This is a genomic window from Methylomonas sp. MgM2 (assembly GCF_054172045.1).
In genome coordinates this window covers 57672-104977 of sequence record NZ_JBSYXO010000016.1, presented here as the reverse complement: position 1 = coordinate 104977, position 47306 = coordinate 57672, and the positions used below count along the sequence as shown (strand labels likewise).

The following is a 47306-nucleotide window of genomic DNA, read 5'->3' as shown; positions in this document are numbered from 1 at the left end:
AACCGCCCGGCGCTACGGCTTCCAGGGACTACTCAACCTTCACTCGCTGGCGCTTCGTTTCCAAGGTTTCGCAGCGTTTGAAATAACGGAACAAACCGGAGACTCGTTGGCCAATTGGATTAGTCAGGCTCAACTGAAATCCAGTACCTTTTCTCAAGTCGAATTCATGACTCGCCACATCTTTCTACGCAGCAATATGCTCGAATAGTCGAGCATTGCATATTCTGGCGCGATCTGATCACCTATTCTGAATCAAGGTGAACCTTGTAACGATTAATCGACAAGTCATTACCTTGAACAGCGGCGATGTCGGCCTTGGGTGCGCAACTGCGAATTTCGCCTGATCACATGCTTATCAATGTCCACAAGGGCTAAAGCTTAACTTGCTCGTTAAGTGTTGTGTCGCTGCACGGCGTTGAAACTTATACTAAGCTCTGAACCATATTTTCTAAAATCCGTGCGCCCAATCGAATGAATATAGCCGCCCTTGCCGTCATCCTGACCTTGCTATTGCTATTGACGTTTGTGTGGCGGCGTTGGCGGCGATCCGTCCGGGCCGACTATATTCGGACTTACAGCTTTCCGCCGTCACTCTACGACAAACTCCGGAAAAGGCGCCCGGAGTTATCGTTAAAGGAATGTCAGTTGGTCGGACGAGCATTGCGGCAGTTCTTTCTGGCTTATTTGCAAGGCCGTTGCCGCTATGTGTCTATGCCGTCGCAGGTGGTAGACGATTTATGGCACGAGCATATTCTCTATACCCGCCACTATGAGGCCTTCTGTAAAAAAGCCTTCGGCGGATTTTTACATCACACGCCGGCAGTCGTGCTGGGCCGGGACCGGCAGAACAATAGCGGTTTACGGCGCGTTTGGTGGCTGACTTGCCGAGAAGAAAACATCGATCCTCGCAAACCCAGCCGCCTACCGTTACTGTTTGCGATCGACAAAAAGCTCAATATCGCCGACGGCTTTGTTTACGCGCCCGATTGCCGAAACTTGCAGCGTGGCGAAACTTACAACGGCGGCACCCCGTACTGCGGCGGTGATTTTTCCAGCCCGGATTTCGACGGCTGTACCGATGGTTTCGGTGATTGGTCGGACGGCGGCGATGGGTCCGGAGATTCAGGCGATGGCGGCTGCGGCGGAGGCTGTGGCGGCGATTGATCTTGATGGTCGCGCTTAACTTGTTGATATTTCTGTGCTTAACCTTTGGAAAGCCATTCGGCCCGCATCGCATCCAGACGCCGCATCATTTCGTCGAATGCCTTGACGGCTTCATTGTGCAGCGGATGAGCGCGGTTGTGGACCGGGTGCCTGGTGTCGTTCATCAACTCTTCAATGAAACGTTCGGCGTCCCGGATTTCTGTTGGGAGTGGATCTGCTCTTTCGGCCATCTGAGTAACAAAAAAATTAACTATTCAGCTCGGTGTCAGATTATTCGAAACCAACGGATTCGCTGGTTGTGTGGAAACGGCTTTAGCCGCGATAAAATCCTTCGATCGCGGCTAAAGCCGCTCCCGCAACAAAATTTAAACCTATCGCTGAACAGTTACCGAAAAAATTGGTAAAAACGCATAAAAAAGCCCACGTTATGTGGGCTCCCGTCCGGTATTGTTTTTTTTATTAATTGGACGCCTACCGTCGACTCGGTAGCTTAATGCGCTGCGTTTATTGTTTTTATTCTACCTATACGGTCGCTTTCTTCTCTCCTCCTGGATACCAAACCTGTTGCCTGGTGTCGGCCTCGGTTAAGGTGGGCGAATTCTAGTGAACTTAAACCGTATTGTCCAGAAAAATTGCGACAGTTTGTCGCATATGAAAGTCAAACCGCCGATTTCAGTAGCTTATTCAAGGCGTCTTTAATGTTTTTGATCGCCACGCGGGCATTATTTAATGGCCGAAAAACAGTCGTTTTGGTAGCGGTGCTCATAAATGCCAATCCAATCTTCATCGGCGCGGACTGACTTTCTCACTTGGATTTAGGCCGGCAGTAATTTGCAAAAAATGGACTGAATGCATCATGAACCGATGCTGCTTCTAAAAGTTAGAACATTTGACACTATTACCTTGGCCGAACGACAATCGTAATCTATCGTTTATCGACTGCGCGTAAACGAAGCAGCAATGAGGAGAGGAAAGAGTGTTTCCAACATCTGTAGCTATTCTGACCGCTTTAGTGATGGGTATTGTAGGTTGTATCTTCGTCGCATGGGGATTTCGCCGTGTTCTAAGCTACGACCAGGGCAACGACGCCATGCAAAAAATCGCACAGGCGATTCAGGAAGGCGCAGCGGCTTTCCTGTCGCGCGAGTACCGTGTCATGGCGCTGTTCGTCGGCATCATCGCGACCGTGATTGCCGCCTTTATTCATTGGCAAACCGCCGTTTGTTTCGTGGTGGGCGCGATTGCTTCGGCAAGCGCCGGTTACGTCGGCATGTACATTTCGGTTCGCGCCAACGTTCGCACGGCAGCCGCCGCCGGTCGCAGTCTGCATGAAGGATTGCGCGTCGCTTTCGGCAGCGGCTCGATCATGGGCATGGCGGTAGTCAGTTTCGGCATTATCGGTATGACGGTTTTGTTTCTGATGTTCCGGGGCGATCCGAATCAACTGACTTACATAACCGGTTTCGGCTTCGGCGCCAGCAGTATCGCCTTGTTTGCAAGAGTGGGCGGGGGCATATACACCAAAGCGGCCGATGTCGGAGCCGACCTAGTCGGAAAAGTGGAACACGGCATTCCGGAAGACGATCCCAGAAACCCCGCGGTCATCGCCGATAACGTGGGCGACAATGTCGGCGACGTCGCGGGGATGGGAGCGGACTTATTCGAAAGCTACAGCGGTTCCATCATCGCGGCTGCCGCCCTCGGCGCCGCAATGGGCGCAAAATCCGCATCGTTCATCGGCCTGCCGTTCCTTGTCGCCGCGGGCGGGATTTTCGCCAGTTTGTTAGGCATTTATATGGTGAATGGCGAAAGGCCGGCAAGTTCCGATAAGGCCAGGCACCCCATTATTACTCGCTTGATTGATAGGTTCGTCGTTACGATAGACGAAACATCCAGCTTGGATGATTTGTTGGCGGTGCTGCGCCAATCCATTTTGACGACTTCGATCGTGATCTTGTTACTGTCCTTGGCGGTAGTTCAAATCGCGGGCGTCAGCATTAACTATTGGCTGGTCATACTGCTCGGTTTAATGGCGGGTAATGCGATTGCATTTGCAACCGAATATTACACGTCGTATACAGAAAAGCCCACGCAAACCATTGCGGAAGCTTGTCAGACAGGCGCCGCAACGACGATCATCCACGGTTTCGCCGTTGGCATGATGAGTACGGTTTTTCCGGTGTTGATCGTCGCGCTATCGATATTGTTGAGTATCTGGTTAGGCTATAAAGCCGACGGCAACATGACGGCCGGCCTTTACGCGGTCGCCCTGGCGGGAGTCGGTATGCTGAGTACGCTGGGAGCGACCTTGGCCACCGATGCTTATGGGCCGGTCGCCGATAATGCGGGCGGAATTGCCGAGATGAGCCGGCTGCCGGAGAAAGTGCGCCATCGCACCGATGCATTGGATAGCCTCGGCAATACCACGGCCGCCACCGGTAAAGGTTACGCCATCGGCTCGGCGGTATTAACCGCATTGGCATTACTCGGTGCTTACGTAACGGCGGCAAAAATCGATGATTTGAATATATTGGGTCCTACCATGTTGCCGGGCATATTGATAGGCGCGATGATGCCTTATCTATTCTCCGCACTGACCATGACCGCGGTGGGAAAAGCGGCGCACCAGATCGTCGTGGAAGTGCGGCGGCAGTTTCACGAAATACCGGGGATTATGGAAGGCGGCGGCAAGCCTGATTATGCGGCTTGCGTCGGCATCAGCACCGAAAGCGCCCTACGCGAAATGATATTGCCGGGCGCACTGGCGGTAGCGGTGCCGTTATCCGTCGGCTACCTGTTAGGTAAAGAAGCGCTCGCCGGCTTGTTGATCGGCACGATGTCTTCCGGTTTTCTGTTGGCGGTGATGATGGCGAATGCCGGCGGCGCCTGGGATAACGCGAAAAAATGGATAGAAAGCGGGCACTTTGGCGGTAAAGGCTCCGATGCCCACAAGGCCGCGGTGGTGGGCGATACCGTGGGCGACCCTTTCAAAGACACCAGCGGTCCGTCGCTGAATATTTTGATCAAACTGATGAGCATCGTTAGCCTGGTGTTCGCAACATCGTTCGGTTCATCGTGGATCGAATTTTAATTCTTCACGGATACGGTTTTTAAGCGAAGGCCAAGATGACCGGTTTAAACAAGTATCGGATGCAGGCGGACGCTAAGCGGCTAGCGTTTATGCAAACCACTGATTCCGGTAATCCGGGTATGCATCGGCTTTGCTGAGTTCGACATCGCCGTCTCGGTGCAAATACACGGCCGGCATCGGGTAACCGTTGAATCGGTTGGCTTTGATCATGGTATAGGCGCCGACATCGGCAAACAAGAGTTTATCGCCCACGCCGGGAATGCTTGCAAAGCGGTATTCGCCGAAGACGTCGCCGGCCAAACAGGTCGAACCTGCCAAAATCGCGCTATTGGCGCCCTGCACGTCTTCCTCCGCCAAAACGGACTTGATTTGATATTCGAACACCTTAGGCTGATGATTGACGGAAGTATCCAAAACCAAGACGGTTTTCCCGTCGCTTTCGAATCGATCGACGATGGTCGTCAGCAAATAGCCGGCATTGCCGACGATGGCCTTACCGGGCTCGAGATAAACTTCGTCCACCAATTCGCTTTTCAAACGACCGACTAATGCGATCAACGGAGCCAGATCGGCGATGCTGTGAAATAAATAACCACCGCCCAGATTGAGCCATTTTAATTTGCGGTGGCGACGCAGCAGCGCTTCTAATTTGTTAAAGGTCTTGAGCAATGGCTGCAAATCGGTCTGACTGAAGACGGTATGAAAATGCAAACCTTCGATGTCTGCCGGCAAGCCGTGCCGGAGTAATTCAACATCAACCCCAAGTTTCGAATGCGGCCGGCAGGGGTCGTAGCGCAAGTCGTCGGCAAACGACAGTTTCGGATTGACCCGCAGCCCTTTGGAATAATCTTCGGCCAGCGTATGCAAATGCCGATACTGGGACAAGGAATTAAAACTGATATGGCCGCACAGGGCCGCCAACTCGACGAATTCATCCTGCCGCAATCCCGGCGTGGTCAAATGCAAACCGGCGCAATGTCCGAATATTTCCTTGGCCAAGCGCGCTTCGTACAAAGAACTGACCGAAACGCCGTCGACGCGGTCTTTCAACTCGGATAACAATGAAGCCAGCGGCAATGCCTTCATCGAATACAACACCTTGCATCCGGTCGCTTGCCGAAGTTGTCGCAAAGATTGCAGATTACGATGAACCCGGTCCAAATCCAGTATAAATGCCGGGCTATGCGCAATTCGCCGTTTCAGCGACTCGGCCATCATGTTTTGCGCCTGCCCGGGTAAATCGCCTGCTCGGTGATGACGACGTCCATATGGACATCGTGGCTTTCCATCGGTACCAAAGGCAATATTTGCGATTGATAGCAGACACCGGCCAACACCGTATCGGGCCGAACACGCCGCAACAAACGATCGAAATAACCGGCGCCGTTACCAAGCCGGCCGCCCTTGCCATCGAAGGCGACGCCGGGCACCATCACGACATCCAATTGCTGCGGATTCACTTGTCTTTCGGGTTCCGGCCAGCGTTCGCGCGGCGGCTCCAAAATATTCCACATACCGGGCCTTAATTCGGCAATGTCTTGCAGATGCCATAACCCCAGGCAGCGTTCGCCATTATCGTCCACCGTGCAATAAGGTACGACGATGCGTTTATGGGTCGCCAATTGTTGAATCAGTGACGGCAAGGTACGCACTTCGGACCGGCAATGCACATACCACAGCACGGTTTGCGCCGATCGATACCATGGTTGACCGATGAAACGCTGACAGATCGAGGCGCTAACAGCGTTTTTATCGGGCTGCGCGTCGCGTGCGGCATAGGCCAATCGGCGCTGTTGTTGTTTATCCATACCGGCGGCAATAGCGCAAGGCCGTTTCCAGCAAATCGGGAGACTCGCTGGTTAAATGCAAGGCGTTTTGTTCCTTACGCAGCCAGGTGAACTGGCGCTTGGCCAATTGCCGGGTCGCGGCGATGCCTCGGTCGACCATAGTCTGGTAATCATACTCGCCGTTCAGATAGGCCCAAGCCTGGCGGTAGCCGACACAGCGAATAGCCGGCATGCTTTCGTTCAAATCCCCCCGCATACGCAGGGCCTTGACCTCATCCAGAAAACCTTGAGCCAACATCTGCTTGAAACGCAACGCGATTTTGTCATGCAGGGTCGACCGCTGTTCGGGAGCGACAATCAGTTTAACGACGTTAAAAGGCAATTCGCTTTGGCGGCCGGATTCGAAGAAACTGGACAAGGGCTTGCCGCTGACTTCGTAGACTTCCAACGCCCTTTGTATTCTTTGCGGGTCATTGACATGGATGCGGGCTGCCGCTTGCGGATCGACCTCTGCCAAACGCGCGTGCAGGGCTTCCTTACCCAGCTCGGCCAGCTCCCTATCCAATCTTTGCCTGACTTCCGGATCGGCTTCCGGCAAGACCGCAAGACCTTGCGTCAACGCACTGAAATACAGCATGGTGCCGCCGGCCAACAGCGGTAATTTGCCGCGCCGGCTAATGTCGCCGATCAGTTCCAACGCTTTGGCTCTAAATTGTCCGGTCGAAAACGACTCGCTAGGGTCAATTATGTCGATAAGATAATGCGGAATTCCGCCCCTTTCCGCCGGCGTTGGCTTGGCCGTGCCGATATCCATGCCCTTATACACCATGGCCGAATCGACACTGATGATTTCCGCGTTCAAGGCGTGAGCCATGGATACAGACAGCGCCGTTTTGCCGGAAGCCGTTGGTCCCATCAACAGAATGACGGGAAACTTGCTGCTGTCACTCATTTATTGGCCGCGCATGAAAAAACGGTCTAAATCCTGGTGCGTCAAGGTCACCCAGGTCGGACGGCCGTGGTTGCATTGGCCTATGCGCTCGGTTTGCTCCATGTCGCGCAACAAGGCGTTCATTTCCTCGATGCTAAGCTTGCGTTTCGCGCGTACCGAACTGTGGCAAGCCATCGTTGCCAAAATGGCATTCGTGGTTTCTTCGGCCTTTTTGCTGATGCCGTGTGTCGCCATGTCGGCCAGTATGTCCCGTATCAATTGATCGACATCGGTTTTCGTCAGCAAGGCCGGCGTGCTCCTCAACACAACCGTTTCCGGTCCCGAGCGGTTTAATTCAAAACCCAAATGATGGAAAAACGCGTGTTCCTGCTCGGCCAAATCGGCTTCGGCACTACTCACTTGAATCTTGATAGGCAGCAGTAGCGGCTGCGAAACAATCGACCGGCTGTGGTAATTTTGCTTCAAGCGTTCGTAGGTCACCCGTTCGTGCGCGGCATGCGCGTCGACCAGAATAATGCCGTTTGCGGTTTCGGCCAGGATATAAATATTATGAATATGCGCCAGTGCAAAACCGAGCGGAGGCATGGCTTGTTCGTCTGCAACGGAGTCCGATTGGGGAAACAATTTACCGTAAGCCTGTAGCTGATCGGCAACACTGGCAGGCTGCGTTTTATCGGCCGAATAATTGAAGCCGCGCGTAGCGGACATCGCGCCTGTACTTGTCGTTTTGGTCTGATGAAGGTCCGCCGCTTGCGCTTCCATCAACGGCAACGAAACCTGCCGGCTCGGCATCGGCTTGGGTTCAAGGCTCGGGGGCTCGGCGGGCATCGCCTGCACGTCGACAGCGTGGGCCGGCGCTTGTCCGGGTCTTTGTTCGGCCAGACTCCGATGCAGGGCTTGAAACAAGAAATCATGCACCATGCGGCCTTCCCGAAAGCGTACTTCCAGTTTGGTCGGGTGCGCATTGACGTCGACCAAGGCCGGATCCAGCACCAAATACAGCACGAATACCGGGTGACGTCCGTGGTAAAGCACATCCTGATAAGCCTGTTTAACCGCATGCGCCACCAGCCGGTCTTTGATCAAGCGGCCATTGACGTAAAAAAACTGCATATCTTGTTGGCTACGCGAAAACGTCGGCAAACCGACCCAACCAGATAGATGCAAACCCGACGCGGCGTAATCGATTTTGATGGCATGGTCGATGAACGCCGAGCCGCAAATAGCGGCAATTCTTTTTTCCTGTTGAGCCGGTGTGGTCGCAGGCCTGAGGTTTAACACTTCGCGCTGATTATGCTGCAGCACAAAGCCGACATCGAAGCGGCTCAGTGCCAATTTCTGAATCAGACTCTCGATATGGCCGAATTCGGTTTTTTCGGTCTTCAGGAATTTGCGCCGGGCGGGCGTGTTATAGAACAAATCGCGCACATCCACTGTCGTGCCCGGCGGATGCGGGTCCGGCCGAGGATCGAAATGTTGTTCGGTGCCGTCGGCGCTGACCTGCCAAGCACATTGGGCATCGGCCGTGCGGGAAATCAAAGTCAAGCGCGCGACCGAACTGATGCTGGGCAAAGCCTCGCCTCTAAAACCCATGCTGCTGACATGCTCCAAATCGTCTAATGAGGCGATCTTACTCGTCGCATGGCGGGACAAGGCTAGCGCCAAATCTTCTTTATGGATACCGCAACCATTGTCGCGAATCTTGATTTGCTTGATCCCGCCTTGCTCGATGTCAATCCCGATCAACGTAGCGCCCGAGTCGAAGCAATTTTCAACCAATTCTTTGACGACGGACGCCGGGCGCTCGACCACCTCGCCGGCCGCGATTTGATTGATCAGTTGAGTGGGTAAGGCATGGATCCGCATGAACAACGCTCGAAAAAGCTGCTTATTTTAGCGGATCGGACATGACTCGGGGCGAACAATTCGCCCCGAGCTGATTCAAGATTTAACTGCTGCGTGGAATCTGCAAAACTTGGCCGGCTTTAACGTTGACATCGACCATGCCATTGGCATTACGCAAATCGCGCATGGAAACGCCATACTGCTGCGCTATTCCGGATAAGGTTTCGCCCGGGCTAATGACGTGCTTGATTTTAGCAGAACCGGCACTAGCCACCTTCAAATCGTCGCGAGCGGATTTTGATTTTTGACGAGAAGCAACCCGCACGGCGGATTTACCCGATTTTTGCAATTGCGCGAACAAGGTATCGGCTGGCGCATAACGTTTAAAATGCGCCAATATGCCGTTATAGATCGCAGCGGCCATCTTTTCCTGATAGGCGCGGCTATTCAGGCGACTTTCTTCCTTCGGATTGGAAATAAAGGCCGTTTCAACCAATATCGAAGGAATGGGGGATTTCAACACCACAAAGCCGGCCTTTTGCACGTTATGTCTATGCAAATGACTAACGGAATTAACACTCTTCAATACTCTGTTACCCACATGCTGGCTCGCCTCTTTGGCCGCCTTGTTGCTTAAGTCCGTTAACACCGACGCTAAGGTATCATCGTGAATTTCACTGCCGTAACCGCCGGCGATATCCGATGAGTTTTCACTGTTGGCGAGATATTGCGCAATTTGGCTGGATGCGCCTTTGGTTGATAGCGTATAAACCGACGCGCCATGAGCGCTAGGATCTTCAAACGCATCGGCATGTATCGATACGAACAGATCGGCCTTGGCTTTCTGCGCGATGTCGACACGTTTGCGCAATTTAACGAAATAGTCGCCGTCGCGTATCATCAACGCTTTCATACCGGGCTGCCGATTGACTACATTTTCCAAACGCTTGGCAATGGCTAATACGACATCTTTTTCCTGAGTGCCGTGGCTGCCCTGCGCGCCGATATCCTTTCCGCCGTGGCCCGCGTCGATCGCGATTACGATATCGCGTCCGCTGGCTTTGACCGCTTGCGATCGCGATTTTTTAGCGGTCGTTTCCGCCTTTGCAGCCGCCTTCGTCGAAACGGCCTTGGCTTTATTTGCTTTAGTAGCGGTAGATATCGGCGATAAATCGAATCGCAAGCGCTTGCCGCGTTCGAGTGCCGCGACCTTAACGGAAGTTTCGGCGTTTAATTCAACGACCACGCGCACATCGGTTTTATTGCGCACCGCCGAGCGCACGGCGACTGCGATTGCGTGATCGGCCGGCGGCTGCGCCAAGGTTTGAGACAATGCCGCGTTTTGAAAATCCACCACCAAGCGACTCGGGTTTTTTAACGTGAAATACCGGTAATGCGGCGACTTGGACAAGTCGAACTGCAAACGCCCGCTTTGTTGACCGGAGAATATTAGACCTTCAATTTGGGTTCCCGCCGCATGGAGCAAATTCGCCTGCATAAACAAACCCACGACCCAAAAAAACTTTATGATTTGTCGCATAAGCCCGCCAACCGCAATAAGATTGAGAATTTTTGGAGATTATAGCAGCAGGCCTTTGTTTTTCCAGATAATTGTTAGTTTATTTTTAAGCGCGTCGCTTAGGACGCCGATTTCTACTATTCTTCCGCCATCCCGATAGCCGAGCCGAACTTCCACATCGCTTGCAGGCAGGTATCCATCTCCCATTTGCGGCCATTCGATACAACATAAGGCGTCCTGACTCAAATAATCGTTTATCCCTAACCATTCCAACTCTTCCGGGTCTTTTAAGCGGTACAAGTCAAAATGAAATACGACGCGATCCGGCAAATGATATTCTTCCACCAAGCTATAGGTCGGGCTTCTGACCGGCCCGCCGTATCCGGCTTCGCGCAATAAGCCGCGCATCAAAGTGGTTTTTCCGGCACCTAATTCACCGTATAAGAACAAAAGACATTTTTTCGGCAATGCTTTCCCTAGCGCCGCTCCGAATGCCTCGGTTTCGTCGCTATCGTTTAATTCAATCATCATGAATTTAACAGCTGTCTAAGTATCGGCATCAAATCGCCGGCTAACATGCCGCGTTCGCCGCTTTCCGATGCGATGCGATCCGCCGCTTCGCCATGCACGTAAACCCCTAATTTCGCGGCCTCTATAATAGACAAACCTTGCGCCAGCAGCGCAGCGATGATTCCGGACAGAACATCGCCCATCCCTCCGCTCGCCATACCGGGATTGCCGGTAGTGCCGACGAAAATATCGGAACCATCGGCAAGCAAACTGCCCGCGCCCTTCAGTATGCAAACTCCGCCGTATCGGTTTTGGATGTTTGTTACCGCAGCATAACGCCTGGCGCTAACATCCCGGTTATCGCAACCCAATAAACGTGCCGCCTCACCCGGGTGCGGCGTCAAAACCCAGCTTTCGCGCTTGACCGGGTGTTTGGCCAGCAAATTGAGGGCATCGGCGTCTACCACACAGGGTTTGTCGCACTGCACAATTGCCGCAAACAAATCGCTTGCCCAGTCGTCTTGGCCCAAGCCGGGACCAATCACAACGACAGTGGCTTTTTCCAACAGAACACTCAATTGGTCGGACGCTTCCACCCCATGACACATCAGCTCGGGCCGGCCAATGTTCAAGAAAGAACTATGCTCGGAACGCGTGGCGATACTGACCAAGCCCGCGCCGCCGCGCAATGCGGCTTCCCCGGCCATGCGGATTGCACCGGAATAGCCCTTGTTTCCGCCGATCAGCAAAACATGGCCGAAATGGCCCTTATGCGCCGTTCGCGCTCTAGGCGGCAAGGGCTTTTTTTTCAGCAAGCGGGCGGCAAGCGGCAAGTCCGCCAAGACCGACTCGGGCACATTCAAACTGGAACAAACAATATCGCCGCAATAGTCGGCCGCGTCGCCGGTAAACAAGCCGCACTTCAAGCCGATAAAAGTGACCGTGATGTCGGCTTTAACGGCCTGGCCCAGCACACAGCCAGTATCGGCATGCAGACCGGATGGCACGTCCAGCGACACAACGGGACATTCGGAATGATTAATACAGATAATGGCCTCGGCATATTCGGCGCCGACCTGCCGGTTCAGACCGGTACCGAGCAGAGCGTCGACAACGATGCCGTCAGGCTTTATGTCCGGCTGAAAAGTTAAGACCCTACCCCCTCCATCCAGAAAGTCGCGATACGAACGCCATGCATCGCCCTTTAGATTTTCCGGATCGGCCACAGAATAGACGACGACATCGAAGCCGGATTGCAAGGCCAATTTTGCGACAACGTAACCATCGCCTGCATTATTGCCGGCGCCGCAAAACACGCTCAAACGACAAACATCCGGCCAACGCTGCTGCAAAGCGTTGAATGCGGCCAAGCCGGCACTGCGCATTAACTGCAAACCGGACATTTGCAGCTCTTCGATTGCGATTCTTTCCGCTTCCCGTATCTGGGCGACACGATATAGCCTCTGCGACGATAGTTGCATAAGATTGTTGTGTAAAATATTCAGATGTCATCATTATATTGCATGTCTGGCGATGCCCCCAACCGAACGGCCCGATTTTCAAAACCTCGCAGCTCAGATTAAAGTCTGGGGAAATGAACTGGGATTTCAGCAAATCGGCATCAGCGATACCGAGTTGAGCAGTGCCGAAAGCCATTTACAGCGATGGTTGGCTAAAGACAGGCACGGCGCCATGCAGTATATGGCGGCGCATGGGCTGAAACGCAGCCGCCCCGCCCTGCTGCAAGCCGGCACGCGCAGCATCATCAGCGCGCGCATGGATTATCTGCCGGAAAAAACCGTCAACAGCCAGGCTATTCTCAATAACTCAGCGATGGCATTCGTATCCCGATACGCACTGGGCCGCGATTATCACAAACTGATACGCAATCGTTTACAAAAACTGGCCGATAAAATCACCGCCGAAATCGGTCCGTTCGGGTATCGCGCTTTTGTCGACAGCGCTCCCGTATTGGAAAAAGCCATTGCCGAAAAAGCCGGCTTAGGCTGGATAGGCAAACATAGCAACCTGATCAATCGGCGGGCCGGATCCTGGTTTTTTCTCGGCGAGATCTATACCGATCTTCCGCTGCCGCTCGACGAACCGGCCTCGGCCCATTGCGGCCAATGTCGGGCCTGTTTGGATGTTTGTCCGACTCAAGCCATAGTCGCGCCCTATCAAGTCGACGCGCGGCGTTGTGTATCCTATTTAACGATTGAGTTAGCCGGCAGCATTCCGGTAGAACTACGCCCTTTATTAGGTAACCGCATTTACGGCTGCGACGACTGCCAACTGATATGCCCCTGGAACCGTTTCGCCAAACTCAGTATGGAAACCGATTTCAAGCCCCGCCACAAATTGGATAACATTACTTTGGTAGAGCTATTCAACTGGACCGAAAACGAGTTCTTAAAAAACACCGAGGGCTCCGCAATTCGCCGCATCGGCCACCAGCGCTGGCTGCGCAATATCGCGGTGGCTTTAGGCAATGGAAAACCGACGGCAATCGGCATAAATGCCTTGCAAAGCCGAATGCATCACGCTGCCGAACTGGTACGCGAACATGTCGATTGGGCATTAAAACGACTGACTGCGCCATCACATTCAAACTAAGGCGGAATTCTAAACCGGCCGGAATACACTCGCCAAATAGAGTGTTTTTCAGCTTTTACCGTATAATAATTCCAGTTTTAAGCCCATTCGATCGAGGAATCATGAGTATCACGTTGTCTAATCGCGTAAAAGCCGTCAAACCGTCACCGACGCTCGCCATCACCGCCCGCGCTGCCGCCATGCGCGCCGCCGGCAAGGACATTATCGGCCTAGGCGCCGGCGAACCGGATTTCGACACGCCCGATCATATCAAGGCCGCAGCGGTCAAAGCGCTGGATCAAGGCTTTACAAAATATACCGCCGTGGACGGCATCCCCGGCCTAAAGAAAGCCGTCCAACAAAAATTTAAAAACGACAACGGCCTGGATTACGAGCTCAATCAGATTCTGGTTTCCAGCGGCGGCAAACAAAGCTTTTACAATCTGGCCCAAGCCTTTTTGAATCCGGGTGACGAAGTCATCATCCCCGCACCTTACTGGGTTTCGTACCCGGACATGGTATTGTTGGCCGACGGCGTACCGGTCGTTATCGAAGCGGGCCAATCGCAGCATTTCAAGATCGCGCCCGAACAATTGCGCGCCGCAATTACCGATAAAACCCGTTTGTTCGTGATCAACAGCCCGTCCAATCCGACAGGGGTGGCGTATAGCCTGGACGAATTAAAAGCCTTGGGCGAAGTGCTGCAAGATTATCCCGAGATTTTGATCGCCACGGACGATATGTACGAACATATCCTGTGGAACAAGGGCGAATTCGTCAATATTCTGAACGCGCGTCCGGATTTTTACGACAGAACCATCGTATTGAACGGCGTTTCCAAAGCCTATTCGATGACCGGCTGGCGTATCGGTTATTGCGCCGGACCTGCGGAATTGATCAAGGCAATGAGCATCATTCAGTCGCAAAGCACCTCGAATCCGACCTCGATCTCACAGGTCGCGGCCGAAACCGCTCTAACCGGCGATCAAAGCTGCATAGACACCATGATGGTCGAATTTAAGAAACGCCATGACTTTGTCGTAAACGAACTCAACAGCATAGACGGTATCGAATGTCTGCCCACCGACGGTACTTTCTACGTGTTTCCCAATGTAGACAAACTCATACAAAAATTGGACGGCGTAGAGGACGATTTGCAGTTCGCGGAATTCTTAATCGAAAAAGCCGGCGTGGCGTTGGTGCCGGGTTCGGCGTTCGGCTGCCCGGGCCATATCCGGATTTCGATCGCCACCAGCATGGCCAATCTCGAAAACGCCCTGAATAGAATTAAGCAGGCCATATAGCCCGTCTAGGGATTTGGCCAAAAACAACTTCCCGTTTTGTTGGTGCGCACCCTGGGGCATACCGAATGAGGAACGCCGTGAACCCTTCCATGAGGGCTTGACGGCAGCGTCCTTGCTGCCGACATCCTCACTCGCTACGTCCCCAGTGACTATGGCCATATCGGGAAGTTATTTTGGACGATATCCTAAACTCTCGATCACTCAGACATAACAATCGCCGCCGCGGAAAATTAATTCGCCGCGGCGGCGATTCAGCTTCGTTCAGTACAACCATTCGAAACATGGCTTCAGGGGTCAAGCTTCCGTCGTCACCCGCAACACTTCCTCTAAGGTAGTGACGCCCTGTATAGCCTTGCCAACGCCATCGTCGTACATGGTTTGCATGCCCTCATTGATCGCTTGCCGCTGTATCACATGCGCCTCCTCGTGCTTAATGACCTGTTTGCGTATGGTTTCCGACATAGCCAAAAACTCGATAATCGCGAGCCGGCCCTTATAACCGATGCCGTTACAAGCCGCGCAACCGACGGGTTTAGATAACCGGATTTCCCCTTCCGGCTGCCAGCGGCGTAGCTGCAATTCGTCGATCAGGGTTTCGGACGCGGGATAGGCTTGTTTGCAGGCCGGACAAAGTCTTCTGACCAAACGTTGTGCCAGGATGCCGTTGATCGTGGAACTAAGCAAATACTCCTCCAATCCCATATCCTGCAAGCGCGTGATGCCGGCCGCCGCGTCGTTGGTATGCAGCGTGGACAATACCAAATGGCCGGTCAGGGCGGATTGCACGGCGATCCGGGCGGTTTCCAAGTCCCGCATCTCCCCTATCATGATCACATCCGGATCTTGCCTAACGATGGAGCGTAATGCCGAAGCGAAGGTCAGGCCGATTTGCGGTTTGGCCTGAATCTGGTTGATGCCTTCCAACTGATATTCGACCGGGTCCTCGACCGTGATGATCTTGCGCTCGGAGGTATTCAAGGTTTTCAGCGCCGCATACAAGGTGGTGGATTTGCCGCTGCCGGTAGGGCCGGTAATCAAGATAATCCCATGAGGCATTGCCAGCACATTCATGAAGTTTTCGGCCTGTTTGCCGACGAAACCCAGCGTCGCGAAGTCGAGCACCGCATTTTCCTTGTCCAGCAAGCGGATAACGACGCTCTCGCCGTACAAGGTCGGCACGGTCGAAACCCTGAGATCCAGTTCCTTACCTATCATTTGCAGCTTGATGCGTCCATCCTGCGGCAAGCGTCGTTCCGCGATGTTCAGTTTCGCCATGATTTTGATTCGAGACAATACCGCCGCGGTCGACGCCACCGGCGGCGAATCGATATCTTGCAATACACCGTCGATGCGCAGCCTCACCTTTAAACTTTGCTCGAAGGGTTCGATATGCACGTCGGAGGCGCGGCTTTCGACGGCTTTTTGCAGAATGAAATTGACCATACGGATAATCGGTGCTTCGCTGGCCAAGTCTTTCAGATGCTCCAGATCTTCGTTGTCTTCGTGCTCGACTGTTAATCCGTCCATCAGTTTGTCCAACTGCGACTTGCCTTCGCCGTATTGCATCTCCAGCGCCGCATCGATTTCGGAAAGCTGCCCGACATGCAACCTGATTCGTTTGCCGGTTGCGAGGCCGAGCGCCCGGCGTAAATAATCGTCTTCAGGATCCATCACGCCCACGTCCAGATAATCGTCGTCCGCCTGAATCCCCACGGAATGATGCTGCTTCAAGAATCGCAGCGACACATCGTCTTGCAAAGGCGATTGCGGCGGATAATTCTCCGGACGCAGGCGGTCCAGGCCATGGGTTTGCGTAAAAGTATCCGCCACGTCGGCATCGGAACACAAACCGAGCTTGATCAGCATGTAAGGCAAGGAGTCGTCCTGCGACGTCTTCTGCATGCGCCGCGCTTTTGCCAAATCGGTATCCGACAATTTGCCGTTGCGTTTCAACTGGCTCAAAAACTCGGTATATTTTTCCGCTGTTGTGCTGCTGGTTTCCATGATAGCCATTCTTTAGAAAATTCGATAAAGCCGCCCAAAACGACGTTGCCCGCTTACAAAGGCCGATTATAGCGGCACAATTCAGCAACGCCCCAAAAATCGCTAATGGCGCGCCCGTGCAATTTTTCGATCACCCACAGGAGATGCCCCGACATTCGCTCAGGGTCTGTAGTAATATTCCGACAACGTTATTAAGGAGTGACACATGCCCGCCGATATTCTGCTGACAGTCGTTGGCACCGCCATCGTTCAATCGATTTTCGGCGCCGGTGTATTGCTATTCGGCACGCCGATCCTATTACTGCTAGGTTACGAATTTATCGACGCGCTGTTGATATTGTTGCCGATTTCACTCGCCATCAACGGCATGCAAATCGCCAAGGATTCCGGCCACATCGACCGCGCTTTCTACCGGAAAATCATCCGACTGACATTGCCGCCAATAGCGCTCCTTCTGTTTCTGGTCACCCATATGCGCATCAACATCGGTTTGCTGATCGGTGTATTTTTATTGCTTATCGCGCTCAAATCCTTTCTGCCGGCGGCAGAACGCCTGATCGAAAATTTGATGAAATACGAGAACGGCTATTTCGCGCTGATGGGGGTCATTCATGGGCTTAGCAACTTGGGCGGTTCGCTGCTTACCGCCGCGGTGCATCAAAAAAGTTATCCGAAAAACGTCGCCAGAGTGACGGTAGCGGCCTCATATGCCACTTTCGCCATAGTGCAATTAGTCACATTGTATTGGTTTAACCGGCAGCGGATCGACATGTCCTATTACGACGAAATCATCTATGTCGCGCTCGCGACCCTGGTGTTCGAAATGGCCGACGACATGTTATTTCTGCATATCGACCAGAAAAAGTATCAGCGTTTGTTTTCATTGTTTTTAGCCTTTTCCGGACTGCTGTTAATCGGTAAAGGCCTTTAACAGGCGAAAAACGGCACGGATATTCTCAGCTAATCCGGTCCCGAAAACGGATGTAATCGGTTCCTGTGGTTTATGCGGGCCGCTACAACTATGTGTCTAAAGTTGAGTTAAACTGCAAACCATATTGGGATTGGATAGATCATAAAAATGCGCACAGACTCCATACATCGGAATCTAATATTCCGCTTATTCGTCACTTCGATTCTATTGTCTTCGACGATAGGCTACCTAACTTATCTGAACCAAAACCGGCAGCTAGGAGACCGAATCGCGGAACGGGCGCAGTTGGCTCTGGAAATTCTCAAACTGGAAACCAAACGACTCTTGGAAGCCGACATCGGTAGTATTAACGAATTGCCGGTGCAACAAGCCCTGGACAACTTAATCAAGGAAATACCCCAATCGAAGAATGGTCGATACGCCTTCATCATAATACACGATAGCAACCGGCGTGAATTGGCCCGATATGTAGCGCCCGATATTGCATTTGCTCCGCAATTGGCGCAAGCACTGCTGGAGCGCGGATTGAAATTTCCTTCAGCCGGTGCCGAATTTGGCGCATTCCTACACATATCGGGTACTCCCGATCTTCCGATAGCGATGGTCGTTACCGACAAGCAGAGCAAGCCCATAGCCTATGCCAACGGGGTTTACGTTCTTTCGTCCAAAGCCCAGTCGGATCTGTATTGGTCGGTGTTTCGCGCCGTTGCGGTCGCCATCGGCATCGTGCTGATCACGACCATTTTGATTTATCCGGTCATCCGCGGGCTTACTACGAAGCTTACGAATTTAGCCATGCACCTGTTGGATGCCAATGTCGACACCATCAAAACGTTGGGCAGCGCGATTGCCAAACGCGATAGCGATACCGACGCACATAATTACCGTGTAACGGTATACGCCGTGCATATGGCGGAGGCTTTAGGTCTCGATGCCAAAACCATACGTACGCTGATTAAAGGGGCATTCCTGCATGATGTCGGTAAGATCGGCATACGCGACTACATCCTGCATAAACCCGGCCGACTGAATGACGACGAATTTTCTATCATGCAACGCCATGTGGAACACGGTCTCGATATCCTGCAAAAAGCGATCTGGCTGGAAGATGCGGCTGAAGTGGTTGGAAATCATCATGAGAAATACGACGGCAGCGGTTATCCCGGCGGTTTGCGCGGCGATGCCATCCCTTTGACCGCGCGGATTTTCGCGATTGTCGACGTATTCGACGCCTTGACATCCGAGCGCCCGTACAAAAAGCCCTTTCCATTGATAGATACGTTGGGAATATTGCGCCGCGCCGCTGGAAGCCACTTCGATCCCGAGTTAATTGGCCAATTCGAGCGATTAGCACCAAGCTTATACGAGCGCTTCGCAACGCGGGACCAGGAAGCGCGCAAGGAACTCGAACTGATTATAAGGCGGTATTACCAAGGCGATTTAGGCGAAATCATGGTTGACGTGCCGCTGAGCTCGTGAGACTCCAGGAAAAGGCTTAATTAAAACGAACGGCCCGGCGCTTGGCTCCCCAGTCGCCCGGTTGAGAATCAAATACCCCGGCGCACGCCGTACCGCAAAAGCGGCAGTTTCCTTTCTTATCCAGATTCCAGTCGGACAATTCATACCAATCGCGGCCGATCAGCAGTTCGCCGCAATGATGACAATAGGTGCTTTCCGCAACCTTTTCATGCACATTGCCGACATAGGCATACCTCACACCATTTTTAAGTGCGATAGAACGCGCCAGTAATAAAGTAGATGTCGGCGTATGCGGTTTATCCATCATCTTCCAATCCGGATGAAACGCCGTGAAATGCATGGGCACATCGGGTCCGAGTTTTTCCACTACCCATTGGGTCATGGCCTCCAGCTCGGCCACAGAATCGTTTTCTCCCGGAATGATCAATGTCGTGGTTTCAAACCAAACTTTGGTCTCATGCTTCAGGTACAACAAGGTTTCTAATACCGGCTGCAAATGGCCGCCGGTGATCTTATGGTAAAAGTCTTCGCTAAAAGCCTTTAGGTCGACATTAGCCGCATCCATCCAGCGGTAGAACTCGGCCCTTGGTTCGGCACAAACATAACCTGCAGTAACGGCGACCGATTTCAAACCCAATTCGCGGCATGCTTGCGCGGTATCTATGGCATATTCGTGGAAAACCACGGGATCGTTGTACGTATAAGCCACACTGCTGCAGCCCTGTTCCTTGGCGGCTTTTGCTATAGCGTCGGGCGACGCTTTACTCATCAAGGTATCCATCTCCCGCGACTTGCTTATATCCCAGTTTTGGCAAAATTTACACGCCAGATTACATCCGGCCGTGCCGAAGGAAAGAACCGGCGTGCCCGGCAAAAAGTGGTTCAAAGGCTTCTTCTCGATCGGGTCAATCGCAAAACCGCTAGAACGACCATAGCTCGTCATGACGATTTGATTATGCAAATTTTGTCTAACGAAACACAGACCCCGCTGCCCTTCATGCAATTTACAAAAACGCGGACAGACATCGCACTGTATACGGCCGTCGTCCAACCGGTGCCAGTAACGGGTGGCAACCGTATCGGGGGAAATAAATGTAGTCATATTCGTTCTCCTGCGGCTGACATTGAACGACGCCGAATCGAACGGCAGTTTGCTTCAGCCGGCGTTGCTATTAAGAGAAGTCATGCATGAAAAACGTTCCAAGTTTTTTGGAATGATTGTTGTAATATATAACAAGCCAGAATCAGCCGATATTTTTACACTGCCTATCTTGCCCAATGGGGGTAGATGTCATGAATAGAGAGCCCGCCGTTGCAGGGGCCTTTTACCCTGCCAATTCCTCTTCGCTAAGTCATATGATGGCCGATTTTCTGCGTGAAATACCATATTGCAAAAAAGCGCCGAAAGCCATCATAGCGCCTCACGCCGGCTACATCTATTCCGGTCCGATCGCCGCTAGCGCATACGCCCGTCTCGAATCGGCCCGCGACACGATAAACCGCGTCGTCTTAATCGGCCCTTCCCACCGCGTTTATTTTGAAGGCCTCGCCGTAAGTCGCGCGGATAGTTTCTCGACACCGCTAGGGGAAATCGAACTTGACAAACAAGCCATCGAATCTTTGCGAGACTTACCTTTTGTCGGCTATCTTGAACAGGCTCATACGCTGGAACATAGCCTGGAAGTGCATTTACCGTTTTTACAACAAATGCTTAGCCGCTTCAAATTGGTGCCCATCGTTGCCGGTGACGCCAGCGCCGAACAAGTCGGCCAAATCATCGAAACGCTGTGGGGCGGAGACGAAACCTTAATCGTCGTGAGCTCCGATCTAAGTCATTATCACGATTATGCAAGCGCTCAACGCCTGGACAAACGAACCAGCGAAATGATCGAGCATTTGGACTATCACAACTTGTCATCCGAACATGCTTGCGGCAAAGTACCAATCAGCGGTTTGCTAAAAGTTTTGAAGGAAAAGGCTTTAAGCATAAAGACGGTCGATTTAAGAAATTCCGGCGATACCGCGGGCGACAAACACCGAGTTGTGGGATACGGTGCTTATGTCGTTGACTGACTCGGATAAAAACATGCTGATCCGGCTCGCCAGGGACTCCATTACCTACGGATTAGAAACCGGAAAACCGTTAAAAGTCGAATTGCACGATTATCCACCTGAATTGACAATCGACCGAGCCAGTTTCGTTACGCTGGAACGCCGCGGCCGGTTGCGCGGATGCATCGGCATGCTGGAAGCGGTTCGTCCTTTAGTCGAGGATATCGCCGAAAATGCTTTTTCAGCCGCTTTTCGCGACCCGCGTTTTCCGCCGCTTTCTTCCGGCGAACTGACGGATTTAGATATACACATATCGATCCTTAGCCCGGCAGAACCGATGATATTTAGCTCTGAAAAAGACCTGATCTCTAAAATTCGCCCCGGCCTAGATGGATTGATTCTACGGGAAGGCTATCGCCGAGGAACTTTTTTGCCGTCGGTTTGGGAGCAATTACCTGAAACAAAACAATTTTTACGCCATTTGAAGCAAAAGGCCGGATTAGCACCCGACTACTGGTCGGACGCGATAAAAATATCCCGTTACACGACGGAAACGTTTTCCTAAAGCGCACTCTAAAAACGCTATGTTTCGTCAGAAGCATAGATCACGCCTTGTTTGCCTACCGTTACGACCTCTATAATAGGCCCGTTTTTACAGCCTTAGTCTGATTAAGCGCTTTTGGAAAAGCGTAAAACAATTTCTCCCAAAAAAATTCATGACTACTAACGATACATTCAAACCATCCGACCTCGTCATTTACGGCGCTTTAGGCGACCTCTCTAAACGCAAGCTATTGATTTCCCTTTACCGCTTGGACAAACATAATCTGCTTGAGCCGGACACGCGCATCATCGGGGTCGATCGTCTCGACGAAACCAACGACAGCTTTATTGATATAAGCTACAAAAGTTTACAATCATTCTTAAACAACGTCATTGCCGAAGATGTTTGGCAACGCTTTTCCAAACGTTTGTCTTATTTGAAAATCGATTTGACTCAACCCGAGCAATACAAACAGCTGAATGCTGTAGTCGATTCCGAAAAACGGGTGATGGTGAACTATTTTGCGGTATCGCCATTGTTGTTTAAAAATATCTGCCACGGCTTACAAGGCTGCGGTGTTCTGACGCGCGAATCCCGTATGGTCATGGAAAAGCCCATAGGGCATGACTTGAAGTCGTCGCACGAAATCAATGAAGTGGTCGCCAGCGTATTTAACGAGGATCAAGTCTACCGCATCGATCATTACTTAGGTAAGGAAACCGTTTTAAATCTGCTGGCACTGCGTTTCGCTAACTCACTGTTCTATACCAGCTGGAAGCACGAAACCATCGATTCAATTCAAATCACCGTCGGCGAAGATATCGGCATCGAAGGCCGTTGGGATTATTTCGACAAAACCGGACAACTACGGGATATGCTGCAAAACCACTTGTTGCAAATTCTGACCTTCGTCACGATGGAGCCGCCTGCTAATTTATCCGCCGAAGCCATTCGGATGGAGAAAATCAAACTGCTGAAAGCCTTACGGCCGATTACCTATTTGAATGTCGAGGAAAAAACCGTGCGCGGACAATACACGGCGGGCTATATCAGCGGCCAACCCGTGCCCGGTTATCTGGAAGAAGAAGGCGCTAACACCGAAAGCACCACCGAAAGTTTCGTCGCTGTTCGCGTGGACATTGATAACTGGCGCTGGTCCGGGGTACCGATTTACATGCGTACCGGCAAACGTATGCCCAACAAACGCACTGAAATCGTGGTCAATTTCCGAAATCTGCCCCACAATATTTTTAGGGATAGCTTTCAGAACTTGCCGGCCAATAAATTGATCATACACCTGCAACCGAATGAAGGCGTGGATGTCATGATGTTAAACAAGGTTCCCGGTATTGACGGCAACATCAAACTGCAACAAACCAAACTGGATTTGAGCTTTTCGGAAACCTTCAAGAATAACCGTATCTTCGGCGGTTATGAAAAACTTATACTAGAAGCCTTACGCGGCAATCCGACGCTGTTCCTTAGCCGCGAAGAAATCGAGCAAGCCTGGACCTGGGTTGATTCAATCCAAGAGGCTTGGAAACATAACCATACTCCGCCAAAACCTTATCCGGCCGGAAGCTGGGGGCCAGTGGCATCGGTTGCGTTATTGGCGCGCGACGGACGCGCTTGGGAAGAATAATAATCCACATCCTTATTGAGAGAATAACGATTATGGTAAAAGAATTCTTTTTTGAACAGCATCATCACTTGTTTACTGCATTAGCAGCCGAATGTCAGGATGTCTTGTCGGAAGCCATCAGCAAATACGGCGTGGCAACCTTGCTGGTATCAGGGGGGAATACGCCCGCTCCGCTTTACGAAGCGTTATCGAAAACCGAATTGAACTGGAAAAAGATCAAAATAGCCTTGGTTGACGAACGCTGGGTATCACCGGACCATAGCGCTAGCAATGAAGCCCTGATTAAGCGTACTTTGTTAATCAATAACGCCAGGGCCGCGGAATTTATCGGCATGAAAACTTCGGCTAGAACGGCAAAATCGGGGCAAAGCGAAACCGAGGAAAATTATCGAAAATTGCCGCAGCCCTTCAGCCTTGCGATCGTAGGAATGGGACCCGATGGGCACACGGCGTCTCTATTCCCTCACGCTCGCGGCCTGACCGATGCGTTGAAACCGGATTACGATCAACTGACTGCCGCCATCACAGCCATTCAAAGCAGCGTAACCGGCCCTAACACCGAACGAATCACATTGACGCTGTCCGCACTGTTAAGAACGGAACGTATCGTCATCTTATTTACCGGCGAAGATAAATTAGCGGTATTCGGCGCCGCGCAAAAAGAAGGCCCTGTTGAAGATATGCCTATTCGGGCCTTGCTGCATCAGGATCAAGTACCCGTCGAATTATATTGGGCACCATAGCAAATCGGGACGCGCCGACCGGTTGTGAACTGGACATGATTGGCTAGTCCATAACCGGCAATTTTGGTACGCTTCAGCACCGTTTAAGCGAAAAGCGCCATCCTATCCATATTTAAGATCAGGTCACTTTATGAAATCTGACTCAACCGCTTCACCCCGTAATCTGCAATTGGATTTCTTTCGAGGCCTGGCCTTAATGATCATTTTCATTAACCATATGCCGGGGAATCCTTGGTTCGCCTACACGCCGTCGCGCCTCGGTTTAAGCGATTCGGCGGAAACCTTCGTATTTTTATCCGGCTTTGCCGCCGCCATCGCTTTTGGCCGTACGTTTTCCACGTCAGGAATTGCTTTGGGTTCGATACGCGTATTATATCGTTGCGGCCAAATTTATATTGCCCATGTGGTTTTATTCATAATGATGGCTAGCTTGTTTTTGGGCATGAACCACCTTAGCTTTGCCAATGTTCAATGGCAGCTCGATAACCTCAACTATTTTTTCGATCATACGCCCGAAGCGTTACTGGCCCTGATCAGCCTGCAATACGTACCCAATTTCATCGACATTTTACCGATGTATTTTGTGATCATGCTTTGGCTACCGATAGTCTGGACTCTCTCGCGTATTCATGTTGGATTGGCTTTAGCGTTTTCATTATCGCTTTACATGGGCGCAAGCATTTACGGCTGGGAGTTGACGGCCGATCCATTGAGCGGCCGCCCCTGGTATTTCAACCCTTTTTGTTGGCAATTGGTTTTTTTCACCGGATTTGCGTTAAGCAGCGGCTGGTTGCCGATCCCACGCCCCCATCGTGGATTGATCATACTGTGCCTTATCTACGCTGTATTTTGCTATCCATTAGAAAACCGATTCGGCTACAGCCGTTTGCCATGGTTTGCCGCTTTCCGCGAGGACTGGAAGCCTTTGCTTAGTAAAGGCCATGAAGGCATTCTTCGCTATCTGCATTTTCTTGCGATGGCGTACTTGGTAAATAGCTTTATGTATGCCCGCCAGCATTGGTTACAATCAAAACCGGCTGGTCTAATCATAAGAATGGGGCAGCAATCCTTACCCGTTTTCATGTTCGGCACCTGCCTTTCTTGTGTAGGCGGCATGTTGTTGGACGGCACCCAAGCAGATTTAATCGATAGCCTATGGATTAATCTTGCAGGTTTAGGCTTAATGGTGACACTAGCTAACTTTCTAAACTGGTTAGACAAGAAACCGTGGAAAAATCCCGTTGCATTGCGTGAAACCAGCCATGATTGGGCTACACAAGCGGCACTAGCCTGTAGTTTGATTGTCATAACAATCACACCTATGGCCTTGTTACAAACGCAGACGCAGCAAACCGAGACGCCGATGATCGTCGCTATCGCGCCCGAAGCGGTCACTACGCCACCCGACATCGCTGTACTGGAAACCGACGGAGCGACGGATCAAGATTCAGTGGATACTTTTTCCATCTCAAGCGCCCCTTAACATCCTTTTCATTGTCCTGTACAGACATAATCCGGAGACATCTTTAATGCATCCTGTAGTAGAAACAGTCACACAACAAATCATCGAACGCAGCCGTGAGACCCGCACCGCCTATCTGTCTCGGGTCGATGCGACCATCACCCAGGGACCGCAACGAGGCAGACTACCCTGCGGCAACTTGGCTCATGGCTTTGCCGTTTGTTCCGCCGTCGAAAAAGACGAACTATCCCATGCTGAAAAAGCGAACGTCGGCATCATTTCCGCTTATAACGACATGCTGTCCGCCCATGAACCGTATAAAGACTTTCCAATCTTGATCAAACAAGCCGTACGTGAAGCCGGCGGCGTTGCCCAGTTCGCCGGCGGTGTACCTGCAATGTGCGATGGTGTTACTCAAGGGATGCCGGGAATGGAACTGTCGCTGTTCAGCCGCGACGTGATTGCCTTATCAACCGCGATCGGCTTAAGCCACAATATGTTCGACGCGGCCTTGTATTTGGGCGTTTGCGACAAAATCGTGCCCGGCCTTTTGATCGGTGCTTTGAGTTTCGGCCATTTGCCTGCCGTTTTCGTTCCAGCCGGTCCGATGACCAGCGGCATTTCAAACAAGGAAAAATCGCGCGCAAGGCAGAAATTCGCCGACGGCAAAATTACCGAAAAAGAGCTGTTGGAATCGGAATCCAAGTCTTATCACAGCCCCGGCACTTGCACCTTTTACGGGACTGCGAACAGTAATCAAATGATGGTCGAAATCATGGGTCTGCACTTGCCAGGCAGTTCTTTCGTCAATCCTTACACGCCGTTGCGTGACGAATTGACCAAAGTCGCCGCCAAGCAGGTCTTGAAATTTACCGCCCAAGGCAGTGACTTCCGGCCGATTGCTCATGTCATTGACGAAAAAGCCATCGTCAATGCCATTATCGGCCTTTTGGCAACCGGCGGCTCAACCAATCACACCATTCATTTGATCGCCATTGCCCGCGCCGCCGGCATCATTATTAATTGGGACGACTTCGATGCTCTGTCCAAAGTCATCCCACTGCTAACCAAGATTTATCCGAACGGCCCGGCCGATGTCAACCAATTCCAAGCGGCCGGCGGTATGAGTTTGTTAATCCGACAGCTGCTGGAGCATGGCTTGCTACATGGCGACATTCTGACGATCGGGGACCAACGCGGCATGACGCAGTATAGCCGCGTACCGACCCTGACCGACGGCGGATTGAGCTGGCAAGCAGGCCCTGCAGAATCGCTGGACCCGGAAGTAATCAGCACTGTGGAGCGGCCGTTCGCCGCTGGCGGCGGCTTGCATGTGATGCACGGCAACCTTGGTCGCGGCGTCTCGAAAATTTCCGCGGTCGCCGAAAAACATCAGATCGTCACCGCGCCTGCGATGGTTTTTGATGATCAACTGGATGTGGTCCAAGCTTTCAAACGCGGTGAATTGGAAAAGGATGTCGTTGTTGTATTGCGATTCCAGGGTCCGAAAGCCAACGGCATGCCCGAGCTGCATAAACTAACCCCGATACTGGGTCTGCAACAGGACAAAGGCTTCCAAGTCGCGCTGATCACCGATGGCCGCATGTCCGGAGCTTCCGGCAAGGTACCTTCTGCGATTCACATGTGGCCCGAGTGCATGGATGGCGGACCATTGGCAAAAGTGCGCGACGGCGATATCATCGCTCTGAACACGCAAACAGGCGAAGTCAACGTCCAGGTAGAACCGGCTGAATTTGCAGCGCGCGTACCGGCGGCGAATAGCGCCACAGGCCACCATTTCGGTTTCGGGCGCGAGTTGTTCGGCGCGTTCCGTGCCGGCGCTTCCACAGCGGAAACCGGTGCGACCAATCTGTTTTTCGTCGATTAAATAATCAGAAACGTAGTTTGGGTTTACCTGAAGCGCAGCGTAACCCAAACTGAGGTCTACCATTGTTGGGTTACGCTGCGCTTACCCAACCTAGCCACACCAGAGATAAAAACAATGACCGTATCAGTAAATGAAGTCATCAACACGTCACCGGTAATGCCGGTCATGGTAATAAATCACGTCGAGCACGCCGTACCCTTGGCCAATGCTCTGGTAGCAGGCGGCTTAAAAGTGTTGGAAATCACCCTTCGTACACCAGCCGCTTTGGAATGCATCCGCCGTATCAAGGGAGAGGTACCCGATGCGATCGTCGGCGCCGGCACCATAATCAACACTCAAAGTCTGCATCAGGCCATCGACGCCGGAGCCCAATTCATCGTCAGCCCCGGCATGACGCCTAGTTTAATGGATGCCGCATTAACCTGCGGAGTGCCAGTCCTACCTGGCGTCGTCACACCAAGCGAAGTTATGCGTTTACTGGAAAAAGGCGTTACCGCGATGAAGTTCTTCCCGGCGGAGGCCGCAGGCGGCATTCCGATGCTAAAATCTATCGGTGGACCTTTGCCGCAAGTGACTTTTTGCCCAACCGGCGGGGTTAATCCTAATAACGCGCCTGAATATCTGGCTCTAAGCAACGTCGCTTGCGTCGGTGGCTCTTGGATGGCGCCGGCAGACTTGGTAGATGCCGGCAATTGGACGGAAATTACCCGGCGCGCTTCCGAAGCAGCCTTATTAAAAAAATAGCGGTCGAGCTTTCTGAAATAGCAGCCCCTCGAAGCGAGCGGCTGCTGTTGCGCCGAATCACTCGATTCCTAAATGTTCCGCTATAGACGAATATCTAAGTTTAAACAACAGTTAATGACCGAATACAAGCCAAAGACATCCCTATCGGATTATATTCGTTTCTACCTGCTAATTTGAAGTTTGGAGAGCTTTTATGACGAAAAAAGCAAATAATCGCTTCAGTTCCCTAACAATCGTCGTACATTGGCTGATGTTCCTATTGATAGTAGCGCTGTACGCGTCTATAGAATTACGGAGCCTGTTTCCCAAAGGCTCTGACCCTCGCGAATTGATGAAAGCAGTACATTTCATGTTGGGGCTTACTGTGTTTCTGCTGCTTGTACCGCGATTAGCGGCTCGTTTCGCCGGAACGAGGCCCGCCATTACACCCGAACCACCAGCTTGGCAATATAGCGCAACTAAATTTACTCACTTGGCTCTTTATTTATTCATGTTCGCCATGCCCTTGCTCGGCTGGCTCATGCTCAGCGCGGCTGGGAAACCAATCCCATTTTTCGGCCTGCAGCTACCAGCTCTAATCGATAAAAACAAGGAAATAGCCAAGCTCTTCAAAGAACTCCACGAAACGATTGGTGAGCTGGGTTATTACCTGATTGGTTTGCACATATCGGCTGCACTCTATCATCACTACTGGCAACGCGATAACACCGTGATTCGCATGTTCCCGCCAATCAAACCGATAGCCGAGGCATCGGAGCGTACCTGACATTTTTACTCAGTAATTTTCCGCATCGTGTAAAATCGGGCCACGAACAGCAAGTACGGTAAGAACTATGAAAGCAAATATCGGTTTGATCGGTTTGGCGGTAATGGGCCAAAACTTGGTATTAAACATGAGCGACCACGGATTCAAAGTTGCAGTTTTTAACCGCACAACCAGCAAAGTCGACGAATTTCTGCAAGGTCCCGCCAATAACACTCAAGTGGTCGGCACATATTCGCTGCAAGAACTGATCGACAATCTGGAAACGCCGCGAATAGTCATGTTGATGGTCAAAGCCGGTACCGTAGTCGATCACTATATTGAGAATCTGATTCCGCTGCTATCACCCGGTGACATCATCATAGACGGCGGGAACTCGCTGTTTACCGATACCAATCGGCGCACGGCTTATCTAGCCGAAAAAGGTTTATTGTATATCGGCACCGGCGTGTCGGGCGGCGAGGAAGGCGCCCGCCACGGTCCTTCAATCATGCCCGGTGGCAATAAAGCCGCCTGGCCGGCGGTCAAGCCGATATTCCAAGCCATCAGCGCCCATGTTAACGGCGACCCATGTTGCGAATGGGTAGGCGATAACGGTGCAGGCCATTACGTAAAAATGGTGCATAACGGCATCGAATATGGGGACATGCAGTTAATCTGTGAGGCTTACCAGTTGCTGAAAGACGGCTTGGGTATGAATACCGACGAAATGCAGACCATTTTCGCCGAATGGAATAAAGGCGAACTGAGTTCCTATCTTATTGAGATCACTGCCAACATTCTGGCCTACAAAGACAAAAACGGCCAACCCTTGCTGGACAACATTTTAGATACTGCCGGCCAAAAAGGCACAGGTAAGTGGACCGGCATTAATGCATTGGATTTGGGAATACCGTTAACATTGATCGGCGAATCGGTCTTTGCCCGCTGTTTGTCGGCACAAAAAGAAGAGCGAGTCAGGGCTTCTAAAGTGTTACCCGTCAAACCGGTCATTCCATTCAACGGCGACAAAAAGGGCATGGTCGACGCGGTCCGTCACGCCTTGTACGCATCCAAAATTATTTCTTATGCACAAGGTTTCCGTCTGATGCGAGAAGCGTCTAAAGAATATAATCTGGATTTGAACTACGGCGAAATCGCATTGATGTGGCGCGGCGGCTGCATCATCCGTAGCCAATTCCTGAATGACATTAAACAGGCTTACGACCAAGTTCCGAATTTGGAAAATCTGTTGTTAGCAGATTACTTTGTCGACGCAATGACAAAAGCCGAAGCAGGTTGGCGTCAGGCAGTCATTCTTGGTATTCAATTAGGCATCCCTACTCCGGCATTCTCTTCGGCCCTTGCCTATTACGACGGTTACCGCAGCGAAAGATTGCCGGCGAATCTGTTACAGGCTCAACGGGACTATTTTGGCGCACATACTTACGAACGCATTGATAAACCGCGAGGCGAATTCTACCATACCGATTGGACCGGACATGGCGGCAAGACCGCATCGACCACATACACGGTTTAACGATAAAAGCATCAGCGTCTTATAAGTAATTGCCGTCTGAATGAAAATTCAACTGACAATAAGCATTCCACGGAAGGAAATACGCCAACATTTTTCAATCTCATAATTCGCCCAACTATACAGCGGGAAATCAGCTGGTTGAATGCTGAGTTTGGTCGGCACTCTGCCACCAAACTTTAAATAACCAGCAGCCGCGAACATCACCGGATTAGGACCGAACCGAAGCTTGTTGTTCCAACCCACCGAGAGCTCGCGTTTACCTTCTTCGCAAACTCCACAATGCCACAATATATAATTCACCAAGCCGGAACGCTTTTTTCGCATTAGATATAACCGCTTTTGCCTACTGAGTAACGATTTCTACGACTCTGAGCAATTGGCAGCGAGTTTTCTAACAAATAAAATAAGTGCTTTTTTCGGAATGAAGCCAGTAATAATCCCGCATAACGTCATAGCACACCTGACCAAAGCCACTATCACGCAAAATTTGGTCGCCATAACTTGAACGCAGATAATTATCGATGTATGATTTGTATGGGGAGAGAGAATTTTTTTAACAACTCAAGGTAACGAATTATGATTAACATCAAAAAGATTCTTGCTCGAGCGACAGTTGTGCTGCTTGCGTACTCGCCGTATAGCAGCGCATCTATAGCGGGCTTGCCCGGAATTTTTCCGCCGGGTGATCCTAATTTTACGAATGGCGCTAACGTCCAATTGTTCGATCTTGTCGGCAGCGGAAGTTATTTGTTAGCTGCCAGTAATGGAAACGCCCCCATCACGTTCAATGACAGCGCTAATAACATTAGCGTCTCATCTTCACCAGAACATCCTGCAAATTTTTTGTTAACGGCTCAATTTTACAGCGATGGCACATACATTCCGAATAGCGGTACGGTTAGAATTTCCGGAGAGATTCCTTTTTTCTACGGCGACACAGTTATACCCGGCGTGTATATAAGTGGGGACTTGTTAACGGCACAGCTGGATAAGTTTGTCTTTGACGCGGATACGCTCGGCTTTTCTACCACCATGTTAAGTGGCTTTAGCACAATCTTCGGCACCAAAGAAAGCGTATATCTGTCGGCTGCGGGCTTAGGAAGTACTCTCGGATTTGTAAGCGGATCGTTGGTCGAAATGACCGATCCCATGTCCGTTAGCGCGATTACCACGGTACCGATTCCGGGCGCGGGATGGCTGCTTGGCTCTGCCCTGGGCGTCTTTACGTTAGTACGTCGAAATAAGCTGAATACGCTGGGCGCTTAGTTGCTTTCTATCGACACGTCAATCTCAATTTTTACGCTAGAGGTGGCAGTCATCAACTGTCGCCTCTTTTCTTGAACAGGATATTAATCCCTTTCATTGACGCCTAGTTCTAGTCATCTAAAAACAACCTGCGTGATCTCCCAGGAGATGTTACTCCCGAATTAAGGGACGTTTTTTCTCCATACCATTGATGGAATGACCTACCCAAGCACACACCGTTAGCGGCATCACGATAAAACCCTAACTACCCGGAAATAAACTAGCCCCGCCCTCCATCGACTCTGGAGGAACATAAAATCGGCATGTAATAAAAAGCGAATAATGAAAAAGCGGCCAACCAAGCATAACTTGACGCAACCACAAAACTGCCGTACCAAGCCGGAATAAAAGCAGGAAACAATACTCGCAACAATGCCGCCAAGTTGATTAGAATGAAAGCGATTGCCATAACATTTGACGCCTTCAAGGCTCTGCCAGTATGGCCCAACGCCACTCGCGCCATCATACCAAGCGTTAACACCCCTATTCCACCGACAGTAAAAGCATGTAGGGCCAAGGCGGTCGGGAGCACTGAATACGCCGCCAACGCAACTCCAACAAAACCCAAGATTATCCACCCATAACCGACGTACAGTACCCAAAGTAAGGGCACATACCAAATTCGCGGATTATACCAACCCGAAATTCGCATCAGGTTCAACGCAATCGCAACGACTGCCGCAACCGATAGCATAATTGCGGAAATGTCGAATATCATCCCTACAAATACCGCCAAGCTCGCTACGATAGCGGCAGAATCTAATCCGGGACTGCGAATACAAATCACGCCGGATAAACCACGTTCGGTGAAGAACGGGAACACACGCCCCGCAATCACCAAAATCATCATAACGATTAAAGCCACTACTAGCGTCAGGCCGGCCATTGCCCCGGTTTTGGAAAACCCCAGGATCTCGGCGTGCGTCAAACCGTTTGCCACCATCATCAGAATCAGCAATCCGCTGAAAGTCAAATTCTTGAACTGACCGGATTTCACCAAGGGTTTACTAACGAAATAGATCAGTGCCGGTAAAAACGCGAAATCGGCACCGGCAATCACTTCGTCAGGCAACAGTTCTGAATAAAATGGTGTGACGCGTCCGTAAATCCATAAAAAGCTCAACGAAGCCAATTGATCCGGATTGACAGTATTAAACCCCGTCCAGTTATTAACAGCTGTCAACAGAAAACCGGCGATCACCGCTGTGGCATATCCCAAAAGCATTTCATGCGCGTGCCAATAAGTACCCGGATAATAATTATCCATATGCAAAGAACCATTGGACATGGCATTCCATATCGCGATCAGTGCCAGCGCCGACAATCCGGCTAACGCAAAAAAAACCCTGAATCCCATTGCAAACAACGGATAATCAAAAACCGGTTTATTAGTCATGCAGCCTTTCCTCCAGCCAATCGATTTCAGTGTTCGAGAATCCTGCGATTATACGCACTTCTCGGTTAAACGGTCCCTTAGGTTTACCCTTGTAACAAGCCAATATCTTTTCTTTAAAAATTTCCGAGGGGTTTAAATTGCGTTGTTCGGCCAGATACTTGAACCAATAAGAGCCTCGCTCGACATGCCCTATTTCGTCTTCGTAAATGCGGGTTAATATCGCTACGCCCGCATGATCGCTTAAAGCCTTGAGTTTTTCTATCATCGCCGGCGTTACATCCAATCCGCGCGCTTCCATACAACGAGGCACAACGGCTAACCGAGCCAGAATATCATGGGCTGTTTCTTCCGCATGATTCCACAAGCCTTTATGCGCCGGTAATTCACCATAATCACAACCTAAAGTCCATAGATGCGCTCGTATCATTTCGAAATGCGAGGCTTCCTCGTCGGCAATCCTAAGCCAATCACGGTAAAACTGCTCGGGTAAGTCACGAAACCGATACAAAATATCCCACGCCAAATAAATCGCCATGAACTCGATATGGGCCAAGGCATGAAAAAAAGCCGCTTTTCCTTCCGGCGTATCCAAGCGCCGCCGAACCATTTCGCGCGGCATTAACAGAATCGGCTTTTGCGGAAATATGGTATCGCCTATCGGCCTTGGCGCCGCATCGCATGCAAAAGAAATTTGCCCGGCTTCCGCCAGTTTTTGCGCCATATGCGTTGTGTAAAGCTTGTCGCCAATATCCGCGTCAAACAAACAACTTTCTGCAAGCGCAAAGACAGTATTCAATTAGCGTCCTATTAAAAACATTCGGGTAAAGAAATTAGGACATTTTAAACGTTTACACTAAGATTTTGCGCTTCTATCTAAAACGCCGGCGACACCGAGTGTCTTATCCGATAAGACAAGAAAGTGGCGGATAGAACTCAAGTTAGGGACCAGAACGATTTTTGCGATCATAATGCCCGGCATCAAACTACGATGATTAGGATTGGCCGCCCTCCTCTGTTATCGGTGCAGCAACATGAGGCGCAGCCTGATTGGGTTTAATATCGCCGTTCGGACTGCATGATGTGTCGATGATAGGTCGCACGGCGACCCGCACGACCCAAAATATCCTGTGAGAGTTAGCGGACGATGGCCGCTGTCACAGTTATGAAGGTTAAATTTAAGACTATCGTTACGGGCTTTCCTTCGCCGCTTTTACTCGTTCGCCGCAAATCTAACCCGTTCCTCAGGGCTTTTTCCAAGCACTTTCGCCAACCACGGCGGCGCCGAATCGAAAACCTGCTGAAATTCGGTCAATTTTTCGATTGCATCGACGACCTCGGGCACCTTGATTGGATAGATGTCTGCGCGGATCACTTTTGCAGCGGCAGGACCACCGATAGATTGAACAAATAGCACGTGGCAATCTTTGATCAAGTTCGCTCGGAACAAATTGCGGTCTTCAGCACTATCCGCCTCGATAGTGGATCGAATATCGATCAACCGGCATTCGTTACGCGAAAGCTGATAGACCAAAAACCGGATACAGGAACCGAAATGTCCGTTTAACTGCGAACCGGCATTTGAAGCCACCGCCACCCGGATCGACTCGGGCATGTCGCTGTCTCTGTAAGGCTGGATTTCCGGTAGGCTCTCGTCACCTTCTTCCTCTCCCCACAAATAACGTACCGCGAGTTTGATGTTCTCAAGGCCGATACCGATGTCTTCGCCATCTTCTTCACCGTCGTGGCTACCGATGCCGGTTTTAAGATTTGTGACTGTGATGGTCTTGAGTTTTTCGTCGTCGAGCGGACGACCGACTTTTTCATGCAAAATTTCGATTAACTCCTGCACACCGACACCTGGCAGCACTCGGGCGGCCAACGCTATACGTAAGGCCAGTTCACGGGATAATTGACTCATAATCTCACCTTTAAAGTGCGTGGTGTTCCTTCCAGCCGGCATAGCCGCCCGCTAGACTATAAACCTGCTTAAATCCGAAGTCGCAAAACATCTCAGCCAAATGTTCGCTGGCATGGCCGTAATAGCAATAGATCAACAATTGCTTGGCCTTATCGCCTTTTTTCAGCAAACTGTCGCGTAATTGTTCATGCACATGCAGAGCGTTGTCGATATGGCCGGCCCGGTAATCTTTCAGTTCCCGGCAATCCAGAATCATGGGTTGTTCCGAAACGATCAATTGATCGGCTTCGGCGGCTGAGATAGTTTTGAACGGCTTCATGATGATTACCTGCTTTATACCGGTCCGACGGCGGCTTCTTTCTTGACGACGATGGTTTTAGTCAAGGCTTCTTCAAAAGGTATCGTTGCGGCTTTGGTTTTGAAGCTCTTGGCAGCTTCATAGACGGTAACGACTTTATCTTCGGCGGATTGACCTTTCAAATCGGCTTTTTCGATGTACAACAAATCTAAGGTCTCGTTCCAAATCATGCCCTCTTTGTAGGCCACGAAGCGGAAGGTGATGCCGTCCAAAACAACTTCCATGTTCTCGGCGATGTTTTCGACGAAAAACAGTGTGAGCGTTTCCGGGGTCAATACCGGCTTGTATTTTTCCAAAAAGGTTTGCACGTATGCCAAATCCTCGAACAGACCGCTGACGAACACGAATTTGTCCTCGCTCGCTAGGATTGCGGTTTGTTTCAACAGCAATTCCGGCGGTTTGCGGTCGGTAGTCGACCCTTCGCGGAATGCGCCTTGGACCAGCACCAGGTCGCCGCGATAGGCATAGAGCCCAGGCTCGCTGGTCTTGCCCAACACGTTCATGATGAACGTCAGGCCTTGTTTGTCAATATCTTCGAGTAGCATGGAGGTTCTCCTTGTGTAAAAAAATCATTTAATCGTCATCGTCATCATCATCGACATCTACGCGCCTGCGCTTGACCTTGGTGGGATCGGCGGTGATGGGGCGGTATATTTCCACCCGATCGCCGTCTTTGATCAGTGCGTCGAGCTTTGTTAATTTCCCGAAGATGCCGACTTTCTGCTTGGTCAGGTCAATCGTCGGGTAAAGCGTCAGTAAGCCTGACAATTCGATGGCTTGCTGTACAGTACTTTCGTCGGGTACTTCCAGGCGTAGCCAAGTTTGTCTGTCGGCTTCCGCGTAACAAACGCCTACGTTCATGTTGGTGCTCCCTCATGTTCCGATTCGCCCCACTGGCTACCGACCATAGGCGGCGCGGATTTTTCGGCCACTTTCTTGTCCAGCAAACGCTTGGCCGCCACCATGAAACCCAGCATGATGAAGCCGCCCGGCGGCAGTGCCATTAGCAAAAAGCCTTTGTATTCGGGAATGATGGTCAGTTCCATAAAATTAAAGCTTTCGCCCAATAGAGTCGAAGCGTTGGCGAATAGAGTGCCGGCACCGCTGATTTCGCGTAAGGCCCCCAGTACCACCATGGCCAACGTGAACCCGACACTCATCATGAAGCCGTCCCAGACCGAAGGCAGAAAGGCTTGTTTGGATGCGAACGACTCGGCCCGCCCCAAGATCACGCAGTTGGTGACGATCAACGGTATGAACAAGCCCAGCACTTTGTGCAATTCGTGCATCCAGGCATTTAAGAATAGGTCTACCAAGGTAACCAGTGTAGCGATCAACAACACGAAGATCGGGATGCGGATTTCGGCCGGAATCAAGTGCCGGTTCGCCGACACCGCGGCGTTGGATGCCACCATGACCACCATCGTAGCCAAACCCATGCCCAGGCCGTTGGTCGCGGTGCCGGTTACCGCCAGCAGCGGGCACAGCGCCAGGTTTTGCGTCAGCACCACGTTGTTGTCCCATAATCCGTCTTTGGCGATTTTTCGGTAAGGCTCCGAAAACAAATTCGATAGCTTCATTGTCGTTTCTCCTAAATTGCCTATTCCTGCTGCCTATTGACCAAGCAATTCGCTGCGGTGGGCTTTGAAAAACTCCAGGCCGCGTTTGATCGCTTGCACGGTTTTACGGGGCGTGATCGTCGCTCCGGCGAATTGGTCGAACACGCCGCCGTCTTTCTTGACCGCCCATTGCGCGGGGCTGAGGTTATCCAACGACTTGCCGTTGAAGCCGAGCACCCATTCGGATTTGGTCAGTTCGATCTTGTCGCCCAAACCCGGCGTTTCGGTGTGAGCGATGATTCTGACGCCGAGAATCTGGCCGTTTTTGTCTATGCCCATCACCAGGCTGATGGGGCCGGAATAACCGTCGGGCGCGATCAATTTGAAACTGGCCGCAGTGACTTCGCCTTGTTTCTTGGCCAAATAGACCGTCGTTTCGGCGGCGCCGATGTCGGCGTCGGCCGAGGGCAGCGTCACCGTGTCGGCCAAAAGATCGTTGTCGTAGAGATCGGCCGGCATGACTTCTTCCAGGCTGGCTTTCAGGTCTTCTTCCAGCCTGAGTTTGATCGCGCCGCTGGTGGCCAGATCGGCAAAGCCCAGCAGCACGCTGGCCAGCAAGGCGAAGGCAGCCAGGATGCCTGTCTGATATTTCAGTTTGCCGCGCAGCTCGGATAGTTGCTCTTCGCTAAATAGCCCGAGTACCTTAGGCGCTTGGTTATCGCTATCGTCGTTCATCTTTTCGGTTTCACGGTTTGGCTCAGCACTCATAACCAGCCTCAAGATTCTTTAACATCGATGGGTCTTCCGTTTCGGTAACGCCCGTAAATACGCGGCTTAATATAGTGATCGATCAACGGCGTCGTCGCATTCATCAGCAGGACCGCGAAGCCGGTGCCTTCCGGATAGCCGCCCCAGGTACGAATCACGTAGATCAACAGGCCGCAGCCGGTACCGAAGATTATTTGCCCAAGCGGGGTATTCGGCGATGTGACGTAATCGGTGGCAATGAAAAACGCGACCAACATCAGTGCGCCGGAATTCAAATGCACCCAGGGGCCTAAGTAATGTTGGCTGTCGATCAGGTGAAACACGCCGGATAACAGCGCCACGCTCGCCAATACTGACAGCGGTGCGTACCACTGAATAACGCCTTGCCGGATCAGCCACAGTCCGCCGGCCAGAACCAGCAGGGTTGAGGTTTCGCCCAAGCTACCGCGTTCCCAGCCGATAAAGGTTAGAACGCTGGAGTAGTTATCGAGCAAGTCCGGCAAGGTTTGATTCAGCGAAAAACCGGTTTTGACCGCGCCCAGCGTAGTCGCGCCGGTGATGGCGTCCAGATTTTCCAGTTGGCCGAAGGTGATTCCCAGGCTGTCCAGCGGTCCGGGGCCGAACGGAAACGGCTTGACCTTGACCCAAGTGGTCATTTCGATCGGGAACGAGATCAACAAGGCGACCCTAGCCAGCATCGCCGGGTTAAACGGGTTTTGGCCCAATCCGCCATAGACTTGTTTCCCCAGAATGATGGCGATCGCCGAACCTACCACGCCTATCCACCAAGGAGCCCAGGGCGGCAGCGTCATGACGACCAATATGCCGGTGAGCAGCGCCGATCCGTCGTATAAATAGGGCGCGGCGGCCACGCCCTTCATCTTCAGGCAGATAGCCTCGAATACCAGGGCCGACAGGATCGTCACCAGCGTCAGATAAAAGGCAGGGAAACCGAACAGGAAAAAGCCCCAGACGATCGCCGGCAACAAGGCATAAATAACCTTGCGCATGATCTCGTCAACGCGGCGTACCGCGATGACGTGCGGACCGCTGACTGGTTTGATGCTCATGACTCGGCCTCGGCGGTTGCGGTTTCTTGTTTGGCTTTAGCAGCTTTTTCCTTGGCTAATTGTTGTTGGCGCATTCGTTCCTCGCGCGCTTCTTTGGCCTTGCGGGCTTCTTCTTCCTGGGCCAGGCGAATGCGTTCCATGCGTTGGCTGCGGTCGTCGATCAGACGTTTGGTTTGTTCGGATTTGTGTTCTTTTTGCTGGCGCTTGTACAGTTCACCCGAGGCGAATTTGAAGTAATGCACCAACGGGATATTGGACGGACAAACATAGGAACAACTGCCGCAATTGATGCAATCTTTCAAGCCCAGGTCGACCGCGGCATCCAATTGGTTACCGCGGATCCGGCTGGCCATTTCCAGCGGCAGCAAACCGACCGGGCAGGCCGTTACGCAGGTGGAACAACGAATGCAGGGTTTGACCTCGGGCGTTTCGATATCCTGCTCGGACAAGGCCAAAATCCCGTTACAGGCTTTGACCACGGGTACGGTGCTCAGAGGCAATGCGTCGCCCATCATCGGCCCGCCCATGATAAGCCGTGCGATCTTGCTTTTTTCGACTTTGCAGAAATCCAAGACTTCGGACATCAGGGTGCCGATCAACACCTCGACATTCTGCGGTTCGGCGACCGCACTGCCCGACACGGTCACAACCCGGCTGATCAAAGGTTCGGCCAGGCAGACCGCTTTATAGACGGCATGCGCGGTGGCGACGTTGTGTATTACAACGCCGATATCGGTGGCGCGTCCGTCGGCCGGAATTTCCCAGCCGGTCAGATAGCGCAGCATTTGTCTGTCCCAACCCATGGGGTAGCGGGTGGGCACTTGCATGACTTTTATGTTCGGGTATTCCAAACAGGCTTGCCTCATGGCTTCGTAGGCTTCGGGCTTGTTGTCCTCGATGCCTATCATTGCTTCCGGCGCCTGCATGCCGCGCAACATCAGGCGTATGCCGTCGACGATTTCGGCGGCTTTTTCTTGCATCAGCCTATCGTCGCAAGTCAAATAGGGCTCGCATTCGCCGGCGTTGATCAGCAGTGTATGAATTCGGTTTTTCCGGCCCAGATCGAGTTTGACGGCCGACGGGAATACGGCTCCGCCTAAACCGACTACCCCCGCCGCGCCGACCCGGACGCAAATCTCTTCCGGAGGTAGCTGAAACGGATCATCCGGCAGGCTTTTTTCGATCCAGCGCTCCATGCCGTCGGTTTCGATAACAATGGTGCGTATCGGCAAAGCCGACGGGTGCGGCGCCGGAAAGTCGATGACGTCGGCAACAACACCGGAACTCGGCGCATGAACCGGCGCCGAAATGGTGCCCTGGCTGTAGGCCAGCAATTGGCCTTTTAGCACTTTTTCACCGACCTTGACCAAAGGTTCGGCCGGTTTGCCGACGTGCTGTTGTACCGGGATGTATAGTTTTTTGGGTATTGGTAGGTTTCGAGCGATCGGCACCCCGGAGGTTTCGCTTTTGTGCTCTTCGGCATGGACACCGCCGCGCAAGCGGGGATTTTCGAACAATGACAGCATACGTTTCTCCTTAAGCTGCCGCAGCCAACGGTTTCGGCCATCGCCAATCGCGGAGGGTTACCTCAACTGGGTGCATTTGCAGACATTCGGTCGGGCAGATGTTGACGCACTTCTCGCAGCCGATGCAGGCGTCGGCAACCACGGCGTGTATCTGCTTGGGCGCGCCGACGATGGCGTCGGTCGGGCAAACTTTGAAACAGCGGGTGCAGCCGGTACAGGTGTCTTCGCTAACGCGGGCCACCATGGGTTCCTGATCGAGGGCCTGGCTCAAATCCACTTGTACGCCTAGCAGTTTGCCCAATTGTTCGACCAACGATGTGCCGCCCGGCGGACATAAAGTCACCGGCGCGGAGCCCTCGACTAAGGCTTCGGCCGCGGGCCGGCAGCCGGGATAGCCGCATTGGCCGCATTGCGAACCGGGCATCAGGGCTTCAACTTGGTCGATCAAGGGGTCGGCCTCGACTTTCAGATACCGGGCGGCGATACCCAAACTCAGGCCGAGAAACAATCCGAGTGCAGTTAAGATGACGATGGCTGAAAGAATGTACATGGGCTACCTATTAAAAAAAGTTAACTGGTTTCATGCACGACGTCATTTCGTATACAGTCCCGCGAACCCCATAAAGGCTAGAGACATGATGCCGGCGGTAATGAAGGCGATCGGCGTGCCGGAAAAAATTGCCGGTACAGCCGCGAGCGACAAGCGCTCGCGGAGACCGGCAAACAGCACCATCACCAGGGTAAAACCGATTGCCGCGCCAAAGCCGAACAGCAGGCTTTGGACGAAGTTGTATTCTTCTTGAATATTCAGCAATGCCACGCCGAGCACCGCGCAATTCGTGGTAATCAAGGGCAGGAAAATGCCCAAGACCTGATATAACACCGGGCTGGTTTTATGAATCACCATTTCGGTAAACTGCACGACCGCGGCGATGACCAGAATAAAACCCAATACGCGCAGGAAGCCGATGTTAAAAGGTTGCAATAAGCGGTGTTCCAATATCCAGCTCGCTGCGGAAGCCAAGGTCAACACGAAGGTCGTGGCCATCCCCATGCCCAATGCGGTATCGAGTTTGTTGGAGACGCCCATGAACGGACACAATCCCAAAAACTTCACCAGTACGACGTTGTTGACCAGTGCTGTCCCTAAAATTAGCAGCAAGTATTCGCTCATTGTTTTCACGCTCAGTTGTTTGAAAACTAAACAGCATCATCCATGCCAACACAGTTTGTGAGGTTAAATGAGCGAAACTTGTGCAATCCCGGGCAAAGACGGTGCATTTTATGTGTTCTAAACGACACACATCGCAAAACTTCAATCTTAAAATTGTCGCAAACACGACAATATCCCTTTTTCGTCCGAGGTTTTATGATTATGAATCAGCTAAACAAATTTGATTACAAAACGAGGCATCAAAATTGCATGTAAATAACAATCAATACCCGTAGAGCGCCCAGATGACCAATATAAAACCGGAATATCTTGTTAATCATATCGATGCCGAGGTGCTTGAAACCATACGCCCCGGTTTGCTTGTAAACGGCACCAACTATAAAAACCAAAGCCTGCCTCTATCGTTATTCATAGCTACAGTAGAACAATCACCGGTTGCAATCTCCATCACCGACAAGAAAGCCAATATTCTATATATCAATAAGGCGTTTACTGAGGTAACCGGCTATAAAAGTGACGAGATAATCGGCCAAAACGAGTCGAAATTGTCCGATAAATGTACGCCGCGCCCGGTTTATTACGACCTTTGGCATACGATTTCACGTAAAAAGGTTTGGCAGGGACGCTTGATAAACCGACGTAAACAAGGTGAACGTTACCTGGCGGATCTGACTATAGCACCGATGCTGGACGAACACGGAGCGATAACGCATTACATCGGCATGCACAGAGACGTGACTCAAGCTCATCAGGCCGACCAGCAGGTCAATAATCAAAAGCAACTGATTGAGTCGGTTATCAATGCTTCTCCTGTCGCTATGGTCGTGTTGGATAGCAACAACAACATCGTGCTAGACAATCAAATGTACAAAATGCTGATCAGCGAATTAGGACACGCCGAGCCTGCACGCTTTTTCCTCGAAGCTTTACAATTGGACTTGGGCGACTTGTGGACAACGCCAAAAGAAGAGTCAAAACCAAGACAAGGATTTTACAACCGTGAAATTAGAGTCGAAGGTATAGGTCGGCGGGGCACCCGCTGGTTTTCATGCTCAGGCAACTGGTTTAATGAAGACAACACCGATGCGGACAGTTTTTTCATTAAACATTCTAACGAATATCTATTGTTGTCGATCAACGACATCAGCTTGTTGCGCAGGCAGCAAGAAAAATTACAGTTACAAAGCTTGGTCAACTTGATGGCAGAGGAAGAGCACATGCGCAGCATTCGAGAGACATTGCTCGGCGCCATGCACCAGATCCGACAACCGTTAAATCAAATCAATGCTGCGATACAAATCATGAGCCAGCGAAACGATGAGCAAAACCAGCCGTTAAGAGACTTGTTACATCAAGTTCAGGCGATGGGCGAAGAAACCCTGACGACTCTACAGCGCTGCGTACCGGAAATTCCGGAGGCGGCGGTGACTTCAGTCAATCTCAATCAACTACTGCATGAAGTCATGCTGCTTTATAGTCAAAAGTTTTTGGCGAACGGCGTCGTTGTCGACTGGATGCCTAATTCGGTCTTGCCCTCGATACTGGGTGCGGAAAATAAATTACGCATGATGTTCAAACAGCTCTTGGATAACGCGGTCGACGCCATGAACCGCGCAAGCAGCAAAGAGAGAGTTATCAATATAACAACTTCCCTGGAAAACGATTGGGTGCGCGTGATCGTCGCTGACAGCGGGCCCGGCATTCCGGCCAGCCAAAGAAATAAGGTATTCGAACCGTTCTTTACGACGCAAAAGAATGTCGGCGGTGTGCGGGCCGGCATGGGTCTGGTAATGGTGCGTGAAATTATCAATCAACATGGCGGTTTAATAGAAATCGATCCCAACTATAAACAGGGTTGCTGCTTCATCATCAGTTTTCCAAGTCAACACAATACTGCCAGGGAAAGTATTCATGAATGATCGTTCGTTATTGGTTGAATCCGAGCTAGATACCCTGTTTCTGGTAAGTCAACTACTTAACAGTACCCATGATTTACGTAACAAGCTCAAGGGTATATTGGAAATACTGCATAAACGTTCGGGCTTACATTTCGGCATGATCACACTACGAGACATCGACGGCGACAGCATGAGCGTTTGTGAGGTGTATGGCGAAGACATAGACCGCACAATTCGCTATCAACCCGGGGAAGGGCTAGTCGGAGCCATTCTGGATGAAGGCAGTACCATTGTCGTTGAACGCATAGCCGACGAACCGCGCTTTTTAAGCCGATTGGGAGTTTATAACCCCGATTTGCCTTTCATCGGATCGCCTTTGTCTATAGAACAGGGGGAAGTCGTTGGCATTCTTGCCGCTCAACCGTGTGAAGCGACCTTTCTCGGTGAAAGAGCGCGCTTTTTGGAAATGGTCGCCAACCTGATTGCTCAGTCCGTCAATTCCGTACGTGCGATGGAGCGCAAACAAACCGAACTTGTGAATGAAAGGGATTATCTGAAACAAGCGTTGGTTAAGAATTATCGCTTCGAAAACATTATTGGCCACTCCGAGCCAATGCTGAAAGTTTTCGATATTATTCGCCAAGTCGCGAAGTGGCATACCACCGTACTGATTCGCGGCGAGTCGGGTACAGGCAAGGAAGTCGTGGCTAACGCAATCCATTTCAATTCAGCTTGCGCAAACGGCCCGTTTTTGAAACTAAATTGCGCCGCGCTACCTGATACTTTACTCGAGTCCGAACTGTTCGGACATGAAAAAGGCGCTTTTAGCGGAGCGGTTGGTCAACGCAAAGGCCGTTTCGAATTGGCCGATGGCGGTACATTATTCTTGGATGAGGTTGGCGAAATTTCGGCATCCTTCCAGGCCAAACTACTAAGAGTTCTGCAAGAAGGCGAATTTGAACGGGTCGGAGGAGTGCGCACAATTAAAGTCAATGTCCGCATCATCGCCGCAACCAACCGCAATCTTGAAAAAGACGTTGCTGACGGTAGTTTTCGCGAGGATTTATATTACAGGCTTAACGTGATGCCAATTAATATGCCCCCGCTAAGAGATCGAATCGAAGATATTCCGGACTTGTCGAAATTCCTGTTGAATCGTCTGTCGAAACAACAAGGAGGCCGGCCTTTGGAAATCAAGGAAAGCGCATTGCGCATCCTAATGAAGCACAACTGGCCCGGCAACGTGCGGGAACTGGAAAACCGATTGGAACGCGCCGCCATCATGAGCGCCGATGGCATAATAGATCGCGACGTGATCATCAGTACCGGCTTGGAAGACGAAATTGGGATCAGCCGCCCAAAAGCCGTCGCGACCCGTGTACTCGATTTACACGACGAAGAACTCGACGAGCGCGAGCGAGTGATTGCGGCTTTAGAGCAATGTGGTTGGGTGCAGGCAAAGGCCGCTCGACTGCTGGATATGACACCGAGACAGATCGCTTATCGTATACAGACTTTAAATATCAGCGTTAAACAGATTTAGCGATTGCTATTTCACCGATCTCAAAGGTGTCCGGAAAATCGACCCAGCAATTTCGCTCTTCAAGAAATACTTCACAGTTCATAAGCAGATTCAGCGCTAGGATGCTATCGAAAGCTAGATCATCGGAGGTGAACCATGAATACCATCGCTATCGATAATAAAATGTTAAACGATCTGTTCAGTAATCAAAAAAAAGTGGACGAGCTGTTTGATTCGATTTTCGACGACGACAGCTATTTCATCAATAGCGCAGCTTCCTTATCTCAAGCCAGCCGCTATGAACCTGAGGCGGAGAGTCAATTCTTGAAAGGCGAAAACGGTGTGAGAGAGTCCGTTTTAATGATAAGAAAACATAATCCATACTATTTAATACTGCCGGTTATACTAGAAATAACCGCAATTTACATGATTGTGACAAATCTTTTGTAGCCGCCCAAGCAAAATCCAGTCATATCGCCCCCGCAAAGCGGAGAGCTTGACAGGTTGTAAGCAGCCCCAAGGGCTGCCAAGGTCAAAGTTGGTTAGCTCAATTAAAACTCATTACTTTCATCAGTGCCCTTTCCTTCTAATTGTTCTTGATTTCGGATGTACTTGCGTATTTGACCTTCTTCAAAACCGACTGTCGACACGGTATATCCTCTTGCCCAAAAACTTTCTCCATTAAAGTTCGTCTTCCTGTCTGAAAATTGTCAGGCTACGGCTATTGCACTTTTCCCTTTAGGTAACCCGCCACTTCGGACACCGAATATTTCGGTGGGTTCTGGATCAACATATGAACGTGATCCTGAACTATATGCCTTTCCAGAATTTCACTCCGTCGTTGCCGGACGACTTCTAAGGGTTGGAAGAAGATTTTTCCTTCTGAGGTGCGATGGGTGTTACGCGGTAAGGGTTGCTGAGTAAAATGTCTTGAAATAATGGGTCGGATTGGTCTACGTCCACCGTCACCATGTGACCGGTATTGGAACCGATGTAAGGTTGCATGGCTGTAACCATATAGGGGAATATCAAGCGGAGGTCATTACTCAACCCCTGGCTCTGAACACTGATTTTCCAAAGCTGTACCGGCGTTTTATTCTGCACATAGGCCGTCATATCATAGGCTTCCAACGATAAGTAACGTCTATACATCAAGTAAGTTTCGATACGTTGGGTATAGTAAGGCGACATTGGATAATACCACCCCCACCTATAATAGGGATAGGTTCCTCCGAAACCGTACCACGCTGGAACATTATACGCGTATTGATACGTTTGTGGTTCACTGACACCATAGTTCAAAAATAACACTACATCGCCATCCTGTAGCGTATCGGCTTTAACGAATCCACGCTTGCCCAGAGCCTTTTCCAAATAAGCTTTAAATTCTTTAAACTGTAGGTCCTGCTCTTTAATATCTTTATTGGCGGGTAATATTACAAAATGATGTTTGTTCGACACGTCGCTAGTTGTCAACGCATCTATATCAGAACGAATTTGAATGAGTTTTGGTGTCGTTGTACAAGCCGTCGCCAGCACCGACAGCATTATTAGCAAAACGGCTTGAATCTTACTTTGTTTCCATTTGTTCATCGCCAGCCTCCTGATCTTGCTCAGTATCCAGTTGCTCAGCCTGCTGCCAATGTTGCTTGATCAGCCGACGCCGCTGAATCTCCGCCAAGGTTTTACGTTCTTCCACCAGAGTCTCATGCGCTAGACGCTCATCCAACCGCTCAAGTTCAATTAATCGTTGCTTGGCTTCCAACTGCTGTTGCACTTCTAGTTCTGTTTCGAAACTAATGGTTTTCAGATTCTGCTCATGCGCCACTTGTTCCGCGTGTATCCGAACTTCCACCTCATGTTGACGAGTCAGTTGCCGCTCTTTTTCAAGCAACAGTTGAATTTGCGCCTCGGCCTCTTGTAGTTGAATGACGCGCTGCATTTCGGACAATTGCTTCAAATGTTCCGATTCCTGCTGCTTCGCCAGTATGGCTTGCTGCTCGTTCAACCGCTGCTGACGCAGGCGTTCCTGACTTTTTTGTTGATTCAACTCGAACGTTTTCTTAAGCACATGAAGGTATATACTATCTTTCCCGAGTTGCACTTCCGGAAACTCGGCGAATTCCGCGAACATATGGCAAACCGCTTCAGCTTGGATATGTTGCTGTGTCAACACTTCGCAAACAGAAATCGCCAAGCGATTTTCATGTTGTGTCAAACCGTTCTGCACCCAACTTCCATCGGCTAATTTACTGAGTTCCTGGTTGATTTTGTCTT

The 47306-nt window shown here is 51.2% G+C and carries 45 protein-coding genes and 2 pseudogenes (1 of these 47 only partly in view); 20 read left to right on the top strand and 27 right to left on the bottom strand.

Features of this window, described 5'->3' with window-relative positions; all coding sequences use genetic code 11:
* Both ACW73I_RS13430 and ACW73I_RS13425 read left to right on the top strand, forming a co-directional pair.
* Positions 1–208: pseudogene (locus tag ACW73I_RS13430) on the top strand (hypothetical protein); the annotation flags it as partial.
* Positions 209–471: 263 nt separating this feature from the next.
* On the top strand, positions 472–1164 hold the full coding sequence (locus ACW73I_RS13425) for a glycine-rich domain-containing protein (protein WP_458029893.1): 693 nt from the start codon (positions 472–474) through the stop codon (positions 1162–1164).
* Positions 1165–1202: 38 nt separating this feature from the next.
* Here ACW73I_RS13425 and ACW73I_RS13420 read toward each other — a convergent pair whose 3' ends face one another.
* Positions 1203–1394, bottom strand: coding sequence for a hypothetical protein (locus ACW73I_RS13420; protein WP_458029892.1), 192 nt, complete (start codon positions 1392–1394; stop codon positions 1203–1205).
* A 785-nt stretch (positions 1395–2179) separates the two neighbouring features.
* On the opposite strand from ACW73I_RS13420, the gene ACW73I_RS13415 reads away from it, so the two are divergent.
* A complete protein-coding gene (locus ACW73I_RS13415) occupies positions 2180–4255 on the top strand; it encodes a sodium-translocating pyrophosphatase (RefSeq protein ID WP_458029896.1) in 2076 nt (691 codons plus the stop codon).
* Positions 4256–4342: 87 nt separating this feature from the next.
* Here ACW73I_RS13415 and ACW73I_RS13410 read toward each other — a convergent pair whose 3' ends face one another.
* The 7 genes from ACW73I_RS13410 to ACW73I_RS13380 all read right to left on the bottom strand — a co-directional run bounded on the left by ACW73I_RS13410 (position 4343) and on the right by ACW73I_RS13380 (position 12349).
* Positions 4343–5473, bottom strand: a complete 1131-nt coding sequence (locus ACW73I_RS13410) for a carboxynorspermidine decarboxylase (protein ID WP_458029891.1) — start codon at positions 5471–5473, stop codon at positions 4343–4345.
* Positions 5470–6063, bottom strand: coding sequence for a 5-formyltetrahydrofolate cyclo-ligase (locus tag ACW73I_RS13405; protein WP_458029890.1), 594 nt, complete (start codon positions 6061–6063; stop codon positions 5470–5472). The genes ACW73I_RS13410 and ACW73I_RS13405 overlap by 4 nt, the downstream gene beginning before the upstream one ends.
* Positions 6056–6994: a tRNA (adenosine(37)-N6)-dimethylallyltransferase MiaA gene (gene miaA, locus ACW73I_RS13400; protein WP_458029889.1), complete on the bottom strand. Its 939-nt coding sequence runs from the start codon at positions 6992–6994 to the stop codon at positions 6056–6058. The genes ACW73I_RS13405 and miaA overlap by 8 nt, the downstream gene beginning before the upstream one ends.
* On the bottom strand, positions 6995–8860 hold the full coding sequence (gene mutL / locus ACW73I_RS13395; RefSeq protein ID WP_458029888.1) for a DNA mismatch repair endonuclease MutL: 1866 nt from the start codon (positions 8858–8860) through the stop codon (positions 6995–6997).
* A gap of 82 nt (positions 8861–8942) precedes the next feature.
* Positions 8943–10379, bottom strand: a complete 1437-nt coding sequence (locus ACW73I_RS13390; RefSeq protein ID WP_458029887.1) for an N-acetylmuramoyl-L-alanine amidase — start codon at positions 10377–10379, stop codon at positions 8943–8945.
* Between the two features lie 39 nt (positions 10380–10418).
* Positions 10419–10889: a tRNA (adenosine(37)-N6)-threonylcarbamoyltransferase complex ATPase subunit type 1 TsaE gene (gene tsaE / locus ACW73I_RS13385; protein WP_458029886.1), complete on the bottom strand. Its 471-nt coding sequence runs from the start codon at positions 10887–10889 to the stop codon at positions 10419–10421.
* Entirely contained in the window at positions 10886–12349 is a 1464-nt protein-coding gene (locus tag ACW73I_RS13380) for an NAD(P)H-hydrate dehydratase (protein ID WP_458029885.1), read from the bottom strand. Before ACW73I_RS13380 ends, tsaE begins: the two co-directional genes overlap by 4 nt.
* A 52-nt stretch (positions 12350–12401) precedes the next feature.
* Here ACW73I_RS13380 and queG point away from each other — a divergent pair, with 52 nt between their 5' ends.
* Both queG and ACW73I_RS13370 read left to right on the top strand, forming a co-directional pair.
* On the top strand, positions 12402–13481 hold the full coding sequence (gene queG, locus ACW73I_RS13375; protein ID WP_458029884.1) for a tRNA epoxyqueuosine(34) reductase QueG: 1080 nt from the start codon (positions 12402–12404) through the stop codon (positions 13479–13481).
* Positions 13482–13582: 101 nt separating this feature from the next.
* Complete coding sequence (locus ACW73I_RS13370) at positions 13583–14764, top strand: pyridoxal phosphate-dependent aminotransferase (protein WP_458029883.1); 1182 nt, start codon at positions 13583–13585, stop codon at positions 14762–14764.
* Positions 14765–15058: 294 nt separating this feature from the next.
* Here ACW73I_RS13370 and gspE read toward each other — a convergent pair whose 3' ends face one another.
* Entirely contained in the window at positions 15059–16768 is a 1710-nt protein-coding gene (gspE, locus tag ACW73I_RS13365; RefSeq protein WP_458029882.1) for a type II secretion system ATPase GspE, read from the bottom strand.
* 205 nt (positions 16769–16973) lie between these two features.
* On the opposite strand from gspE, the gene ACW73I_RS13360 reads away from it, so the two are divergent.
* Both ACW73I_RS13360 and ACW73I_RS13355 read left to right on the top strand, forming a co-directional pair.
* The gene (locus ACW73I_RS13360; RefSeq protein WP_458029881.1) at positions 16974–17699 is read left to right on the top strand and encodes a hypothetical protein; all 726 of its coding nucleotides are present in this window, start codon (positions 16974–16976) and stop codon (positions 17697–17699) included.
* A 147-nt stretch (positions 17700–17846) separates the two neighbouring features.
* Positions 17847–19178, top strand: coding sequence for an HD-GYP domain-containing protein (locus ACW73I_RS13355; protein ID WP_458029880.1), 1332 nt, complete (start codon positions 17847–17849; stop codon positions 19176–19178).
* Between the two features lie 16 nt (positions 19179–19194).
* On the opposite strand, the gene amrS is transcribed toward ACW73I_RS13355, so the two are convergent.
* Positions 19195–20280, bottom strand: a complete 1086-nt coding sequence (gene amrS, locus ACW73I_RS13350; protein ID WP_458029879.1) for an AmmeMemoRadiSam system radical SAM enzyme — start codon at positions 20278–20280, stop codon at positions 19195–19197.
* 191 nt (positions 20281–20471) lie between these two features.
* Here amrS and amrB point away from each other — a divergent pair, with 191 nt between their 5' ends.
* The 9 genes from amrB to gnd all read left to right on the top strand — a co-directional run bounded on the left by amrB (position 20472) and on the right by gnd (position 30535).
* Positions 20472–21251, top strand: coding sequence for an AmmeMemoRadiSam system protein B (amrB, locus tag ACW73I_RS13345; protein WP_458029878.1), 780 nt, complete (start codon positions 20472–20474; stop codon positions 21249–21251).
* Positions 21238–21795: an AmmeMemoRadiSam system protein A gene (amrA, locus tag ACW73I_RS13340; protein ID WP_458029877.1), complete on the top strand. Its 558-nt coding sequence runs from the start codon at positions 21238–21240 to the stop codon at positions 21793–21795. The genes amrB and amrA overlap by 14 nt, the downstream gene beginning before the upstream one ends.
* A 151-nt stretch (positions 21796–21946) precedes the next feature.
* Positions 21947–23416 carry a glucose-6-phosphate dehydrogenase gene (gene zwf / locus ACW73I_RS13335; RefSeq protein WP_458029876.1) on the top strand — a complete coding sequence of 490 codons (1470 nt, stop codon included), beginning with the start codon at positions 21947–21949 and terminating at the stop codon, positions 23414–23416.
* Between the two features lie 32 nt (positions 23417–23448).
* Entirely contained in the window at positions 23449–24159 is a 711-nt protein-coding gene (gene pgl / locus ACW73I_RS13330) for a 6-phosphogluconolactonase (RefSeq protein ID WP_458029875.1), read from the top strand.
* A 130-nt stretch (positions 24160–24289) separates the two neighbouring features.
* The gene (locus tag ACW73I_RS13325; protein ID WP_458029874.1) at positions 24290–25642 is read left to right on the top strand and encodes an OpgC family protein; all 1353 of its coding nucleotides are present in this window, start codon (positions 24290–24292) and stop codon (positions 25640–25642) included.
* Positions 25643–25688: 46 nt separating this feature from the next.
* The gene (gene edd / locus ACW73I_RS13320) at positions 25689–27509 is read left to right on the top strand and encodes a phosphogluconate dehydratase (protein WP_458029873.1); all 1821 of its coding nucleotides are present in this window, start codon (positions 25689–25691) and stop codon (positions 27507–27509) included.
* A gap of 114 nt (positions 27510–27623) precedes the next feature.
* Positions 27624–28253, top strand: coding sequence for a bifunctional 4-hydroxy-2-oxoglutarate aldolase/2-dehydro-3-deoxy-phosphogluconate aldolase (locus ACW73I_RS13315; protein ID WP_458029872.1), 630 nt, complete (start codon positions 27624–27626; stop codon positions 28251–28253).
* 193 nt (positions 28254–28446) lie between these two features.
* Positions 28447–29019: a cytochrome b gene (locus ACW73I_RS13310; RefSeq protein ID WP_458029871.1), complete on the top strand. Its 573-nt coding sequence runs from the start codon at positions 28447–28449 to the stop codon at positions 29017–29019.
* Positions 29020–29086: 67 nt separating this feature from the next.
* Positions 29087–30535 (top strand): decarboxylating NADP(+)-dependent phosphogluconate dehydrogenase, encoded by a 1449-nt coding sequence (gene gnd / locus ACW73I_RS13305; RefSeq protein WP_458029870.1) that lies wholly within the window; start codon positions 29087–29089, stop codon positions 30533–30535.
* A 48-nt stretch (positions 30536–30583) separates the two neighbouring features.
* Here gnd and ACW73I_RS13300 read toward each other — a convergent pair whose 3' ends face one another.
* Positions 30584–30859, bottom strand: coding sequence for a hypothetical protein (locus ACW73I_RS13300; protein WP_458029869.1), 276 nt, complete (start codon positions 30857–30859; stop codon positions 30584–30586).
* 252 nt (positions 30860–31111) lie between these two features.
* On the opposite strand from ACW73I_RS13300, the gene ACW73I_RS13295 reads away from it, so the two are divergent.
* Positions 31112–31801, top strand: coding sequence for a hypothetical protein (locus tag ACW73I_RS13295; protein WP_458029868.1), 690 nt, complete (start codon positions 31112–31114; stop codon positions 31799–31801).
* A 259-nt stretch (positions 31802–32060) separates the two neighbouring features.
* Here the strand turns inward: ACW73I_RS13295 and ACW73I_RS13290 are convergent, their stop codons facing one another.
* From ACW73I_RS13290 to rsxA, 12 genes are all read right to left on the bottom strand, one after another.
* Complete coding sequence (locus ACW73I_RS13290) at positions 32061–33236, bottom strand: NnrS family protein (protein ID WP_458029867.1); 1176 nt, start codon at positions 33234–33236, stop codon at positions 32061–32063.
* On the bottom strand, positions 33229–34032 hold the full coding sequence (locus tag ACW73I_RS13285; protein ID WP_458029866.1) for a ferritin-like domain-containing protein: 804 nt from the start codon (positions 34030–34032) through the stop codon (positions 33229–33231). Before ACW73I_RS13285 ends, ACW73I_RS13290 begins: the two co-directional genes overlap by 8 nt.
* A gap of 414 nt (positions 34033–34446) precedes the next feature.
* Complete coding sequence (locus ACW73I_RS13280) at positions 34447–35154, bottom strand: dinitrogenase iron-molybdenum cofactor biosynthesis protein (RefSeq protein ID WP_458029865.1); 708 nt, start codon at positions 35152–35154, stop codon at positions 34447–34449.
* Positions 35155–35164: 10 nt separating this feature from the next.
* Positions 35165–35473: a rhodanese-like domain-containing protein gene (locus ACW73I_RS13275; RefSeq protein ID WP_458029864.1), complete on the bottom strand. Its 309-nt coding sequence runs from the start codon at positions 35471–35473 to the stop codon at positions 35165–35167.
* A 14-nt stretch (positions 35474–35487) separates the two neighbouring features.
* Positions 35488–36057, bottom strand: a complete 570-nt coding sequence (locus ACW73I_RS13270; protein ID WP_458029863.1) for a hypothetical protein — start codon at positions 36055–36057, stop codon at positions 35488–35490.
* A gap of 28 nt (positions 36058–36085) precedes the next feature.
* Positions 36086–36373, bottom strand: coding sequence for an RnfH family protein (locus tag ACW73I_RS13265; protein WP_458029862.1), 288 nt, complete (start codon positions 36371–36373; stop codon positions 36086–36088).
* Positions 36370–37092, bottom strand: coding sequence for an electron transport complex subunit E (locus ACW73I_RS13260; RefSeq protein WP_458029861.1), 723 nt, complete (start codon positions 37090–37092; stop codon positions 36370–36372). Before ACW73I_RS13260 ends, ACW73I_RS13265 begins: the two co-directional genes overlap by 4 nt.
* 33 nt (positions 37093–37125) lie before the next feature.
* A complete protein-coding gene (gene rsxG / locus ACW73I_RS13255; RefSeq protein WP_458029860.1) occupies positions 37126–37839 on the bottom strand; it encodes an electron transport complex subunit RsxG in 714 nt (237 codons plus the stop codon).
* A gap of 8 nt (positions 37840–37847) precedes the next feature.
* Positions 37848–38909: an RnfABCDGE type electron transport complex subunit D gene (locus ACW73I_RS13250; RefSeq protein WP_458029859.1), complete on the bottom strand. Its 1062-nt coding sequence runs from the start codon at positions 38907–38909 to the stop codon at positions 37848–37850.
* Entirely contained in the window at positions 38906–40435 is a 1530-nt protein-coding gene (gene rsxC, locus ACW73I_RS13245) for an electron transport complex subunit RsxC (RefSeq protein ID WP_458029858.1), read from the bottom strand. Before rsxC ends, ACW73I_RS13250 begins: the two co-directional genes overlap by 4 nt.
* A gap of 10 nt (positions 40436–40445) precedes the next feature.
* Positions 40446–40985 carry an electron transport complex subunit RsxB gene (gene rsxB, locus ACW73I_RS13240; RefSeq protein ID WP_458029857.1) on the bottom strand — a complete coding sequence of 180 codons (540 nt, stop codon included), beginning with the start codon at positions 40983–40985 and terminating at the stop codon, positions 40446–40448.
* Between the two features lie 42 nt (positions 40986–41027).
* Positions 41028–41609 (bottom strand): electron transport complex subunit RsxA, encoded by a 582-nt coding sequence (gene rsxA, locus ACW73I_RS13235; protein WP_458029856.1) that lies wholly within the window; start codon positions 41607–41609, stop codon positions 41028–41030.
* A 284-nt stretch (positions 41610–41893) separates the two neighbouring features.
* Between rsxA and nifL the strand changes: the two genes are divergently transcribed.
* The 3 genes from nifL to ACW73I_RS13220 all read left to right on the top strand — a co-directional run bounded on the left by nifL (position 41894) and on the right by ACW73I_RS13220 (position 45479).
* Complete coding sequence (nifL, locus tag ACW73I_RS13230; protein ID WP_458029855.1) at positions 41894–43528, top strand: nitrogen fixation negative regulator NifL; 1635 nt, start codon at positions 41894–41896, stop codon at positions 43526–43528.
* A complete protein-coding gene (gene nifA, locus ACW73I_RS13225) occupies positions 43521–45050 on the top strand; it encodes a nif-specific transcriptional activator NifA (RefSeq protein ID WP_458029854.1) in 1530 nt (509 codons plus the stop codon). The genes nifL and nifA overlap by 8 nt, the downstream gene beginning before the upstream one ends.
* Before the next feature lie 135 nt (positions 45051–45185).
* Positions 45186–45479: a hypothetical protein gene (locus ACW73I_RS13220; RefSeq protein WP_458029853.1), complete on the top strand. Its 294-nt coding sequence runs from the start codon at positions 45186–45188 to the stop codon at positions 45477–45479.
* A 101-nt stretch (positions 45480–45580) separates the two neighbouring features.
* On the opposite strand, the pseudogene ACW73I_RS13215 reads toward ACW73I_RS13220, so the two are convergent.
* The 4 genes and pseudogenes from ACW73I_RS13215 to ACW73I_RS13200 form a co-directional block, all read right to left on the bottom strand.
* Positions 45581–45685: pseudogene (locus ACW73I_RS13215) on the bottom strand (hypothetical protein); the annotation flags it as partial.
* 65 nt (positions 45686–45750) lie between these two features.
* Positions 45751–45843, bottom strand: coding sequence for a transposase (locus ACW73I_RS13210; protein ID WP_458029895.1), 93 nt, complete (start codon positions 45841–45843; stop codon positions 45751–45753).
* Positions 45844–45884: 41 nt separating this feature from the next.
* On the bottom strand, positions 45885–46622 hold the full coding sequence (locus ACW73I_RS13205) for a DUF4136 domain-containing protein (RefSeq protein ID WP_458029852.1): 738 nt from the start codon (positions 46620–46622) through the stop codon (positions 45885–45887).
* Positions 46600–47306, bottom strand: partial view of a hypothetical protein gene (locus tag ACW73I_RS13200; RefSeq protein WP_458029851.1) — the 3' portion only. It continues 373 nt past the right edge of the window; the window shows 707 of its 1080 coding nt (coding positions 374–1080); its start codon lies off the right edge, out of view; it ends in the stop codon at positions 46600–46602. Before ACW73I_RS13200 ends, ACW73I_RS13205 begins: the two co-directional genes overlap by 23 nt.

What these genes read in the sequence shown, in the direction of transcription:
- ACW73I_RS13290 (WP_458029867.1), bottom strand. Translation starts at nt 33,236, where the DNA reads ATGACTAATAAACCGGTTTTTGATTATCCGTTGTTTGCAATGGGATTC.
- ACW73I_RS13275 (WP_458029864.1), bottom strand. Translation starts at nt 35,473, where the DNA reads ATGAAGCCGTTCAAAACTATCTCAGCCGCCGAAGCCGATCAATTGATC.
- ACW73I_RS13325 (WP_458029874.1), top strand. Translation starts at nt 24,290, where the DNA reads ATGAAATCTGACTCAACCGCTTCACCCCGTAATCTGCAATTGGATTTC.
- ACW73I_RS13310 (WP_458029871.1), top strand. Translation starts at nt 28,447, where the DNA reads ATGACGAAAAAAGCAAATAATCGCTTCAGTTCCCTAACAATCGTCGTA.
- ACW73I_RS13415 (WP_458029896.1), top strand. Translation starts at nt 2,180, where the DNA reads ATGGGTATTGTAGGTTGTATCTTCGTCGCATGGGGATTTCGCCGTGTT.
- edd (WP_458029873.1), top strand. Translation starts at nt 25,689, where the DNA reads ATGCATCCTGTAGTAGAAACAGTCACACAACAAATCATCGAACGCAGC.
- ACW73I_RS13265 (WP_458029862.1), bottom strand. Translation starts at nt 36,373, where the DNA reads ATGAACGTAGGCGTTTGTTACGCGGAAGCCGACAGACAAACTTGGCTA.
- tsaE (WP_458029886.1), bottom strand. Translation starts at nt 10,889, where the DNA reads ATGATGATTGAATTAAACGATAGCGACGAAACCGAGGCATTCGGAGCG.
- amrA (WP_458029877.1), top strand. Translation starts at nt 21,238, where the DNA reads ATGTCGTTGACTGACTCGGATAAAAACATGCTGATCCGGCTCGCCAGG.
- ACW73I_RS13205 (WP_458029852.1), bottom strand. Translation starts at nt 46,622, where the DNA reads ATGAACAAATGGAAACAAAGTAAGATTCAAGCCGTTTTGCTAATAATG.
- ACW73I_RS13425 (WP_458029893.1), top strand. Translation starts at nt 472, where the DNA reads ATGAATATAGCCGCCCTTGCCGTCATCCTGACCTTGCTATTGCTATTG.
- amrB (WP_458029878.1), top strand. Translation starts at nt 20,472, where the DNA reads ATGAATAGAGAGCCCGCCGTTGCAGGGGCCTTTTACCCTGCCAATTCC.
- zwf (WP_458029876.1), top strand. Translation starts at nt 21,947, where the DNA reads ATGACTACTAACGATACATTCAAACCATCCGACCTCGTCATTTACGGC.
- rsxC (WP_458029858.1), bottom strand. Translation starts at nt 40,435, where the DNA reads ATGCTGTCATTGTTCGAAAATCCCCGCTTGCGCGGCGGTGTCCATGCC.
- ACW73I_RS13380 (WP_458029885.1), bottom strand. Translation starts at nt 12,349, where the DNA reads ATGCAACTATCGTCGCAGAGGCTATATCGTGTCGCCCAGATACGGGAA.
- ACW73I_RS13355 (WP_458029880.1), top strand. Translation starts at nt 17,847, where the DNA reads ATGCGCACAGACTCCATACATCGGAATCTAATATTCCGCTTATTCGTC.
- amrS (WP_458029879.1), bottom strand. Translation starts at nt 20,280, where the DNA reads ATGACTACATTTATTTCCCCCGATACGGTTGCCACCCGTTACTGGCAC.
- gnd (WP_458029870.1), top strand. Translation starts at nt 29,087, where the DNA reads ATGAAAGCAAATATCGGTTTGATCGGTTTGGCGGTAATGGGCCAAAAC.
- ACW73I_RS13300 (WP_458029869.1), bottom strand. Translation starts at nt 30,859, where the DNA reads ATGCGAAAAAAGCGTTCCGGCTTGGTGAATTATATATTGTGGCATTGT.
- ACW73I_RS13405 (WP_458029890.1), bottom strand. Translation starts at nt 6,063, where the DNA reads ATGGATAAACAACAACAGCGCCGATTGGCCTATGCCGCACGCGACGCG.
- pgl (WP_458029875.1), top strand. Translation starts at nt 23,449, where the DNA reads ATGGTAAAAGAATTCTTTTTTGAACAGCATCATCACTTGTTTACTGCA.
- ACW73I_RS13315 (WP_458029872.1), top strand. Translation starts at nt 27,624, where the DNA reads ATGACCGTATCAGTAAATGAAGTCATCAACACGTCACCGGTAATGCCG.
- nifL (WP_458029855.1), top strand. Translation starts at nt 41,894, where the DNA reads ATGACCAATATAAAACCGGAATATCTTGTTAATCATATCGATGCCGAG.
- ACW73I_RS13410 (WP_458029891.1), bottom strand. Translation starts at nt 5,473, where the DNA reads ATGATGGCCGAGTCGCTGAAACGGCGAATTGCGCATAGCCCGGCATTT.
- ACW73I_RS13270 (WP_458029863.1), bottom strand. Translation starts at nt 36,057, where the DNA reads ATGCTACTCGAAGATATTGACAAACAAGGCCTGACGTTCATCATGAAC.
- ACW73I_RS13295 (WP_458029868.1), top strand. Translation starts at nt 31,112, where the DNA reads ATGATTAACATCAAAAAGATTCTTGCTCGAGCGACAGTTGTGCTGCTT.
- ACW73I_RS13390 (WP_458029887.1), bottom strand. Translation starts at nt 10,379, where the DNA reads ATGCGACAAATCATAAAGTTTTTTTGGGTCGTGGGTTTGTTTATGCAG.
- ACW73I_RS13420 (WP_458029892.1), bottom strand. Translation starts at nt 1,394, where the DNA reads ATGGCCGAAAGAGCAGATCCACTCCCAACAGAAATCCGGGACGCCGAA.
- miaA (WP_458029889.1), bottom strand. Translation starts at nt 6,994, where the DNA reads ATGAGTGACAGCAGCAAGTTTCCCGTCATTCTGTTGATGGGACCAACG.
- ACW73I_RS13220 (WP_458029853.1), top strand. Translation starts at nt 45,186, where the DNA reads ATGAATACCATCGCTATCGATAATAAAATGTTAAACGATCTGTTCAGT.
- rsxG (WP_458029860.1), bottom strand. Translation starts at nt 37,839, where the DNA reads ATGAGTGCTGAGCCAAACCGTGAAACCGAAAAGATGAACGACGATAGC.
- queG (WP_458029884.1), top strand. Translation starts at nt 12,402, where the DNA reads ATGCCCCCAACCGAACGGCCCGATTTTCAAAACCTCGCAGCTCAGATT.
- gspE (WP_458029882.1), bottom strand. Translation starts at nt 16,768, where the DNA reads ATGGAAACCAGCAGCACAACAGCGGAAAAATATACCGAGTTTTTGAGC.
- ACW73I_RS13280 (WP_458029865.1), bottom strand. Translation starts at nt 35,154, where the DNA reads ATGAGTCAATTATCCCGTGAACTGGCCTTACGTATAGCGTTGGCCGCC.
- rsxB (WP_458029857.1), bottom strand. Translation starts at nt 40,985, where the DNA reads ATGTACATTCTTTCAGCCATCGTCATCTTAACTGCACTCGGATTGTTT.
- nifA (WP_458029854.1), top strand. Translation starts at nt 43,521, where the DNA reads ATGAATGATCGTTCGTTATTGGTTGAATCCGAGCTAGATACCCTGTTT.
- ACW73I_RS13250 (WP_458029859.1), bottom strand. Translation starts at nt 38,909, where the DNA reads ATGAGCATCAAACCAGTCAGCGGTCCGCACGTCATCGCGGTACGCCGC.
- ACW73I_RS13260 (WP_458029861.1), bottom strand. Translation starts at nt 37,092, where the DNA reads ATGAAGCTATCGAATTTGTTTTCGGAGCCTTACCGAAAAATCGCCAAA.
- mutL (WP_458029888.1), bottom strand. Translation starts at nt 8,860, where the DNA reads ATGCGGATCCATGCCTTACCCACTCAACTGATCAATCAAATCGCGGCC.
- rsxA (WP_458029856.1), bottom strand. Translation starts at nt 41,609, where the DNA reads ATGAGCGAATACTTGCTGCTAATTTTAGGGACAGCACTGGTCAACAAC.
- ACW73I_RS13370 (WP_458029883.1), top strand. Translation starts at nt 13,583, where the DNA reads ATGAGTATCACGTTGTCTAATCGCGTAAAAGCCGTCAAACCGTCACCG.
- ACW73I_RS13360 (WP_458029881.1), top strand. Translation starts at nt 16,974, where the DNA reads ATGCCCGCCGATATTCTGCTGACAGTCGTTGGCACCGCCATCGTTCAA.